Below are 57,671 nucleotides of genomic sequence, written 5' to 3' on the forward strand. Positions count from 1 at the left end.
GCCCAAGGAATTGAAACCCTTGGTTTAAAGGGGGAAAAACAGGGGAATTGACAAATTCGTTCATAGCAGTGGGAGTATTTCCAATTAAAACGCCGTAAATCCTCATTTTGCTTAAGTTAGCGGGAGCTTTTCCCTTTAGTAAATTGTAAATCAATGGACTTCGAGCTCCAGAGGGGAGTTCCCCGGTTCAAAACCAAGTTGATTTCGGCTTCTCGCGAGAATTCTTCAGTGAAATGTGTAAAAGGAGCATTCGTATCTAGACAGTAATAACCCGATAAATGTATTCGTAATACGCAAATCGTCATTAATGGCATAGACCGCAGTGGCCGAGCGAAGGAAAAGCAGGCCCCTTAGACGTGAGCCGGCCATATAGCCTTATAGTTTTAGAGCCATATAGCCATTTGAGTTTGGTCACATGTTAGAGTTTCACCCGTTTGAAGATGGTTATGATTTGGAAATTATTTAAATTTGCAAATATACAAAATGCAGCGATAGGTGTAAAATGACATTATTTGAGGTTGCTGAACGAGCTAACGTGCTGTGTAATGCATGATTTTGTGAATAAAAGCGCAAAGCTGCGGAAGACGCCTCAAGTAATAAGGCATATTTTATGCCAATTCTATAGAGAGCACATAGGGGAGATGGGACAACCATGAAGTTTGGGACAACAAGAAGAATGATGATGCTGTTGGTGCTGGTGCTTGTCGTTAGTATAGCGAGTGTGGCGTGCGGCAGCAAAAATAATGGGAACACTGGCAGCGCAGGCAATAGCTCAGGCAATACGCCGGCGGAGCTACAGGATCTGTCGCTAGGCCTACTGCCCTCGATTGATGCAATTCCGTTCATTATTGCCCATGAACAGGGCTTTGATCAGAAGCACGGGGTGAATCTGAATATCCAGACTTTTAAAAGCGCCAAAGATCGCGATGTAGCGTTTCAAGCAGGCAAGGTTGACGGGATTAGTGCCGATCTGGTTGCCATTTCGATCTATAATGAAGCAGGACTAAACGTTAAAATAACCAGCACGACTTTCGGGGAGTTTGATTTGCTGACCGGCAATAACGAGATTCAGGATGTGAAGGATCTGAAGGGCAAAACCGTGATTCTGTCCAAGAACACCTCCACGGAGTACACGGTTGCCATGATGCTGAAGCAGGCCGGTCTGACGGAGAAGGATATCCATGTCACGGAAGTGCCGCAAATTCCAACCCGGCTTGAGCTGCTGAAAAATAACAAGGCGGACGCCGCGGTTCTGCCGGAGCCGTTCGTCACGATGGGGAAAGCATCCGGCTTGCGCGTGCTTAGCTCCACGAGCCAGGCCCATGTAAACCCATTCGTTCTGGCCTTCCCGCAAAGCGCGATTGATGCCAAGCCGGAAGCAATCCGCGCGATGTACGCAGCCTACGACGATGCGGTGGCGTACATGAAGTCTCATGACCAGAAGGATTATATCGATCTGGTGATTAAGGAGGTCGGATACCCGGAAACCTTGAAGGACCAAATTGAGGTACCGGCTTACATCCCGGCCAACCAGGTCGATGTGAACGAGGTTGAAGCGGCGTTTGCCTGGGCCCGCGAGCAGGGGCTGCTGACCAAAGACATTGCCCCCAAAGATGTGATTTCCGATGTCCAGTTCAAATAATAGCGGCTTGCGCGTAAAGGACCTTGAGGTTGAATACAAGAGCGGGGTACCGGCGCTAGGGAGAGTAGACTTCAGCTTGCCGGAGCATGGGATTTACACCATTCTGGGGCCGTCCGGGAGCGGGAAATCCACCTTGCTGCGCGCCGTGTCCGGCCTCCTGCCGGAATATCGGGGCGAGCTGCTGTTCAATGGACAGTCTCTGCGCGGACAGGACGTTCTGATTGGTCTGGTACCGCAAAATTACGGTCTCCTGCCCTGGAAGACGGTGAAGTCCAACATCAGGGTAGCGATGAAGATCGCTAATCCTAAGGGGCTGAGCAGACAGGCCCAGGAGACGCAGATTGACCATTGGCTGACTGCGATGGGCATTCCGGAGCTCGCGGAGCGCTATCCGCTGTCACTGAGCGGGGGACAGCAGCAGCGGGTTGCCATTGCGCGGGCGTTTGCGATTGTGCCGTCTATTTTATTGCTGGACGAGCCGTTCTCTGCGCTGGACGCTATCACGCGTGAAGCGCTGCAGCAGTTGTTCCTGGAGCATTGGCAGGCGAACCCGGCCACGGCGCTGTTCGTGACGCATGATGTGGATGAAGCCGTTCTGCTGGGGCAGAAGATCATCGTGCTCCCGTCCAGCAAGAGCGAGGCACCGGAGATTATTGACAATGAGGCGGTATTTGGGCTGGAACATGGGGAGAAGCGGGCCAGCGATGCCTTTTTTGCCCAGATCAAGAGAATCCGAAAGGTAATGCAGGAGAAATGGTGAAACCACGGCGGCTCAACTATATTTTAAGATTATTGGCGGTGTTCTTGGGAATAAATGCGGTCTGGTACGTGGCGTATTTGCTGGTGAATCATCCGATGCTGCCGAGTCCGCTGGCGGTTTATCAGGCGATGGGACAACTTGGCGGACGGAATATTGTACTGAATGTAAGCTACAGTCTGATGCGCATTTTTGCCGGAGTCCTGCTCGCGTTGATCGTCGGCCTGCTGATCGGGCTTCTGATGGGGCGTTCGGCGCTCTGGAACAAGCTGCTGGACCCGGTGGTGTATTTGACGTATCCGGTGCCCAAAATCGCCCTGCTCCCGGTGGTGATGTTGTTCTTCGGGCTTGGCGAGACTTCCAAGATTCTCATGATTATGCTGATCCTTATTTTCCAGATTATCATTTCCGTACGGGACGGGGTAAAAGCGATTCCGGCGAGCGCCTATGATGTGCTGACAAGCATTGGCGCAGGGGCCGGTCAGAAATTTTGGCATGTTACCCTGCCCGGCGCATTGTCCGTGATCCTCAGCACCATCCGTATCTCGCTTGGCACGGCCATCTCGGTCCTGTTCTTCACTGAAATTTACGGCACCGAGCATGGCATGGGCTTCTTTATTATGGACGCTTGGCTCAGGCTGGATTATCCGCAAATGTACGCCGGTATCCTGCTGTTCAGCCTGATCGGCTTCGTCCTGTTCCTGCTGGTCGACCTGATGGACTACCGATTCATGAAGTGGCGGGCGTAGGGTGGGGCGCTGAAAACATACTCAAACATCACACGACCCGGCCTCAGATTGTCTTCATGATCTGAGGCCGGGTCGCGTCGTAGATACGAGGATGTTACCCCTGATAATGAAGGGCAAGTATTATTGTCGTTTCTTCCCAACCGCGCCAAGGTAGATGATAAATTCATCATCACCGTCCAATCCTAAAACATCATCAATCAGTTTTTGATCATAGATTCCGATGGCACAGGCGCCTGCATCGATAGATTCGCTTGCTAAATAAAGATTTTGGCAGACATGTCCAACATCGATGAGTATTTTCTTGTGAGCTGAAATATCATATTTCCATTCCGAGCGGTAGGGAGTTGTGCTCCAAGCAAATATGACCGATGCCTTTTTGGCAAAATTAGGGACAAAAGGCTGATCTAACGTAATCGCATCAATTTTTTGATCAATTTCATCCATTTCAAACATAAAGAGAAGCTTATGCTCTACGGGAAGGTATCTGTATATTCCTTGGCGAATTCCGTCCACTCGCATGATGAACAAATAGGTTTCAAAGGTATGGGTCGCGCCGCTGCAGGGGACGGTTCGCAGGGTGAGTCCGTTTTTGGTCGTGCCGGCAATTCCTTGGGTAGCCCATAATAAATAGGATAACTCCTCAAGGCTCAAATTTTCTTCCGAATAAAACCTCGTACTTCTTCTTTCCTTAATGCACTCGTAAATATTTTCTCTGCTTACAACGTCCCCGTTAATTTCCGGAAGATCAATAATCGTCGATGATGATGGTTCATATGGCTTAACGATGGGCGGTTTTTCAATTCCTTTTATCTTATCTGTCTTAATATGTTTGAATTCGTGAAAGTTGGATTTCAAAAAATTTCTTTGTTGTTCATATCTCGCCATAAAGGGGTTCTCCTTTGGATTCCTTAGTCGTTCTTAGTATATCCGGTCGCCAAAGCTTCGCTGTGACCTGAGTCATTATTCGGTCATTAAAAACTCAAATGGTACGCACAGAAAAATACGAATTGGATGGTTACTTGATAGGGGTTTGCCTATATATTTGATGTGGTGCGGCAATCATTTTGCGAACCATAAACCTGAAATCAAGCGGCAATGGAGATGAAAGGGATGCGGTTTATTTATGAGGGTCATGCTATTTTCTACCATCAAGAAGGGCAGGGTCCGGCGCTGTTGTTTCTGCATGGGCTTGGCGGGAATAGCGATAATTGGCTGTATCAGCGAAAATATTTCTCTTCCGGGCATACGGTAATTACTTTGGATTTGCCCGGTCAGGGAAAATCGGAAGGAAGTTCCTTCAGTTTCCGGGATTATTGGAAGGTGGTTGCAGCGCTGTTGGATCATTTGGACATCCCGTCCTGCGCAGTTTGCGGCTTGTCCAAAGGCGCACGGGTAGCCGTAGATTTGGCCTCTCACCGTCCGGCGCTCGTAAATGCGCTCATTATCGTAAATTCGTTTATGCATTTGCGCCCGAACGACAGACAGGAAAGAGTGGATATCTATCGCCTGCTGGATCTGAATGACGGAGGCGAGCAGTGGGCCAATTTGCTGCTGAGCGAAATGGGTGTTTTGGGGGTTCCCGGCATTGTAAGGGGATTCAAAAACTCGCTGAAAACTCTGAACCGAAAGCTGGTGCAGCGTTTGTTCATGGAATTGGCTGATGTGGATCAGCGCGATGGGCTGCGTGATCTGACTTGTCCCGTGTTCATCGTGCGCGGTGCAAAAGATCGGTTTGTGCCGGAATATTATGCACAGGAGATTCAGGATATTGTGCCGGACGCCAGGCTTGAGATCCTGGAGAACTGCGGACATCTGCCGTATTTGGAGGAACCGGAACCATTCAACGCCATGGTTGAACGGTTTTTGACAGACATTAGGGAGGCGGGGGAACTAACATGAACATACTGATTGTGTATGCCCATCCCGAACCTCGTTCTTTTAACGGGGCTTTGCGCGATACGGCTATCGCCGAATTGCGAAGCCTCGGGCATAAGGTGACGGTATCCGATTTATACGCTATGAATTTCAAAGCCGTTGCGGACAGCGATGATTTTGTGAAACGGGGCAATCCGACCTTTTTGAAATATGGGGCGGAACAGCGCCATGCTTACGAGAATGGCATGTTGTCGAAGGATATTGTGGACGAGCAGCAAAAATTGAAGTGGGCGGACGAGATCCTCTTTATTTTTCCGCTGTGGTGGCATTCTGCCCCGGCTATTTTGAAGGGATGGTTCGATCGGGTATTTACGCCGGGATTTGCTTATGGGCGGGAATCCCGACATGAAACTGGACCGTTAAAGGGCAGAAAAGCCATGCTGGCGATCACGACGGGGGCCGATCCGGACGAATATGGCGAGACGGGCGAGCTCGGCATGCTGGAGCATCATTTGGAGGGGATTCAGCAGGGAACGCTTGCTTACGCCGGGATGGAAGTTAGACCTCCTTTTATCGCCTGGCAGCCGGCGCATGTCTCTCAAGCGCAAAGGGAAGATTATTTAACTGAATTCCGGCAAAGATTGAATGAGATTGGCGGACACAACGGGAAGTAATTGCGAGATGTTACCCATGATCCAAACGAGTGCACAAGCCGTAAAGCGCATTTTATTTTATCAGGAGGATGGAACAGAATGGAACAAGCACAGAACGAAATCAAGATCATTGTGAAAGACATCAACAACATGGAATGGGATGAACTGGTAAAAGAGGGCACCGGCATAAACATGCTTGAAAAGAAATTGCTTAACGACCCCGACACCGACATGCTCATTAATTATTGTTACTATCCGGAGGGATTCATCACTCCATGGCATATCCATGAAAATATGTCGCACGGCATGTACGTCCTCGAAGGAACGTTGTACACCAGTCAAGGGTCTTTTGGCCCCGGGAACTTCGTCTGGTTTCCCGAAGGAATCGTTGCGGAACACGGTGCCGCCGCTGAAGGCGGGGCTACGGTATTGTTCATTACCAATAACTCGTTCAATATAACGTATCTGGAACAAGAATAAAGCCGCAGTCTTTCGCTCCTCAGCAGGCAGATGTATAATCATGAAAGATGCTTAGCTGCCAACACGCCCCAACCCAGGATGAATGCTATCTGCGGTTGGGGCGTTTTTTTAACTGCTGGGTGTTATACAATTTTTGGAGGACCTGCCATGAAAGCCGTAATCAATTACTACAGTAACTATGACGAGTCATCAAGGTTAACCACCGATCATTCCCGGAAGCTGGAGTTTATCACAACGGCCCATGTTCTGGATCGATATCTATCAAACGGATCCAGGATTCTTGAGCTGGGAGCGGGCACAGGGATTTATTCGTTCTACTATGCAGATAGGGGAAAAGGCAATGACATCGTTTCAACGGATATTACACCGAAACATGTCGAAATCATTCAGGATCAGATTGACCGGCAGGGCCTTCAAAATGTCCATGCGGCTCTGATGGATGCGAGGGACCTTTCGGATTTGGAGGAAGCAAGCTTTGATGCGGTGTTATGCCTAGGGCCGATGTATCATTTAACGGACATAAGGGATCAGGAGATATGCATAACGGAGTGTCTTCGAGTGCTAAAACCGGGGGGCCTTCTTGCCGTTTCGTACATCAACCGGTTTTTCATGTTTCCTTTTCTGGCCGGCGGCGACCGAAAGTATTTGAATGAGAAATGGAGAAGAACCATTTTAGAGAAGGGATTTATCGATGCCGAGGACGAGGACTGTTTTTGGACGGATGCCTATTTTCATGCCCCCGGCGAGATCGAGGAATTATTAAAAAGCCATGACACCTTGAAGCTCGAGCATGTGGCTACCGATGGAGTCGGCCTCTTTATGAGAAATACGGTTAACGGTCTGAGTGAAGACGAGTTTCAAGAATGGGTGAGCTACCATTTACAGACTTGCGCCGAGCCGTCCACTCTTGGAATTAGCAATCACGGATTATATTTGTGCCGTAAAAGGGGTAGCGAATAAATGGGAGGGCCAGCTCCAGTGAATCTGACCCATACCGGAACTCAAACGATAGAAACTGAAAGATTAATTTTAAGGAAATTCGTTATTGACGATGCTGAGGAAATGTTTGCTAACTGGATAAATGATAAAGAAATCCAGTTTAATTACGGCGAACCGGTTTGGTCAAAGAGGTTTTGGACCGGTGGATTTCATTATATTCCCGGAATGATTTTTACAGATGGGCTATTATTTTGAAAGAAACCAATGAAAACATCGGACAAATTGCTTTTTGCAGTATTGATTCAAAGCATCATTTTGCGGACATTGAATATGGCGTCAGTAGATTTTATCAGGGGAACGGGTTCGCAACTGAAGCTTTAAATGCGGTTATCGAATATACTTTCGAAAACACAGGAATAAACAGATTACAAGCTTTTCATAGAGGCAAGAATACGGCTTCGGGCAAAGTATTGCAGAAATCAAGGATGGCGTATGAGGGAACATTAAGACAATCTTTCTATTATCAAGATGAAGTTGAATACGATGATAGGATATATTATGGAATCGTTAAAACGGATTATTTGAAGAATCTATTCGACAAGCTCAGTGAGAGGAAAGGGGGATTCGAATGAGCCGAAGAACGACGGGCGTCTTGCTGATTGGTATTTCCGCTTTTTTGTACGGCGCAAAATATCTCAGCGCCGCGATTTTTGGATCCGGGTTAACCATGTGGAACAGTGAGTTATTTCACGACATGCTGGATTACGTCGGAAACGGGCCGACGGTATTAAGCGCCCTGGCGTTGATTGCGGGAATAGTCTACTTGATTTGGGCCGAGGTTGAACAAGAGCATGAGCGCATCAAGCGATTTTTGGAGAAAATCCCGAAGGACGCTTCAGCTCAAGACAATGCCGGGGAGCTGCAAGAAGCAGCCGGAAGAGAGCGGGCCGGATTCGATCAGGAGACGGACAATCGATAGTAATAACTACATACAGAACATTTATCCAATGAGGAGATGATTATATGAGTGAAAAGTACATCATTACTTCCGATCTGATTAACTTCAGGCGTACGCAAGTAACCGATCTGGACTACATCCTGCGTACCGAGCAGGATCCGGAGAACACGCCGTTTATTTCGCAGTGGACGTGGGATCAGCATTTGACTGCGCTTAGCCTAAGCGACTGTCTGCATCTCGTTATTGAAGACCGAAGCGGAAATGTGGTGGGGTATGTCATTTTGTTGGGGATAGAAAGTAACAACGATTCTGTGGAGATCATGCGGCTTGCTATTTCGGATAAAGGAAAAGGGTATGGAAAAGCGCTGCTAAAGCTGTTGCAGCAGTACGGGTTCGAGAGACTTCAGGCGCATCGGATGTGGCTGGATGTCCGGGCGCATAATTCCAGGGCGCGCTACCTATACGAGCAAGCGGGATTCAGGTTTGAAGGCGAGCTGAGGGAAAGCGTCAAAACGGCGAACGGCTATGAGTCATTGGTCCTCATGGGGATTTTAAGAGACGAATATGTCAAGTGAAAGAGAAGCCAAATGCTTGACGGTGCTGTCAAATCCGCCGCAGGCCGGGAATTTGCGGAATATAAAAAGAAGGTCGCACTTCATTGTAGTGCGGCTTTTTCTTTTTTGACATAACCGAAGCGAGAAAAAGAAAAACTTCTTTAATTTTTCCATGTTTTCTATAGTTTGTACACTATCTGTCTACCGGGAGTAAAAGTAAAATATTGCCTGAAAGACAGGTTTTGTCTAATTTTTGCCAACTCAATTGAAGAATGGAGGGGAGTTTTGGGAAAAGGGCGTGAAGTTTGGAATTCTGCTGATTTGCATGGTTTCGTGTAAACGCTTTATCCATTTTGTTGACGGAAAGGGTGGATGGAATTGTATTCTTGGAAAAAATGGATCACCGGTGCCGCCATATTCCTGTTTTTCGGCTTGCTTTGGCAGTCAAACGCGCATGCCGAGCAGCCTTATTCCTCTTATTGGTTTCCGAAGGACCTGCTGAGCTGGTCGCCGCAAACGGACAAGGACGCCGACTTCAATAAGTCGGGAATTCCGCTGGGAAGCCGTTATACGGGATATCAGGTGAATCCGAATGTGACGTTAAACCCAAAACTGGCAGCGCTTTCTTCGATGGCCGATCACACAAGCGGAACGCCGTCGCAGGGCTCGAACCAGTTCAATACGTACGCTTTTCAATATTGGCAGTATGTAGACATGCTTGTCGACTGGGCCGGCTCCTCGGGAGAAGGGATTATCGTTCCTCCAAGCGCCGATGCCATCGATGCCGCGCACAAAAACGGCGTACCGATCCTTGGCACGATTTTTTATCCTCCCACGGCTTATGGCGGGAAAATCGATTGGGTCAACGATTCTCTGGTACAAAATCCGGACGGCTCGTTTCCTTTTGCGGATAAGCTGATTGAAGTCGCGCAGTATTACGGCTTTGACGGCTGGTTCATTAATCAGGAAACGGCCGGAGGCAATTCGACCACGGCTGTGAAAATGCAGCAGATGCTGAAGTACCTGGGGGCTCATAAACCTGCAGATATGCAGATTTTCTGGTATGACGCTATGGTGAGCAGCGGCAGCGTTTCCTGGCAGGGCGCGCTGAATGCGAGCAACCGGATGTTTTTTCAGGATGACGGCGCGAAAGTGTCCGACAGCATGTTCCTCGATTTCAGATGGAGCGCAAGCACGTTAAGCTCGTCGAACGCGATGGCCGCAAGCCTTGGGAGAAGTCCATACGATCTCTACGCAGGCATTGATGTGGAGGCGAACGGCTACAATACCTCGGCCAGATGGTCTTCCATTTTCCCGGCCGGAGGCAACCCGGTGATGTCCCTCGGGCTATACCGTCCCGACTGGGCTTACAAGTCTTCGAGCGGGCAGACGGATTTTTACGCCAGAGACAACCGATTCTGGGTCGGGCCTAGCGGCGACCCGAGCCGAACGACTCCTGGAGCCAGCTGGCCAGGTATCGCCAACTTCATACCGGACAAGACGCCGGTGACAAGCTTGCCGTTTGTGACCCATTTTAACGCGGGGCAAGGTCATTTGTTTGCGGTGAACGGCGAAGTGCTTCGCGACCAAGACTGGAACAACCGCAGCTTGATGGATGTCATGCCGACCTGGCGCTGGATTACCGATAGCCCCGGCACTCCCTTGAAGCCGGATATCGATTTCTCCACAGTCTATTACGGCGGCAGCTCGCTTAAGGTTTCCGGCGATCTTGGTCCGTCAAACGCCACAGCGATCAAGCTGTACAAAACCGATCTGCCGGTGGATGCGGACACCACATTGGGGCTTGCCTTCCAATTGTCCGATCCGGGATCAGCCGAGTCGCATATGCAGGTCGGCGTTTCTTTCTCGGACGATCCGAACAAATTCGAGTATTGGGATGCGGGCGCCTCTGCCGGAGCAGGCTGGACAACCCGCCAAATCCCGATGGGTGAGCACGCCGGGAAAAGGATTGCGGCGATAGGGCTGCGTTTTGCCAGCGAAACGCCAATCCCCGGCTACTCGGTGAATATCGGAGAACTGTCCGTTTCGGAATCCGCAGGGCAACCGGAGCTTGGTCCGCAGCTTAGCGACCCCACGATGGAAAACGAGTTTGACGGTGGAGTTGCGGCGGACGCGCGGATCAAGTGGACGAAAACCGATCCGGCTGCTTCCTTGTTTGAGGTTTATCGGGTTAAACCGGATGGAACCCGGGAAATCCTCGGGGCAACGCCAAACAACGCGTATTATGTTCCCGAAATCAAACGGATCGGGAAAGAAACGGAGTCGGTGCTGGAAATCGTCGGGGTTGACCGCGACTTCCATCGCGGAACGCCGGTGACGGTCACACTGCAGTGGCCTGAATATCCGAAACCCGTGGCGAATTTCATCATGAGCCAATCCTACGCCGCTCCGGGGCAGCCGGTAGATTTGTTCGACCAATCGTCGAAAACGGCCGATTCGGTGAGCTGGGATATCCCTGGAGGTCAAGTGGATTACAGCACAGGGCATCCTAGCGTGACCTTCGCTCAAGAAGGAACGTATACGGTCACGTTAATCGCAACCAACAGCTCGGGCGAAGACCGCCATACGGCGGAGATCCATGTGACTTGGGCGATTTCGGGCGGGTTGTCGAACCTGGCGCTGAACAAAACGGCAAACGCCGATTCAACCTGCGCCGCAAGCGAAGCGGCCAAATATGCATTTGACGGCAGCCTTTCGACCAAATGGTGCGGCAATGCCGGTGCGGGACCGCGCTGGGTCGTCAGCGATTTGGGAGGCAGCTACGCGATTACGGATTTTGCCATCTCCCATGCCGAGCTGGGTGGAGAGGCTATCAGCATGAACACGTCCGACTATAAAATTCAGCTTAGCGACGACAAAGCGAATTGGAGAGACGTTGTCACAGTGCAGGGCAACACGAAGGGACTCACCCAAGACGTGATTGATTTGGCCGAAGCGAAATATGTCCGGCTGTGGATTACGAAGCCAACCGCTACCACCGATAACGCGGCGCGAATCTATGAATTCGTGGTTAACGGGTATGGCATCAATCCGGTGTTCCAAAGCCTTAACAGCGCAGCCGATGCGGGCAGCATCGTCAGCCTGCTCGGATCTCCCGCGGCTCCGGGGCTCCATTTGAACCTCGAAACGTACAGCCGCCTGAACGGCGCTGCCCAAAATACCGTTGCCGCTGCGCTCCTTAGCGGAAAACCCCAAGGCGGTTACTTTAGCAGTGCGTCCGTTCAGGAGGTGCTGGATCGGGCGGTTTCCGGGTTCGATTTAACGGCGCCGACGATTACAGCATCTATTCATGACGGAGACGTGTTTACCGATGACCAGTCGGTTACGGTAGATATCTCGGTGACGGACGAGGGGGCGGGGGTCAACGGAAGCGAAACCTCCGTCACGCTCGGCGGTGAAGTTATGCAGCCGGGAATAAGTTTAGAATTGTATAAGCTCACCCCCGGCGAGCATACGATCGTGGTCACGGCCAGCGATTTGGCGGGGAACCGCGCCGATTTAACGATTCATTTTCAAATCGCGGTAAGCCTCGATTCCTTGAACGCCTTGGTGGATAAGTTCGCGAAGGAAGAGGGGATTGACAACGGTGGCATCGCAAACAGCCTGCAAGCAAAGCTGCATACGGATGCTCCCGCACTGGACAGCTTCGTCCATGAGGTGAACGCACAGAGAGGCAAGCATATTACCGATGAAGCCGCCGAGTATTTGCTCCGCGATGCAAGCCTGCTTCTGCAAGAACAATAATTCATGGCATTAAAAAAAGAGTCGGCATCAAGCGCCGACTCTTTTTAATTTTTTTGCAGATAATCGAGTGCTTGGCGCATCTTATCCAAATAAGCCGCGCTGCCGTCCGAGCACATGAACTTGATCTCCGGCGCCGGGGGCATAGCGGCGTTTTCAACACCTGCGGGTTCGCCCAGCATGCAGCACAGCCGGTCCACGGTCCCCCGGCTCCCGTCGATGAGCTCGATATGAGGCGGGAGGACTTGCCGCAGCAGCGGCTTGTAAAACGGAAAATGCGTGCATCCGAGCACGATCGTGCCGTACTCAGCAAGGTCGACTCCGGCCAGCTTTTCCTCGAAATACCGCTCGATTTCGGCCGGGTCGAAGTTAAGCTGCTCGCAGTATTGCACGAGCTCCGGCAGCGGAATGGAATCTACGACTTTGTGATCGTCGACTCTGGCCACAAGGTCGGTGTATTTTGACAAACTCAGCGTTAGCGATGTGGCTAACACAAGCACCCGTTTGCCGGCTTCGCGGCTTCGGCGAACGGCCGGTTTCACCGCTGGCTCCATACCGATGATTGGGATGCGGTATGTGCTTCGAAGTTCGTCAATCGCCGCGCTTGTCGCCGTATTGCAGGCCACGACCAGCGCTTTGACGTTTTCACGCATGATGAGTCCGACCGATTCCTGAACGTACCGCTTGACCTCGGGTAACGTTTTGGTCCCGTAGGGGACATGCAGCGTATCGGCAAAATAAAGAAAGTCTTCTTCCGGGAGCTTTTTCATAGCTTCTGTTAACACGGTCAAGCCGCCAATCCCCGAATCAAAAAATGCGATTTTCACCTGTATCACCTGGATTTGTTTGGTTTATGCTTATCTTGGCTGTCTTTCGTCGGCTGCGTCCCATTCCCGGTAAAACTGCTCCAGAAACCGCAGCATAAATTCATGTCTGGATTCGGCCAGTTCCTTGGCGCGCTTCGTATTCATCAGATCCTTCAGCTTGAGCAGCTTCTCGTAAAAATGATGAATGGACGTGTTCTCCTCGCTGCGATATCCGACCTCCGCAAAATCCCGTCCCGGCTCATGTATGGACCGTCCCTTGGAGCCGCCGTAAGCAAAGGTTCTGGCGATGCCGATCGCACCGATGGCGTCAAGCCGGTCGGCATCCTGAACGATTTGTCCCGCGAGGGTAGACATCGGCGGGTTCATTCCGCCATTATAAGACATTGTCGCAATAATCTCCATCACTTCGGAGACGACGGATTCGTCTTCAACATGTTCCAGCAGCCAGCCGCGAACCTTGGCCAGCCCGGCGTCCTTGGAGGGATTCAGCTTTTCGTCCGCCACATCATGCAGCAGGGCGGTCAGCTCGCAAACGAATACATCCGCTTGCTCCTCCCTGGCAAGAGCCATTGCCGTATTCCTTACTCTATGAATATGCCACCAGTCATGGCCGCTGCCATCGCTTCCGTGCGCTTCTTGTGCAAAAAGTTCCGCTTTTTTTATGACCTCTTGAGATGAAAGCATCTTCCGACAACACGACCTTTCGAACCCCGATTTTTGCGGAGTCGCTGATTATCATCTTACCGCAAAATTGAAATTGTTTAAATGGTTACCTCCCCAGAGACAAACTGCCCCCGACGAAAGCCGCGAAGGGCCGGTCGGAGGCAGTGAATTCTTAAGCGATTAAATTATTTCACTTGAAGCGTATCATCCAGCCACTCGAACACACGATGATTGAAGAACAGAAGCGCTCCGAAATGGCAGTGCTCTTCGGCGCCTTCTTCCGACGTGAACTTCATGTAGGTTTTGGGGCAGGTCAGCACATCGTACAACTGCTGAGGCTGACCGGCAAAAAAATGATCGGCTTCCGCTTCGCATACCAAAGTCGGACACTTGATGTTCTCGGCAATTCCCTCCAATGTGAAGGGTTCCGTCTTGTCGACAAGCTCCTGTAACGAGGCGGCTTTGAATGTAAACATCCCGTTCTCGATAGCCCAGCGAATATTGGTGCCCATGGAGTTCAACATCTGTTTGAAGGCCTGTTCCATAATGGCGGGATCGACCGTCATCTCGGGTCCGGGACCTTGATCGAAAGAGGCGGGCGGTTGTTTCTTGCTCATTTCCCCATATTGGAAGGAGAAGAGCCCGTCATTCGCAATACAAGCCGCAAGCCGATGCTCGAATGCGGCCGCCCGCGAAGCCAGAATGCCGCCGAGGCTGATGCCCATCAGGGCAATTCGCTGCGGATCGACTTCGGGATAGGTCAGCAAATGGTCGACAACCGGCGTAACCACCTTTTCCCAGTCGTGCCGGAACGGAAGATGCTGCTCGCGAATGACCGCTCCTTGACCGGGACCTTCGAAGGTTAAGCAGTGATAGCCGCGCTTCAGCGCTTCCGATACGATCTGGAGATAAAGCTCTTCCTGAATGGAATCAAATCCGCCGTGGACAAGCAGCACGGGACGCTGCTCCCGGTCCACTCTATAAAAATAGGCGGGCAAAGTGGTTCCCTCGTAGGGAATTTCGACTTGCTCCACATTGACCTTTAATTCCTGCATGGACTGGCGGAACGACTCCCGGCTGTTTCCCCAAGTCTCGATAATTCGAGGATCTTCGGGATTGCCATGCAGGAAAAACTCCGCAGCCCGATAGTAATTCGAGGCGCGCAGATAAAATTGCCCGGCACTAATCCGGTTGCCCCGCGCAAGGCTCTGATCGCCTAAAGAGCGGACTCTTTGAGCCGCCCCAACCCATGCCTTGTACCAGCTTTCAAAATCTCCTTCTTGAATCCGGTAAGCGGTCGACAGGCATTCGCCGATGTCGGCGCCTCCATAAGGGGCGTAAGACAAAGTTCTCAGCAGTTCAAAGGAAAACGTCTGATCTTCAAAAACAAGCTTCATTTGATCACCACTCCATGTTCTTTTAAAGTATGATTCCCGGCAAACCGACTGACAATTTATAGATCATCTTTGATACAGGTTAAATATAACCTATAAAAACAAATAGGTCAATATTATTATGAGTTAAAATTGACCTATATCAGATTTGTTGTTTATTCCGGGAAACTGGTTTAAAATATTCGTGTTATCCAATTGAAACGGCAGGGGTTGTTGAAATGAATTCGATACGTTACGCTATCCTTTCGCTGCTTGCCCGCGAGCCGCTTAGCGGATACGACATCAAGCAGCAAATGAATAACCGTTTAAGTCCATTCTGGAAAGTGGGCAGCAATCAGGTCTATCCCGAATTGTCCAAGATGGAGACGGAAGGTCTCATCGAATTGCAAGGAGTTGAACAGAATACCTATCGTCCGGCCCGGAAGGTGTATGCGGCGACTGAGGCGGGAAGACAAGCCATCGTGGATTGGACGATCATCGACACGGAGGCGGTGGAGAACGTCCGGGACGATTTTCTTCTGAAAATATATAATTCCTGGCTGGTTGAGCCGGAGAAAATGAGAACGTTGATCGAGAGTGCCAAAAAACAGCACGAAGAGAGGCTGGCGATGTATCTCGACAAGACGGAGGAGTTGTACCGGCTTAAGGAATCCGTTGCCGATCCCGATCAGTATGCCTCGTCCATTGCGATCGTAGAGTTCGGAGTCTCTTACGAACGGACCTACATCAATTGGTGCGAGGGGTTGCTGGCCAAGCTTTAACCAAGAGAAACATCCATGGCGTTCATTCCTGGAATGCCGATTTCATTTAGCGTGGTGATATGCTTGTTCAAAATAATGCTGATCGAAGACGACTTAACTTTATTTCAGGAAATTAAGGACCGGCTGCTTCAGTGGTCTTATGAGGTTTATGGAGTTCGGGATTTCGGGAAGGTGATCGAGGAATTTACGGAGTGCCGCCCCGAGCTTGTCATTATCGATATCCAACTGCCGAAGTTCGACGGCTTCCATTGGTGCCGCATGATCCGTTCGCATTCCAATGTGCCGATCATCTTTCTGTCTTCCCGGGATCATCCCGCCGATATGGTCATGTCCATGCAGCTTGGCGCGGATGATTTCATCCAGAAGCCGTTTCATTTCGACGTGCTGATCGCTAAAATCCAGGCCACGCTCCGCCGGGTATACAATTACAACACGGAACGGACGGAACTGCGAACCTGGCGCGGCGCAGCCGTGGAATACGTGAAGAACACCGTGTCGAACGACATGGGCGCCGTCGAGCTGACGAAAAACGAGATGTATATACTAAAGCTGCTTATTGAAAAGAAAAATGCGATCGTTAGCCGAGAGGAACTGATGAAGCATCTCTGGGACAACGAGCATTTCGTCAGCGACAACACGTTGACGGTGAACGTGAATCGTCTGCGCAAAAAACTGGAGGCGATCCGCCTTGACGCCTTTATCGAAACCAAAGTGGGACAAGGCTACATGGCCACGGAAGAAGCGGCTCCGTTATGATCGTAAAATATTTGGTTGAACGCTTAAGCTGGATCCTGCTTTTTTCTTTCTTTCAGCTGTTGCTTTTGTTCGTCGCTTTTGTCGATAATGCCATTCCTTTTCTTCCGATACTCTATTTCGTGTTTTTATCCGTGCTGGCATTCGTGGGGTTTCTTTTCCTCCGATATCCGAAGGAAACGCGGTTCTATAAAAGTCTGGCCGCATGGGACGATACGTATGAACTGGCTTCGGTCGCTGATCCGGATAGCCCTTTTGAGGAGATCGCGATGGAAGTGCTCACGCTGCAAACGGAACGGTACCGGCAAGGCATCTCTCTTCAGCGGGTGGAGCTGGAGCAGGAGAAGGACGAGCTTCTGTCCTGGATTCACGAAGTAAAAACGCCGCTTACGGCGATGCAGCTCATGATCGAACGTCTGGACGACGAGACTTTGAAATCGCAGCTTATGTACGAATGGCTGCGGGTTCATATGCTGCTGGACCGGCAGCTGCATCAAAAGCGCATTCCTTTTATTAAAAACGATCTCTACATCGAAAAAGCGGAGCTTGAAGCCGTCGTTTATAAAGAGATCAAGGAGCTTAAATCCTGGTGCCTGCAAAAAGGCATCGGCTTCGAGGTCTCGCTTCGCGAGAGCGAGGTGCTGACGGACGTGAAATGGCTCGGTTTTATCCTCAGGCAGTTGTTGTCCAATGCCGTGAAGTACAGCGGCGCGTCCGACATCGTGATCGAAAGCGGCTGCATGGAAGAGGGGCAAGCCTTTTTAAGCATCCGGGACTTCGGCAGAGGCATTGATTCGAAGGATTTGCCGCGCATCTTCGACAAGGGGTTTACGTCCACGTCCGAGCATGTCGGCAGCGCCGCGACCGGAATGGGGCTTTATCTGGCGGGAAAAGTAGCCGATTCGCTCCTGATTCGCATCACGGTGAATTCCCGGCTGGGCGAAGGAACCACCTTTACGCTGACATTTCCGAAAAGCAATGAATTTGTGGGGCTGATGGGCATGTGACAACAATGTCACATGCCTGCGCTGTTTTGTTCGGCGAATCGAAGGACTCCGCCGGGCCTCCTTGGTTATGATAGGGGCAAGAAGCAAAGGAGTGTGGAGCATGGCCATTTTGGAAGCCAGCAAAATTCATAAAAGCTATGGAAACAAATTCAACAAACAGGAAGTGCTGCGGGGAATCGATCTCCAAGTGGAAAAGGGCGAATTCGTCAGCATTATGGGCGCTTCCGGCTCGGGCAAAACGACGCTGCTGAACGTGTTGTCCTCGATTGACAAAGTCAGTCTCGGCAGCATCAAGATCGAGGGCAAGGAGTTCACCGGGCTCAAGGAGAAGGAACTCGCCGAATTCCGCAAGCATCACCTCGGGTTCATTTTTCAGGAATACAATCTGCTTGATACATTGACGGTCAAAGAAAACGTGCTGCTGCCGCTTTCGATCAAAAAGGTGTCCCGGAAGGACGCGGACCGGAAGTTCCAGAGCGTTGCCGAGGAGCTGGGGATTTACGAGCTGAGGGACAAGTACCCGAACGAAATTTCCGGCGGACAGAAGCAGCGGACTTCAGCGGCGCGGGCGTTTATCCATGACCCGAGCATTATTTTTGCCGACGAGCCGACGGGGGCGCTTGACTCGAAGTCGGCTTCCGACCTGCTGGGAAAACTGAGCGAACTGAACCGAAAAATCGAAGCCACAATCGTCATGGTGACCCATGATCCGGTGGCCGCGAGCTACTGCAGCCGAGTCGTTTTTATCCGGGACGGACAGATTTACACCCAGCTTCATAAAGGGGAGGAATCCAGACAGGCTTTTTTCAACGGTATCATTCAAACGCAAGGCGTGCTGGGCGGTGTACAAGTATGAACCTGAATTACCTGATTTACCGCAATTTGAAGAAAAACCTGAAGAACTATTATTTGTACGTTTTCGCGCTGGTGTTCAGCGTCGCGCTCTATTTTGCGTTCGTGACCTTAAAGTTTGATCCTTCCTTGGATCAAGCCAAAGGAACCGTGAAGGGTTCTGCCGGCTTATCCGCCGCATCGGTCCTGCTGGTTGTGATCGTCTCCATCTTCCTGCTGTATGCGAACAACATCTTCATCAAGCGGCGCGGTAAAGAAATCGGGTTATTCCAGCTGATTGGACTGACGAAAAGAAGGATCTTCTGGATACTGAGCAGCGAAAATCTGATTTTGTATTTCGGGTCCATGCTGCTTGGCATTTTCATTGGCTTTTCCGTCTCCCGTCTGCTTATGATGATCCTGTTCAAAATCATCGACGTGAAGGCGGCCGCCAATCTGAATTTTTCCGTACAGGCTCTGTTTCAGACGGTGGTTGTGTTTGCGGCGATTTACCTGCTCATCATGCTGATGAATTACACATTTATCCGGGGACAAAGCATTTTGTCCTTGTTCCGGGTTCAATCCACCACCGAGAATAAGATCCGCAAAATGCCCTTTTCCGAAATTGTGATGGGCTTGCTGGGAATCGGCCTGATCGCGCTCGGCTACGATCTGTCCACAAAGCTGTTCAGCGGGGATTACACCGAGTTGACAGAGATGTTCCTGGCGATGATCTTCATCCTGGGTTCGGTGATTTTGGGAACTTATTTGTTTTATAAAGGATCGGTAAGCTTTATTTTTAATATGATCCGCAAAAGCAAGGGCGGATACTTGTCGCTCAAAGATGTGCTGTCCCTGTCTTCGATCATGTTCCGGATGAAATCGAACGCCCTGCTGCTGACGATTATTACTACGGTTTCGGCGCTGGCGATCGGGCTGTTGTCGCTAAGCTATATTTCGTTCTATTCGGCGGAAAAGACCGCCATGCAAAACGTGCCGAACGATTATTCCATTCTTAGGGAAGACGACGCTGTGAAGTTTACCGAGGCGCTGCAGAAAGAAGGAATCGTCTATCGGGAAATGCGCAGGCATGTGGTGATGGTGAATGCGGATTTATCGCAGATCATCGGCACGGACTTCAACGCGACAAGCGGGCTCACACCGCTCCCCGTTGTGAGCGACGCCGAAGTTCCCGGCGAAGACATGTCTCCGGACGAAACTCTTTTTGCCGGTTCCAGCGATGCCGTAAGTCAATTTATGGGCATCCGTTCAACCGGAGAGGTAACGATGGAGGGGCCGACAGACGGAGACGGGATTCGGCTGAATCTGACCGGATTGGATAAGGACGCCGTACTTCCCATTTATTTCTCGGTAAACTTGCCGACGGCGATTGTGGATCAAACGGTCTATGAGCGTTTAGCCCGAGAGGCGGACCCGCAGGTTCAAAAGGATAGTGATGTGTACATTGCCATTGATATCGAAGACGCGTCCCAATTGGATCAAGCCGATGCGATTTTTCATGAGCTGCGGTTTTCGGAGAAAGCCGGATATATGTCCCAACATGAGCTGACGATCAATCAAAAGACGAATATGGGGCTTATTATGTTTATCGTCGGATTTCTGGGACTTACTTTCCTGATTACTTCAGGCTGCATCTTGTACTTCAAGCAAATGGGCGAGGGCGAAGAGGAGAAACCAAACTACACGATCCTTCGGAAGCTTGGATTTACGGAAGGAAATATGCTGCGCGGCATTCAGTTCAAGCAGGTGTTTAACTTCGGCATTCCGCTGGTCGTCGGGCTGTCCCACAGCTATTTTGCCATCAAATCCGGCTGGTTTTTGTTCGGGACGGAGTTGTGGATGCCCATGATTCTGGTCATGCTGCTGTATACGGCGCTGTATTCAATTTTCGGATTGCTGTCGGTGCTCTTTTATAAACGGGTTATTAAAGACGCGTTGTAAAAAAAATGAAAAGAAGAAGGTCAGACTCTTTCGGCCTTCTTCTTTTTTTGTGTATACTGAAATGTATGGATTGACAATATTGGAGGGAATAAGTTGAGCAGAGTGGCAGAGAAAGAGAGATTGGGCAATCCCTTGCAAGGGTTTGCCGAATTCAGCAGAAAAGTGGCGGCGGAAGGCTCCGTTCTGTTGAAAAACGATGGGAATGTCCTTCCGATTCGGGAAGGCGAAGGCGTTTCAATTTTCGGAAGAATTCAAATTGATTACTACCGCAGCGGCACCGGGTCGGGAGGCAGCGTAAACGTGCCTTATACGACAAATCTTCTGGAGGGCCTTCGGAAGCAACCGAACATCAGTGTCAATGAGAAGCTTGCCGCGGTTTACGAGAAATGGGTGGAGGATCATCCGTTCGACAACGGCGGCGGGGGCTGGGCGGCGGAGCCTTGGTTCCAGCAAGAAATGCCGCTGACCGACGAGTTGGTGAGCGATGCGCGTCAAAATTCCGCCAAAGCGATCGTCGTCATTGGCCGGACCGCCGGCGAGGATCAGGATAATGCGCATGAGCCGGGCAGCTATTTGTTGACGCCGGAAGAACGGGGAATGCTGAAAAAGGTGACGGACCATTTCGAACAAACGGCCGTCGTGCTGAATGTTTCCAATATCATCGACATGAGCTGGCTGAACGACGAAGAATACATATACCCGATTTCCGCCGTTATTTATGCGTGGCATGGCGGGATGGAGGGCGGAAACGCGATTTCCGACGTGCTTGCCGGCCAGGTGACGCCAAGCGGCAAGCTGACCGATACGATTGCGTATTCCATCGACGATTATCCGTCGACCCGCAATCATGGCGGTGAGTTCACGAACGTTTATCAGGAAGATATTTATGTGGGTTATCGTTATTTTGAGACGTTTTGCCCGGACAAGGTGCAGTTCGAATTCGGGTATGGGTTGTCTTATACGGAGTTCGAAATTACACCCGAAGCGGCAACACTTACTTCTATAGCGGGTAGGCCGCATTTTGAAGTCAGTGTTGCCGTGCAAAATATTGGAACCAATTATGCGGGCAAAGAGGTTGTGCAGATCTACGTAGAAGCGCCGCAAGGCAAACTGGGCAAGCCGGCGAAAGTGCTGGCCGGATTCGGAAAAACCGGAGTGCTGCAGCCCGGCGAATCGCAGCGGCTCACCATTCGTTTTCCGCTTAATTCGCTCGCTTCCTACGATGACGGCGGAGTGACGGGGTTCCGTTCGGCTTATGTATTGGAAGCCGGGACGTACCAGTTTTTTGCGGGAAGCAGCGTAAAGAATCTGACCCGTGTCCATTTTGAGGGACAGGACGGTTACTTACTGGACGAGCTTCGCGTTGTGGAGCAGCTTGAAGAAGCATTGGCGCCGACGGAAAGCTTCGCGAGAATGAAGCCGGGCTCCAGAAAACAAGACGGTTCCTATGAGCTTGGGCAAGAAGCGGTGCCGACGCGCCAGGTTTCCCTGCGGAATCGGATCGAGGCGAATCTCCCGGAAACGCTTGAGCAAACCGGGGATCGAGGATATAAGTTAAAAGACGTTCACGACGGAAAAATCAACTTAAAGGACTTCGTCGCGCAGCTCTCCGATCAGGATCTGGCTTCCATCGTCCGGGGAGAAGGCATGAGCAGTCCGCTTGTTACTCCGGGTACGGCCGCCGCTTTCGGGGGAGTCAGCGACCGGTTGTTAAGCTACGGCATTCCGCTAGCCTGCGCGGCGGACGGTCCGTCCGGCATCCGTATGGACAGCGGGCATATGGCGACGCAGGTGTCCATCGGCACCTTGCTGGCCGCTACCTGGGACCCGGAGCTTGTTGAAGAACTTTACGTAATGGAAGGCCGGGAAATGCTGAGTTATAACATCGATACCCTGCTTGGACCGGGGCTTAACATCCGCCGCAGTCCACTTAATGGACGGAATTTTGAGTATTTCTCGGAAGATCCGCTCGTGACCGGTATTTTTGCCGTTGCGTGCTCGCGCGGCATCCGGCAAGGCGGCTCGAATGCGACGTTGAAGCATTTTGCCTGCAACAGCCAGGAAAAGCATCGGAGCCAAGTCAACGCGGTGGTATCCGAACGAGCGGTTCGCGAAGTGTATTTGAAGGGCTTCGAAATGGCGGTCAAAGAGGGCGGCGCGATTTCCGTCATGACTGCTTATAACCCGGTGAACGGTCACTGGTCGGCTTCCAACTATGATCTGAACACGACGATTCTTCGTAAGGAATGGGGCTTTCAAGGAATCGTCATGACGGATTGGTGGGCGAAAATGAACGATTGCGTTGACGGGGGGCCCGCCGACAAGCGCTGGACGAGCTGGATGGTTCGCGCGCAAAACGATCTTTACATGGTAGTTCCTAACTTTGGCGCGGAAGTTAATGCCATGAACGATAATACGATGGAAGCCTTGGAGAAGCGAACCATAACCCGCGGGGAACTTCAGCGCAGCGCAATGAATATTTGCGAATTTATCATGCGTTCTCCCGTGATTTCCCGGAAACAGGTGATCAAAGAGTCGGTTCACGCGTTCAAAGCGAATCCTTCGATTACTGCAGAGGCTCACGTGCAGACGATCTCGGGAAATGCCCGAGTGGTGCCAAGCGCGGATGCGCCAGCGTATTTGAAGGTAGAGGAGTCCGGCGAATACCGGATCATTGTCAACGTCATGTCGCCGGATTCCTCGCTTGCCCAAAGCGCATGCAACGTCAGCCTGAACGGCGAACTCGCGACCACGATTCAGACCCACGGAACGGAAGGCGAGTGGGTGATGCAGAAGCTGGAAAAGGTCGCGCTCGAAGCCGGTCTTTATGAGCTGAAGCTGGATTTCATCAAACCCGGTATCCAGATCGGTTGGATCGAATTCAAGCGATAATCGAATATTCTCAAACAAAAACTCAGGGTGCAGCTTTAGCCGGCCCTGAGTTTTTGTTTCGGCGGATTACTGTTTAATCACCAGAATATCGCGCGGAGGTTTGCGAGTGCTACGAATGAGAGCAATTTCCGCATCCGTCAAAATGCGGCCGACCAAAATAAAGGACGACGTGAGGTTGTCGAAACCGAAAGTCCCCAGATTCGCTACGTTTTGACTGCCCCGGAACACGCGGAAGGATCCTTGGAAATTCGTTCCGGAAAATAGGATAAGCGTAACCAGGGCTCGGCGGATTTCATTTCTGACTCTGAAGCTGGAGAGCTCATTGTCAAAGCGAAATGCTCCGAGGTCCCGAACCGCGATGCCCCCGCGTTTGAAGATAATTCGGCGCCCCGTAAAGTTGATGCCTGACCAAAATTCAAGACGTAAACCTCTGTTTAGCAGCAACGATATCACTCCTTTCTAAGGTTGATATAGCTTATTGCAGCTTTTAAAAATGGTATAAGCCAAATAGAGCAGAGGAATTGCTTGTTTTTGGATTTTACATCCTTGGAAATAGGGCCCATTTTATGATCCACGACAACCCGGCTATTGGCACCTTGACAGAGGGCCAAGGACTGCCGAATGAAAGGACCCGAATGGGGCAGTCTATCCTCAAAGGAGGGACCACCCATGCCGCATGATCCAAAACCTGTAGAAACCGATGGAGATCCGAAAACCGTTTATGAGGACACATCTCCGCATCTGCGCACTGGCTTTGAGCCGGGCCTGAGCGATATCACCGACAGTTCTTCGGAAACAGAGGAGGAAGCTAAAAATAGCAGTGGGAAAAGCAGCCGTTGAAGCAAGCCCTGCTTCTGAACTCAAAAATACGCGCAATTTGCGCGTATTTTTTAATGGCTTCAGCCAGTTGAGCATGCGAAGCGTGGGAAACAGAAAATCACCAGCTATGCAGGGGAGGGCAGTCGAACTTATAGCAAAAACCGCCTGATGCAGACGTTCTAATAGGAGTGTTCAAGCCACTATGTAATAGCGAAAGGAAAAGTGGGTTTAATGGCTAGTACCTCCTCAACTCCAAATAGACTCTTCCTACCACTTTACAACGATGGAACTTCATTAACTGGAAATTCTCCTGTTAATTGGGCCCTTATTGAATCTGGTCGAACACGAACTGGAAATCCTCCAGCTAAATCATCGATTTAAGCCATAGACTTCCTCGTTTGCCGAAATTAGTGGGAGCATTTCCAGTTAAATCGCCGTAATTTCACATTTTGCTTAAATTAGTGGAGCTTTTCCCGTTACTAGATCGTAAATAAGTTGACTTCGGGCTCTAGAAGAGAGTTCTCCGGGTAATCGAGCGCCAATAAAGTTAAGTTTATCAATATTGAAAACTAATTGCCGGGCAGTTGGATGCCGCGCCAGCCGCTTACACCGCATTGGCCATATTCATGATCACCCGCAGCCACCACCGTACCGTCCGATTTCAGACCGACAGTATGAGTGCAACCCGCCGCTATCGCCACGATATCGTGCCAGCCGCTTACCTTGCATTGGCCTTCATTATTTCGGCCTACAGCCATCACCTTGCCGTCCGACTTAAGACCGATGGTATGCTGGCTACCCGCCGCTATCGCCACGATATCGTGCCAGCCGCTTATATCGCATTGGCCCTGCTTATTCAGACCCACCGCCGCCACCTTGCCGTCCGTTCTAAGCCCGACGGTATGAAGGTAACCTGCGGCTACCGCCACTATGTCATGCCAGCCGCTTACATCGCATTGGCCATAGCGGTTATTACCCGCCGCCGTCACCGAGCCGTCCGATTTAAGTCCTACGGTATGCCAGTCACCCGCCGCTACCGCCACCGTATCACGCCAACCGTTTACATCGCATTGGCCTTCATTATTTCGGCCCGCAGCCACCACCGTACCATCCGATTTGAGCCCGACGGTACGACGCCACCCCGCGGCTACCGCCACAATATCGCGCCAGTCGCTTACATCGCATTGACCATGCTTATTCCAACCCACCGCCGCTACAGTTCCATCCGATCTAAGCCCGATGGTATGAGCATTCCCCGTATTCGTCGCCAAATGAACATTACCCGCCGCAACCGCCACAATATCATGCCAGTCGTTTATATCGCATTGACCATATTTATTATCGCCTACCGCCGTCACTGTGCCATCCGATTTAAGACCAATGGTATGACGACAACCCGCCGCTATGGTATCTTTAGGCCACCGTATTCTCTTGTTTTTCATCGTTATCATGGCAGAAGACTCAATTTTAAAGCAGGACGCACACCATACCCGTTTATACTGTTATTCCCATAGCTGCGAATGCTGCAACCTGTACCTACAAAAGATGAGCGTGAAGGTTTGTTTCCTTGTGTTCGCAGCCACCACCAAGAACAGCCAATTTCTTCGCCTTCTCTGATGATATAGTTATCTTTGTTCGTTTTATCATATACGTATAAGCTGCATCCATCGGACTTTTTCGTCTTGGCAAAATCGGTTCCAGCAGCGCGCCTTAAATCCTTGTCGTGGGTCTCGGATAAATCTTTTATCTCGGCAACGCTAAGCAAAAAGACTTTATCCTCCGTATCCGGGCAGTCCTGTCCGTTGTCCGAGCAATGAGCCGTCTTTATGGAATGTTTTTCGGCGGTATTAAATGCAGCATTATAAAATTCATCATTCAGCCATTCGCGCAAATCACAGTCATTCCACGTAATTTCTAAGCATTCCCGCCACTTCAAATCCGTGCTTTTGCCGTGATATCTCTTGCAGTCCAAAATATACTCACTCAGAACAAACAGCTCGCTTCCTGAATTTTGAAGAACAAGCCATTTAATCGCCTGTTCTTTACCGTCGACGGACTGCGGATACATGCCAAACGTAATGAATTCGCCGGGTTTTAGATCCCGATACTTTGAAGCGAAATGGACCTTTTCCAATTAAGTTGTCCTCCTCGATTTTTTATTCCAATTTCGATCATATAACATTCATGCAAGATTTCACTTGATGTAGCAAGAATCCTTGTGTGGATAACCATTGCCTCTTATAATATTGTTGCTGTACTTTAGAGTTTGACTTTAAGGAAGGTGACGCAGGTGGACAAAACCTTTACCCCGAAACAGTTGGCCAAGAGACTTCAAGTCAGCACCACAACCTTACGAAGATATGAAAGTCTCGAATTGGTGCCTGACGTACCTCGGACAGCCAGTAATAGAAGATATTATACTCCGCTGCATGTCCAAGCGTTCCTTGCTTTACGGTCTTTGATCAACGGATTCGATTTGCCTGTCGCCTACGATGTCATGAGCTTAATTAAAAAAGGGTACGTTGAACAAGCTCTCTGGAAGATCAATTTACAACAGTACAACATCCAGGTTGAGAAGCAGCGAGTCGAGGAAATCATGAGTCTCATTCGTCAAACTGATTTCTCCATGTATAGGAACATTCGGGTCACGGATGAACTGAAAATTGGGGAGGTCGCCATTATCGCCGGTATTAACCCCTCCGCTATTCGACATTGGGAAAAGGAAGGGCTTATTCGAGCTAAGCGGAATCCGGAAAACGGATATAGAGTCTTTACATCGCGGGAATTAAAAAAAATTATAGTGCTAAGCAGTTTAAGGAAAACCGTCTTTTTCATTGAAAGCATGAAACAGTTGCTTGAAGCTTTAAATACGCATGATCTATCTACGATTGAACGTTCTTTTAAAGCGGCTCTTCAGAAGCTGGATGAGCAATTGAAAAAGCAAATGAATGGCATATCAGAACTGATGAGATATAAAGAATTTTATACACATATTTAAGCGAACAAGGCGTTGATGTGGGCGAGCTGAACGTCAATGCCGAATTTAATTTTGGCGGATTTGAGTTTAAGGATCCTGACGGGAATATGCTCGGCGTGAGTCATGTGATTCAGAGAGGTCAAACATGAAGCGGAATTTGAGTTCAAAATCGATGAATCGAGCAATAAAATTTCCATATACTCTTCATTCAAGGAACTATGATAAAATGGAAAAATCATTTCCAGTTCCTGCGGGAGGGTCAGCATGAGGACCTATTTGATACGCCGAACGATTCATTCTATGATAGCGCTGTTTATCATACTAAGCGTGTGCTTTTGCATCATGCGTCTCATGCCGGGGAATTACTGGTCACAATCCGCAGGCATGACGGAAGCGGATATCCTTTATGCCAATCAACAGAAGCACATTTTTGGACTGGATTTGCCCATATACAAGCAATATTTCCTTTGGGTGAAGGATCTCCTTCAGGGGAATCTTGGACTTGATTACAACTATCTTCCTATTGGCAGCTACATTTGGAAGCCGGTTCAAAACAGTTTGATTCTGCTTGGAACGTCTTTTATCTTAACCTTAATCATTGCCGTTCCATGGGGGATTTACAACAGCAGAAAAGCAAATGGAGTTTCGGATAAGCTCGGCCTTTTTCTTAGCATGATCGGTTTTTGCATTCCCTTATTTGTTCTTGGACATTGGCTTCAGGACATCTTCGCCTTCAAGCTATTCTGGTTCCCGCCCAGCAGCATGTATGCGCCATCCAAAGCGGGAGAGTTCCAGGACTTGCTGTACCATATGGTTCTTCCGGTTGCTACGGTAACGATTGGCCTGCTTGCCTACTACTTGAAATTCGTTCGTCAAAGCATGCTCGAGATTCTTCCGTCCGAGTTTTTATTGACCGCCCGTGCCAAAGGTGTTTCCGAGAGACGCGTGACCTACCATCATGCCTTAAGAAATGCATTGTTACCTATTCTAACGGTGATCATGCTGGATTTTCCAACGCTGATCTCCGGATCCATGGTCGTAGAAAATGTATTTAATTGGGACGGCCTTGGAACGCTGGTGGTACATGCCGCACGCAGCAGAAACCATCCGGTGCTGCTGGCGAGCATTTTGATTATCGCAACGTTTGTGATTGCAGCGAATTGGCTCGCCGATCTGCTGTGCGCCATGGTCGATCCTCGCATTCAATTGAACCGAAAGTTCAGGGAAAAATAAAATTAAATAATTTGACCTCAGCGACCCAGCCCAAGACAAACGCATTTTTATGGCTGGGTTATTTTGTGAAATGGAGAACTTGTTAGAATCATCGTGTAATCCAAGAAAGAAGTGATCATTATGCCGTTAATTACGCCTGGGGGAAAATAGGTTTACGGATGGCTGAAAGTCAATGCGGAAGGGAGATTGCGCGTTTCGGAGGAATCGCTTGAAGAGTACAGGATCAATAAACCTTCCAAAGTATTTAACATGTCCGGAAGCAAAACTTCCAAGTGCTTAGCATTCTGTCAAATGAGCTATTGCAGAAATTTGATTCTCATATCCTGGGTGTCTTAAAAAAGGATCCAATTTTGTAGAAGCTGTTATTTAAATCGGTAGATGCTTATCGAGCATTTGTAATATGAAAACTTATTCAACGAAACGGAGAAGGTTAATATGAGAAAAATAGGCCAAGGCAGGACTGCGGAAATCTACGAAACCGAGGATAACAAGATCGTCAAACTGTACAATGACGGTTTCCCTCAAAAAGCGATTGAAGATGAATTCAGAGTAAGCGAGTATGTATTTTCAGCCGGAATAGACACACCAAGACCCTTTGAAATGATAGAACAAGATCATAGAAAAGGGATCGTATTCGAGAAAGTAACAGGCTCGACCCTACTAGAGTTGATGACAAAAAGCCCGCTGTCGATCAAAAAGCACTCCAGAACACTTGCAAAAATACATTATCAAATGCATTCCTACGATGCGTCGGCCATGGAAAGAAATCAAAAAAAGATGTTATCTCAAACTATTCACGAGACCCATCTATTAACCGAAGAGGAAAAACGTTTGATCGTCAACGATTTGAATCAACTGCCGGATGATCATAAACTTTATCATGGGGATTTTCATCCTGATAATTTAATCGTCGGGGATAAAATATGGGTAATCGATTGGATGACCGGCATGGCGGGCAATCCGCTGGGGGATGTCGCCAGAACGGGACTCCTTTTAAAATACGGCACCGTTCCCGATGGGACGCCGAAAGCCGTCAGTATGGTGATCCGCTTTTTAAGAAAAAAAATGTACGACGAATACATGAAAACTTATCTCAAGTTATCCGGACAAAGTTATCATGATATCGACAAATGGATCTTGCCTGTCGCCGCCGCCCGGCTTGTTGAATCGATTCCGGAAGATGAGAAAATTACGCTGGTCAATCTTGTTAGGGAACGCCTGAGGGCCGAATGAATTGCGTCCTTATAGCTTTGCTGCTATACTTTGCGTATTGAAATGCGATTGGGGGTTTTTCAGATGGCAATGCCGAATTGCTCATTGGCTAGGAAGTCCTCATGCAAAGCCTAGTATAGGGCGATACTTTGCGTGGGGTGCGGTTAGGATGGATTCGATCGCCCAAACTTAACTTTATCGTTTCTAATAATAGGCTTTGCACCTTATTTACGAGTTTTTATAAAAAATAAGGGGCTGAAAAGCTATGAGTACAACATTTATTAGAAACCATCAATTGAATATCATTAAGAAACAATCGGAATTTCTTCTGAAAACTTTGCGAACCGTTGCGGATCGGAGCGTTTTGGAAACCGTCAGGTATCGTACGCAAGCGAATATTCTCGAGGCCTTTTCTGTTCTGACCGAGGAACAGCAGCAGATGCTGAAACCCATATCGACCTTGGAGTCGGCCTATGATTTTCAGAGATATTTAAGCGCGTTGGAACCGTTCATGGAACCATTTCCACCGATTACGCCGAAACAGATTCAGAAGTTGTTCCCCAAAAATAAGAAGCTGAAAATGCCTGATTTGCAAGCCATTGATTTCCGGTATGTGACGTATCTGAGCTGGATCGATATCGCTACAAACAGATTGTTTATCGTTTATCCGTTCGAAGGAAAATTCATCGGCATAGAAGGTAGAATCTCGCCAATGCACAAGAAGGGGTATTGCCTCTTCTGCAATCGGCATCAAGAGCTTGCCTATTTCTCGGTCAAGACCAAGTCCGCGAGCGCTTCGCCGGACAATTATTCTGCCTTTGGCCAATACGTATGTCTGGAGAATCATGGATGCAATCAGAGCATTACCGATACAGAACCTCTGGAGAAGTTTATTCTCTCCGTAAGCCAATAATTATTATGGCCGCCTTTAGGGAGAATGTGATAAGGAGGTAATCTCAAACAAACATTGGATAGTCGGCAAACGGTATTGTAACTTGCTGGAAACGGCAACTACAAACGTATTGGAGGCTAAAACAAATGAAAGAGATTACTTATTCAGTCATATAAGAATTCAAGTTGGCCTTGTTTACAAAAAGCCGAGATATAAGGATAAACAATCCTTAAAATCTCGGCTTTTTGCATCTACTGCCGAGCAATCGCTGTAGCAAAAAGGTTACATCATGCAAACACCTACCGTTTTTATTCCTGTGGTAGTACTACTTTCCTGCGCTCGTTTCTATTCGTTTAAGCGCATATAATTATAGTTGGTTGTCTATATGATTTCTTCCTATACAAGAATAGAAAGGAAACAATAGATATGAATTATATTTCTACGCAACAAGCTGCTGAAAAGCGGGACATTTCCAGCAGACGGGTACAACAGCTATGCGAACAAGGACGTGTCATGGGCGCGATTCGTTTTAGCCGGGTTTGGGCAATCCCAAAGGATGCGCCAAAGCCGAAAGACCCGTGTTTGAAACAGAGTAAAGAGAGCAACGGAGGCACACTATGAATAAAAAGATTCTGATATTGGAAGATGACGAAAATTTAAGTCGAGGCATAGCGTTTACCCTTGAAAAAGATGGCTACGACGTTGTTTCAGCAGGCAGCATTAAGGACGGAAAGCGGATGCTGGAACAGCATAAGATTGACCTTATTATACTGGATTTGGGATTACCGGACGGAAACGGGATGGCCTTATGTAAAGAAATTCGGACACATTCAAAAGTTTTTATTATTATGCTGACGGCCTGTGATTTGGAAACAGACGAGGTATCCGGCCTCTTAGCCGGTGCGGACGATTATATGACCAAGCCTTTTTCCCTGTCCGTTCTCCGGGCAAGAGTGGAAGCCCTGCTTCGCCGCACGGAGGCTGAAAGCCGCCATATCCTCCGTTCCGGCAAATACAGGTTGGATACAAACCTTTGCAAACTTTTCCGGGAGGATAAAGAAATACCCATCAGCGCAACGGAATACAAGCTGCTCTATTTTCTAATGACAAACGCTGAGCAAGTGCTTTCAAAGGAACAAATATTATCCTCCCTGTGGGACAACGAGGGCAATTTTGTGGATGAAAACACCTTGCCCGTCAATATCAGCCGCTTACGCGCAAAGCTGGAGGACGATCCCAAAAATCCTCATATCATTAAGACCATTCATGGCATCGGCTACATTTGGAACGGGGGTGTGTAGGGATGGCACTTGCAGTTACGATTATCATAGCCATTGCTATATGCTTCCTAACGGTCCTTTTCAGCTATCGCTATATAAGAAAAACCTTTGATTCTATTGATCAGGTTTTGGAGAGCGTATTAGCCAGAAATACAGAGCTATTATTTGAAGCGGCGGCGGACAATAGGCTTTCCAAGCTGATGCATAAAGCCGTTAAAATTATTCAGATGAACACTATGGAAATTTCTCAAACCAAGCAGGAGAAAGAAATGATACAAAGCTTTATTTCGGATATGTCCCATCAGATAAAAACGCCCCTATCCGGTGTCGCTATGTATACCGACCTGCTGCTGGAAGGACGTATTACCGAAGCCGAGCGGCAGGAATTTTTATCGCGTGTCAAAACGGGAACGGAAAAATTGCAATGGATGATGGACAGCCTTGTAAAAATGTCAAGGCTGGAGGTAGGAGCTATCGAATTGTCCCTTGTTTCCACAGGTATCAAACAAACTATTTCCGACAGTATCAGCGCCGTATACGGAGTGGCAGCCAAGAAGAACATTTCCATTCAAACGGCTTATTTCGAGGATACTGCGTTGTTGCATGACCGCAAATGGACAAGTGAAGCCATCACAAATATTTTGGAAAATGCGATCAAATATTCCCCAGCGGACGGTGAAATCAATATATCCGTGGAAACCCTGCCTCTCTATACAAAAATCAGTATTACCGATTATGGTATCGGAATTGCTCCCGATGAGTGGAACTCTGTCTTCAAGCGGTTTTATCGAGGACAAAACGCAAAAGGTGTTGACGGGGCTGGATTAGGACTTTATTTAGCTTCACTGATATTTCAAAAACAGGGCGGCTATATCCTCGTAGATTCCAAGCCGGGGAAATATACGACATTCTCAATGTTCTTACAGAACTGTAAGAAATAAATCCAATTCTGTTAGGAGCCTGTAAGAGTTGCAATTTATGATAGAAATATAAGCGAAAGGAGAGTGAGAAATGCCGATTTTATTAACGCAGGGACTTAAAAAGCACTATGGAAAGGAACCGAATATGGTCCGCGCCCTTGATGGCGTTGATATAGCTGTGGAAGCGGGAGAGTTTGTGCAGTTGTCGGAATGTCCGGTTCCGGGAAAAGTACGCTTTTACATATGCTGGGTGGGCTTGACAAACCGGTAGACGGGAAAGTGATTGTTGATGGACACGAGCTTGCTAAAATGTCGGACGACCAGCTAACCATATTTCGTAGGCGCAATGTAGGATTTGTGTTCCAGAACTATAATCTCGTCCCGATTTTAAGTGTATATGAAAATATCGTGCTGCCGATTGAGCTGGACGGCAACACCGTAGACAAAATGTTTGTAAACGAAATCATTGACACGTTGGGGCTTGGCGAAAAGCGCAATAATCTGCCCAACATGCTTTCCGGCGGTCAGCAGCAGCGCGTAGCGATTGCCCGCGCGCTTGCTACAAAGCCGTCTGTTATACTTGCGGACGAGCCTACCGGCAATTTAGACACGAAAACCAGTCAGGATGTTTTAGGTATTCTGAAAATGACTTCTACAAGATTTCATCAAACCCTGATGATGATTACTCATAACGAGCAAATCGCCCAGCTTGCCGACCGCGTTATCCATATAGAGGACGGCAAAATTGTCCGGGAAGGACGTGGCTGAAAATGAAGAATAACAACGGCGCTGTTATAAGGCGACTTACAGACAGAAGCCTTAAATTCAATAAAAAGAGAAACTTTTTTATAATCACAGCCATTGCGCTCACAACCTTTCTCATAGGGTCTGTTTTCAGCATAGGCATAAGCCTTGTAGAATCTGTGAAGATGAATCAAATACGCTTTGCGGGTACTGTGGCACAAGCCGCAGTCGGACATCCTACCGCTTCGCAAATAGAGCGGCTTAATGCTTTGGATTACGTTAAAGTAGTTGGTACGGGTAACAACGTCGGTTTTGTAAAGAATACGCCGGACATGGGAAAAATCAGTTTGACCTTGTACTATTTCGATAAAACCGAATGGGAAGAACTACGCTCCCCCGCCTATGTGGATATAGAGGGGAACTATCCCGAAAAAGAAAATGAAATTATGGTTTCTCTTGCGGTACTTAAACGATTGGGTATTAATACTCCTTACATTGGCATGGAAATCCCTCTTACTTACTATACGGACAGCGAAAACAAGGACGCGCTGATCAGCGAAAATTTCCGTTTGTCGGGGTGGTTTACAAGCTACGGTTTTGTTCAGTCAATGAATACTGCGGACGTGATGCTCGTTTCGCGGGAGCTATCGCAAAAATACGGCAAAACCGTTGAAAAAGACGGTTCGGCAACGCTGATGTTCGATAATGAATCGCGTGTTTCGGAATATTGCGGCGCATTAGCGTCCGATTTGGGTTTATCCGAAAATCAGCCGGTAGTAGCGGCAGAAGCTTATGATACTGATACGGGACAGGCAACAACCGCTTTGATTGCCTTAAGCGCCATAGTGGTATTCTTGATTTTTACAGGGTATCTGCTGATCTACAACGTCCTATATATTTCCGTTTCCCGCGATGTGCGGTTTTACGGGCTTCTTAAAACGCTTGGAACAACGCCGAAACAGATTAAGCGAATCGTTGTTGGACAGATTTTGCGGCTTTGCTTAATTGGAATACCGATTGGCATAATACTCGCGTTATTGCTTTCGCTCAAGTTTGTTCCGTTCTTTATTTCAGAGCTTGGGGCTGTTTCCACAGAAGCGGTTGTGTCTTTCTCTCCGTTCATCTATTTAGGCGCGGTGGTCTTTCCTTTACTCACGGCGATATTGGGCGCGTCGAAGCCAGCTAAAAAAGCGGCGGGTATCTCTCCCATAGAAGCGCAGAGATATACGGGCGTGGAAATGAAATCGAAAAATACCCGTTCGTCCGCACATGGCAAACCGTATAAAATGGCTTTTCACAATATTTTCCGGGATAAAAAACGTGCGGGAGTGGCATTATTCAGCCTGTTTTTAGGCGTAACGACATTTTTAACGGTTACTACATTGGTTTTTAGTATGAACATAGCCAAATACATTGAATCCACATTTGAAAGTGATTTTGTGTTGGAAAACAGCGCATGGCCGACGCAAAAGTTTGATAAGGCATTTATAGAAAAGCTGGAATCCCTACCCGGATTTGAAGCTTTAAGCGTAACGACATGGGAGAAAATGAGCCTGGATTACTCGCCTGACGCTTTTGGTGAATACATTGCCAATTATCCCATAAAAGAGCAGCAAAAGCAGATAGCCAACTTGACAGAGAAAGATATTTATGAAAATTTTCGAGGATTTATTGTCGGCGTTGATGCTAATGCTCTTATGAAATTGAATAGAACTCTTGATAAACCTATTGATATTGACGCCTTTGAACGCGGAGAGTTCGCGTTAATTGCAACCGATAATCCCGACTTATTTTCAAATGCCCACGAGTTGACTATTTCGCCGTCTTATCGAAGCGAAAACGATAATCCCGACATCCAAAAAATGAATATACCGCTTGGCGGTTTTGTTCCCTTTGGTTATAAAGTTGTTGGCTCCAGTCTTGCGCCTACCGTAATTATATCAAACGCTTTAATGCAAGAATGGTTTAATGAACCGATTGTATCAAAAAAAATCAACCTTGATGTTTCAGGCGATTATGAGCAAAACGCCCTGATTGCGTTAAAGCAAATCATAGGGAGCGATTATGAAATATCTCTAACATCAAAGATGGAATCAATGGAAGAACTGAATAGCGCAAAAACGGTATTGTTTGTGCTCGGCGGTGGTGTTGCACTTGTTATCGCTTTGATTGGTATTCTCAATTTCGTAAATGTAATGTCGGTTAGTGTTATGGTTCGTAAGCGTGAATTGGCGACGCTTGAATCTATTGGCATGAGCCGAAAGCAGGTCAGGAGAATGTTGGTGAGTGAAGGGCTTGGATACGCTGTGATAACCTTATTTTTCGTCTTTACAGCAGGAAGCGCCATCACCTTTGGGATTTTTAAGTTGTTTCAACAGCAAGCGACCTATGCAATATTCACCTATCCTTTCATCCCTGTTTTGATGGCGAGTTTGGTGGTTCTGGCAATCTGTATTATTACGCCAGAAAATGCGTATCGCACTATTCATAAATCAACTATTGTTGAGCGATTGAGGGAAGCAGAATAACAAAAAAGGATTACTTATCAGGGATTTTCCCTTGCCGCCCGCCTTTATGGCGGCCTTTTTATATTCGCGCTCAAGACTATCATTTGCCTGATTGCCGGATGTATAATCATGGAAGTAACCTCTGTAAAGGTGGCAATATCATGCATCCTGTACTCAGACCTTATACCTTATTACTGTCCGGAGATCTGACAAAAGATATAGAAACTTTTTTCCGCTTGCATCATGATCCGGAAACTTTGCAGCATGTTTTGACGGTAGCTTCGGAAGCCCGCCGCGTAGCGGAAATTTATGGAGCAGATCCGGATCAAGCGGAATCTGCGGGTCTTTTGCACGATGTCAGCAATGTAATACCCGTGAAGAATATGGCGGAGACAGCCAAAGAGCTTTCTATTGAAATTCTGGAAGATGAATTAAAGTATGAACGGATTTTGCATCAAAAGCTGTCCAAAGCATTGGCTCGGGATATCTTTCATATTGCCGACCCGGAAGTGCTGGCTGCCATTGAATGCCATACTACATTAAAAGCCAATTCGAGCTTGCTGGATAAGGTGTTGTTTATTTCGGACAAGATTTCGTGGGTGCTGCCCGGTGAACATGATGACATAGTGGAAGTAAGAGACAAAGTATACCGCGGAGAGTTGAATGAAGGAATCATCGCTTATCTGAACCGGATTTGGGAGCAGCGATCCAAGCTGAAGCTGGTTCATCCGTGGCTGATCGAAGCAAGAGAGGAGCTTTTGCTGGAAGTTCAAAGGGGGCGCTAAATATAGTTTGCCTGCGACCTCACGCCATGTAATTGTCTGACATTTATAAGCATTTATAAAGGAGGATAAAAATGCAATTTTCCGGTGTATGTTTGATCACTGAACATGTAAATAACCTGAGAGATTTTTATTCCGATCTATTTCAGGCGGATTACGAAGGCGACGAAAGCGCCGTAACCATGAACATTAACGGCGGTAATTTCGAGATATGCTCGAAGAAAGCAATGGAAAGCTTAATTCAAGGACGCAATCTACCCATTGGGTACGGCGGATTCACCATTAACGTAGAAGTGGACGCGGTTGATGAAGAATATACGCGGCTTGCGGCCAAGCCCGTTGAAATAGTTAAGTTGCCGGTGACATATCCTTGGGGAAGAAGGTCCTTTTGGTTCAAAGATCCGGATGGGAATATCGTTAACTTTTATGAAACGGTTAATGGAGTTAAAAGTGAGGAGATATCCCGATGAAGTCCGATACGATAAAAATTCACGGGAAAGTAACCGATTTCGATAATAATCCCTTGCCCGAGGCCATTGTCCGTATTTTGAATGACCGTTTCCAAGATATAACCCATACCTATACCAACGATCCGGGAGAATTTGAGTTCATCCTTGAAAAAGGGCTTTATTTCGCGCTCTATGCCTGCAAGGATTATAAGGTTCATTATTTGGAATATTGGGCCTGGAACATACCGGCGTATGAGGACATCGAAATTAACCCACGGATTGACGGCGTGGAAATATACTCTTTGATCGCTTTTAAAATTAAAGGGAACTTTCCTCAGCTCATGCTGTATTTCCGGCCTATGAGTTTAAAGAAAGCGGCGCCTCTGTTCGAGAATAGTGCATTGTTGAAGGAAGCGCCGGTCATTGATATCGCCCCTGATATCGCGGCTACGAATATTGAAGTGCGAATTAATGGTCAAAAGTCAACGATTCATCAAATCAATAAGGTTCAAGAATACGGGGACGGGCCAAATTTATACGCTTACCTAATCCACGTCAGTTTGGATCCAAGCGTAAATATTTATGAATACAGCCGAATTGATGTTGAGATTAAAGATGATGAAACCGGGGAACTGGGAGCAGGGACTACTTTTTGGAAGCAATGAGATTGGGGACGCAAAAGTCGTATCGGAGCAAATTATTGGCGGCAGTGACTAGGAGGTGTACGTGATGAAGGAACCACTGATCCAATTAGCCACATTCAATGCTCTGGACTTGCTGGCCCATTTGAATAAGCAGTTAATTGAAGATGAGCAGCATGACAATCCGATGGGCATCGAACAGTTGAAGCGAAGAATGGAAGGTTTTTTAACTTCGGACTATAAAGCTTATATTTTTCAGGATCAAAATGGCGTCGTCGGGTACGCGCTAGTTAATCACAGCAAAGAACCGCTTTATTTAAGGCAGTTTTTTATCTGCCGCGAAAGCAGAAGGAGCGGGAAAGGCAAGCTGTTTTTTGATAGGCTGCTGGAGCTGCTGGAGACAGATCACGTAGATATTGAAGTGGTGTATTGGAATCATCGGGGATACAGCTTTTGGAAGTCCTTGGGATTTGAGGAACGAAGCGTGTATATGAGATTGAAAAGGTAGACGCAATCTATGAGTATTAAATTACATAATAATAGGTGGTGGACCGAGATGCAGGTTTCGCTTTATGATTTTGAGGCGGTAGACGATGCTATGCTGAAATTTGCCGTCATCATGGCTAGATACCGGGACCAATGGATTTTTGTCAAAAATAAAGAGCGCAGTACATGGGAAATTCCCGGCGGAACAAGGGAGTCAAACGAACGAATCGAAAATACTGCCGGCCGCGAACTTTTTGAGGAAACTGGAGCGCTAGTTTTTACGCTCAAACCTCTCTGCGTTTATTCGGTGAAACGTGATCAGGCCGATGAATCTTACGGAGCTTTATATTACTCTGCCGTACAAGAAATCGGAAGTCTGCCGCCGGATTCCGAGATTGGGGAAGTGTCGTTGTTGGACGGGTTGCCGGAACAGCTGACCTATCCGGAAATTCAGCCGGAGCTGTATAGATATGTGTTGCATCATCTAAATACATAATGGAGAGGAACATTACTTTGAAGTATGAGCTAATCTTATTTGACGCAGACGATACGTTGTTTGATTTTCCCCTCGCGGAGTCCCATGCGCTTGCCATGTCTTTCAAACGGCATAATATTGAACTGGACGATACCCTCAATGAAAAGTATCAGACCATCAACCGCCAGCTGTGGAGGGAGTTCGAACAGGGACTTATTGAGCAAAAAGATCTGAAGATCGAGCGCTTCGCCAGACTTTTCTCGGAGCTTGGTTTAGAAATGGACGCGCTGGCTTTTGGCGAGGAATATCTTCAATATTTGGGCGAAGGCTCGTTTTTATTGCCGGGAGCCGCTGAAATTTGCCAATATCTTCAGTCGAAAGGTTACCGGATGGGGATTATCACCAATGGCATTAAAGTCGTTCAGCATCAAAGAATCGGAAAATCCGAAATTGCGGATATGTTCGAACACGTCATTGTCTCGGAAGACGCCGGTTATTCGAAACCGCATATTGGCATTTTTGAATTCGCTTTTGAACGGTTAAAGAATGCCAGTAAGGATAAAGTCCTAATTGTAGGGGATTCGTTAAGCTCGGATATCCAAGGGGGACTGAATTATGGCATTGACACTTGCTGGTTCAACCCCGACCGGAAACCCAACCTCTTAAATATTCATCCGAAGTACGAAATAAGCAAGCTCGAGGAACTTATACGAATCATTGAATAATTAGATGGCAGATCAACAGGGAGAGACAATGATGGATGATAACTTTAGAAATATAAACAGAAACATAAGGCCAATCCTTCAGATTCAAGATGAAGCGGAATATGAGATCGAAGAAGAAGTGGAATATGCAGATGAAACCGATCGGGACATAGCATACCAGAGAAAAATTTTGGATGAGGATGAAAACGATCCTTTTACGATCACTTTTCTCGTCAATTCCAATGATGAAATCTTCGGGTTTATGGCCAAAGGGATCACCGGTTTTGCTCAGTACGGATATGATATCATCGCGGCCTCCGTCTCATCCCTGTGCATCAATACAGTAAACTCCATAAGGGATTTTACGGATGATGAGCCTGAATATGATATGAATAGAAACTACATAAAATGCGTGATCGAAAAGAAGGTTAGCCGGGAATCCAAGGTATTGTTGAAATCTCTCAAATTAGGCATGGAATCGATCCAGGAGTCATATGGAGAGAAGCATATTATCATCGAAGAAATCAAGATTGAAAAGAATAAGCGATTTTTCGGATTATTGGGTTAACGAATCCGTCACAACAACGCCTCCGCCTTAAGACAAAAGCTCATTTTAGGCAGCGGCGTTTTCATATAATTATTTTTTCCATTCCCATCGGGTAAAAGTGAGTAAATAATGATGGTATATAATCCATTTTTGGAGGTGCCCTTATGCAAACCTTTTTCCGTTATAACTGGTTAGTAAGAGATCAATGGTATACATGGTGCGAGGACGTTCCGTATGAAGAATTGACTCGCGAACGAACGGGGGGAACCGGCAGCATTCTGAAAACACTTTTTCACATCGTTGACGTGGAATGGAGCTGGATTCGCACGATCCAAGGGAAGCCGGACTTTCTGGAGGATTTTGAGAAGTATAAATCGTTGGAGAAAATCATTCAGCTTGATCAAGCCTTTCACCCGGAAGTAGAGGAATTTGTATTAGCATGGAACGATAGCATGGAGACTCGACCGCTTTACCATTCTCGTCAGGATGGCCAAATTGTTGTCGACGCCTGGGGGGAAATCATGCGGCATGTTATTGCCCATGAGATTCACCATATCGGACAATTGTCGGTCTGGTCCAGAGAAATCGGCAAGCAGCCAGTGTCCGCCAATGTAATCGGCAAGGGCCTGATTGAACCAAGCGAGAATTGAGGCCAAGAGCCGAAGGGAGGACTTGGCCCGCTCTTTGGCTCAATGCCGAAGCCGGTGCTTGGCAAGACCTGCAGCGAACGTCAACTTTCTTACGAATCGAAAGGCTGTTATTTTCGCGAAATCTAGCGTTTGAGAAATGTAACGGACCCCACAGCCCTTATCTGACCTCAAAACGCAGAATTCGGCTTGTTTTGGGACAAATAAGGCTTCTTGGGTCCGTTAGAATATGAATCTCTGTCTTTAGAGGCCAATAAGAGCTCTACAATTCGTTAGCCGAAAAAGGACGACGTTTCCCCGTCGATCAGCCGTCAAGAGAAGGTAACATGGCAAAAGGGTGAAAAGTTCTGTCTCAAATTACATATTATCAAAAAAGCAAAAGTGAGGACGAATATGGAATCCGAACTGGAAAAAGCCATCCGAAAAGTCAAAATCAAAAGCTTTTTGATTTATACAGAAGGGGGCTTGCTTTTCGAATATTATAAGAACGACAAGATCCGACACAGTCCGCAAAAGATAAACTCTTGCACCAAAAGCGTACTGTCTATTCTCATAGGTATTGCCATTGATCAAGGCTTGATCAAAAACGTTCATGAGCCTGTCTCAAGTTATTTTCCCGAATATATAAACCCGCAAACGGACCCGAGAAAACAACATATCACGATCGAACATTTGCTCACCATGTCCGCGGGTTTTGATTGGCCGGAGTTTGGGGAATGGAACTATTTTGCCCCCATGGTCTATAGTCCGAATATCGTGAAATACGTGCTGGATCGTGAGCTCACCCAGAGCCCCGGTGAAAAGATGAACTACAATTCGGGGTGTTCACACGTGTTGACCGCCATTTTGCAAATGGCTTCCGGAATGAAAGCGGCGGATTTTGCCTCCGCTCATTTATTTCAGCCGCTGGGGATCGCGAATTTCGACTGGATTGAGGACAACAAAGGGATTAACCGCGGGGCCGACGGCTTGAGATTAACTACTACGGATATGGCCAAAATCGGGATACTTGTCTTGAATAACGGCATTTGGAATAACCGGCGGGTTGTATCCCCGGCATGGCTTAACGCTTCGACGGCTCCGCATTATATGACGTACGGGGATATCGGTCAGTATGGCTTTCATTGGTGGGTAACAGCGCTGAATCAAACGGAAGTTGCAACTCGCGCAAACAGACTGGTATTCGCCCTTGGCTATGGCGGCCAGTATATTTGCATCCTGCCTCAAACGCAAACCGTCATAGCCGTAACCAGCGAAATCTATGAAGATACCTTAAAACCCTTGCGAATTTTAGAGGAGCATTTCCTCACGGAATAGGAAAGGGGAATTCCAATGAACTACCGTTTAGCGACGGCCGGTGATATTGAAGCGCTGATCCGGATGAGATGGGATTTCACGAACGAGCACAATGAAATTTCGACAGTAGAAGACGAATACGAGGAGTATCATGGCGAGTGCCGTTCTTTTCTGGAGGCAGCCCTCCGAGGGCAGCAATGGCTTGTATGGGTCGCGGAAGCAGACGGGAAAATTGTGTCCCACATCTATCTGCAGATTATCGAAAAGGTCCCGCGCCCAGGAAAAACGAGGAACCCGTTTGCTTATATGACGAATGTCTATACCTTACCCGATTTCCGGGGTCAAGGCATCGGCAGCCGGCTGCTGCAGGAAATCAAGAACTGGTCAACGCAAAACGGGCTGGAGTTCATCATTGTATGGCCGAGCGATTGGAGCAGGGATTTTTATGAGCGTAACGGTTATGCCCCTTGTAAGGAACCCATGGAAATCATATTCGAATAGAGGAGGAATCCGCCTTATGTTAATCAGAGAAGCCGTACTGGAAGATATCCCAGCCATTAAAAAGCTGTATTGGGAACTCGATACGGAGGCCGTACGCTATCACCCGACCCAATTTATCCTTGCGGAACGGCCGGACAATTTCTTAATTGAGACCATCCATCACGGTAAATCCGACATATTGCTGCTAGAGCTTGAAGACAAAGTCGTCGGATTCTCGCTGCTGCAGGAGAAAGGAATGCCGAATATCAGTTGTTTACAGCCCAAGAAATTCGTTTATGTCCTTGATTTTGTGATCACGGAGGCCTGCAGAAGCAAAGGCTACGGATCAATGCTGCTGGAAGCGTCCAAAGATTGGGGGAAGAAACGGGGACTCGATTTTTTCCGGTTGTCCGTGTTTGAAGGCAACCGGAAGGGCATGGAATTTTACGAAAGAAACGGGCTGGCGAGCACGATGCGAACGATGGAATGCGAACTTTAGGATGGACCGGTTAAATTCGCCGGATTATATAAGGAGTGGATGAATATGCTTAAGCACTCGAAAATCATCGTCACCGGAGCGGGATCCGGCATTGGAAAAGAAATAGCGCTGCAATGCATTCGGGAAAATGCTAGCGTTATTGCCTGCGACGTTCATGAACAGGCCTTGGAAACGTTAAAGCAATCGGCCGGATCCGGTGATCTTTATACATATCGATTGGACGTAAGCAAGTATGATGAGGTTTCGTCGTTTTTTAACTATGTGGCCAATGAACACGCCGATGTAAACGGGCTGGTAAATAATGCGGGAGTTTATCTGGGGAAGAATATAATCGACTATGCCGTGGAGGAAATCGACAGAGTCCTTGATATCAATGTAAAGGGGTTTGTTTATTTTTCCAAGCTTTTTGGCGGGTTCATGGTGGGTAACCAAGCTCAGGGCGTCATCGTCAATATGTCCTCGGTCTCCGGGATCGAAGGAAGTTCGGACGCCATATACGGCTTGTCCAAAGCTGCGATTATAGGCCTCACCAAAAGCTGCGCCATGAATTTCTCCCCCTATTTGCGCGTCAATGCGGTTGCGCCGACTATGGTGGATACGAGCATGATGGACAATATCCCGGAGTGGAGAAAACAGGATTATATGAACCATCAACTGATCAAACAGCCGGTATTGGCGGAGGACGTTGCCGAGACGGTCATTTTTTTATTGTCGGAGAAATCCAAACATTATACCGGAGCCACTTTCGATATCAATAACGGCTGTTATTTAAGATAGATCCCATAGGGCCGTTCATAATAAGTGGAACAAGTGGGTTATTATATGATATTTATTACAATTCCACAATCCACATTTTACCTAGATTTAACTTCAGCTTGACGCTGGTAGTGTATCGGAGTGATACGATGGTTCCATAGGGACATGCCTTTGGAACCATGTCTTGAATTTGAAGATTAAAGGATGAGTTTGAATGAAAACACCGCTCTTTCCCTATGCGGAGAAAAGCGGTCTGTATAACTACATGACCTACTTCTTTCATGCAGCCCGTCAGTCAAAGCTCGATTACAAAAGATTTAATGAATTGCAAAAAATCATGCGCAACAAGACGTTAACTACATACTTTCAGCCGATTTTGCACCTTCATGAAAAAAGCTGCCTTGGATATGAGATTCTGAATCGCCCGCCGGCAACTTCTCTTTTTCCCAACACGGAGTCTTTTTACGATTTTATCGGACATACAGATCGCGTTTTTGCATTCGAGCGTTTTTGCCGGGAGATTTCGTTTACCCGGCTGAGATCCGCTTTGCTCAAAACGAACAAGCCAGAGGATACGATCGCGTTTGTTAACATTCACCCCCAGGTTTTGTCCGATTCCAATTATCGCAGCGGGGAAACGATCAAGCTTTTGGCGGAATACGGATTTTCTCCGAAACAGGTTGTATTTGAATTAACGGAAAAACAAGCCGTTCAGGATTATGTGGAATTCGAACGTATCTTATCCAACTATCGTTCTCAGGGATTCCGCATCGCCATCGATGATGCGGGTTCCGGATATAATGGCCTGAAAGCTATTGTCAGCTTAAGGCCAGAATTCATCAAGCTCGATAAATCTTTGATTCGAAATGTGCATCTTCATCCTAATCAGCAGCGGGTTGTCAGACTCTTGAAAGAGTTCGCCGCCGATTCCGGCACTTTCATTATCGCCGAAGGAATTGAAACGGCGGAAGAAATGGTATTTTTACGGAGGGAGGGGATTGAGTACGGTCAAGGATACGCGCTTGGCCGGCCTGACACGGAGCTGAAGGACGGGCATTTTCCCGATATGTAGCTCAAAATTTTATATGAAGCGCCCTAGTAACAGGCTTTTAAAGAAATATGGCACTGTTTTGATGAGAGAGGGTGGCAAGCTTTGTTCATGAAAATTGGCGAAATTGCCGAAGCGATTCCAAGCGTCACACCCGAAACCAACTGTGTAGTCGTGAATCAACTGTTTAAACAAAACCCAAAGCTTGAAGGGATCGCGATCATGGGCGATGATGAATCCAAGCCCGCCTTATTGATGCGAGCCCGTTTTTTTCAATTATTGGGAACTCAATACGGCTACAACATTTATATGGGACGGCCCGTCATTCTGATGGTGAGCAGCGAGCCTTTAGTCGTTGATTTCGACGATCCGATCACGGAAGTTAGCGTGCTCGCGATGAATCGTTCGGAAGAAGAGCTTTATGATAAAGTGTTGGTGATTCGGGAGGGTCAACTGTTCGGCGCCGTAAGTATCCGCCGACTTCTGTTGACGGTAGCGGATATCCGCACGGAAATGGCAATCTTTATGAACCCTTTGACGGGTCTCCCCGGCAACCGCATTATTGATGAAAGACTGCGTCAACTGGTTCAAATGGAGCGCTTTAGTCTTCTATACATAGACTTGGATCATTTTAAATCATATAACGACAGTTATGGGTTCAAAATGGGGGATTCCTTGATTCAGGCGACGGCCAATCTGCTAAGGGATCACTTCACGCATCAAGGCGCTTTTTTGGGACATATCGGCGGGGATGATTTTATCGCCGTTTTGAATCATCATGATTACCAATTTTTCTGCAGCAGAGTGATTGACAACTTTGAGACAACGAAAAAAGGCTTTTATCGTCAAGAAGATTTAGTCAACAATTTTGTGATGGGGGAGGGACGTTCCGGAAATTACGGACCCATCCCGCTTGTATCCATTTCCATTGCAGTGGTAACCAACGCCGGGCGCGAATTTCAGGACATGGAGCAAATTGTGGAAGAAGCGACGCGGATCAAGAAAATTTGTAAGTCTCGCCCCGGCAGCGTGAGCTGCGCGAACTAAAAAACCGCAGATACTTGCGGTTTTTTTCTTTGAAAACTGAAGCTTTTTATTATGGCAGAGCCTGGTAACTTTATCCTCATACTTACCTAATTTGGATTCAAATTCTTCTCTATTATTTTCAAAGTCCTGCGTCCATTCCTTCAAAATATAGCGGCACAATAGGGTCTTATTTTCCGAACTTCAGCTTGCCTCTAGGAAATGGAGGAACTTTTGGGCCTTATTTTCCAAAAGCGGTGTAAAAAGCAGCCATTTCCCGGCATTTCGAGAAAATAGCGCCCTTTATGGACTCTATTTCACGTAAAACGAGCGATATCGCTCCAATAGCGCCCTTTTTGTCCCTTATTCAATTATTATTATCCTGCGGCAGCCAGAGCCAGAGATCGCAAAGAGGCTTCCGATTTTTCCAGCTGGCCGATTGTGACTCTTTACATCGATAACGCTATCCAATTCAACTCATGGTTTCAATAACCTTTATAAACGGAACAATAACACACTTAAACGAACATCGTTCTTTACGAACAGTGTTCGTTGTGATATAAATAGGTGTATCGAACAAACCTATAACGAAAATGAAAGAAGTGATCAACATGAAAGAGCAAGCCTCCAATCAATACTATCTGGAATCGGCGCCGCTCCGCAAAGCCATTTCCCATTTGTCGATTCCCATGATGATCGGAATGTCCGTGGGCACCGTCTATAACGTAATCAACGCCTATTTTATCGGACTCCTGCATAGTACAACCATGCTGTCGGCGATCACGCTTGGCTTGCCGATCTTTACTGTCCTAATGGCGATCGGAAATGTCTTTGGCGTTGGCGGAGGAACGTGTGTCACCCGGCTCTTGGGAGGTGGAAATCCCAATCAAGCAAAAAAAGTTGCCGGCTACACATTCTACGCGAGCATTCTGGCCGGTGTGGTCATCGCGCTCTTGGCCATGCTCTTCATCAACCCCATCATTCATTTGCTCGGTGCGGATGTTTCAACCTTTACCTATTCCAAAACTTACGCCTTGACGCTATTTGGCGGAGGTTTCGTCATTGTGCTTAATTTTGCGTTGGAGCAGCTGGTACGGGCGGAAGGGGCTTCCAAAGAATCCATGTACGGCGTATTTATCAGTACGGCGCTTAGCCTGATTTTCGACCCGTTGTTTATTCTAGTGCTGGACTTGAAGGTCGGCGGAGCGGCGCTCGCTATGATCCTGGCCAATGTTGGATCGGTCATCTATTATCTCTATTATTTGGAGACGAAAAGCGAACATATCACAGGTTTCCTGAAGCATTTTGCCATTTCATTCAAGGATCAATTGGAGGTATACAAAATCGGAATTTCCGAGCTGCTGCAAGCGGGTTTTCTGATTGTGTCCACGCTGCTGCTCAACAATTACTCGGTCCGGTACGGAGACAGCGTTGTGGCCGGCTTCGGAGTGGCTTTGCGGATCGTTCAGGTTCCGGAATTCCTTGCGATGGGTTTATTCTTGGGACTGATCCCGTTTTTCGCGTTCAACTTCTCCGCCGGAAATATCCCGAGATTTAAGCAAGGCTTCAGATGGGCGACGGCGTATATTGGAGGAATTGCGCTGGTTTTCGTCGGCATAGTGTATTTATTCAGAGCACCGGTCATGCACCTATTCTCCAATGATTCTTCCGTACTGCAGGTGGGCACGTACATTATGACGGCCATGCTCGTTTCCGCGTTATTTAACGGATTTACAGGGCTGTTCATCAGTGTGTTTCAGGCTGCCGGCCAAGGGCTTTCTACGATGATCATGTCCATCACGCAAGGGATTTTGTTCATCCCGGCAATCATTGCGCTGCATTACTTCTTCGGGCTGCACGGCGTTGTGTGGTCCATGACAGTGACCGAAATCATCACCTGCTTCATGGGGCTAATTTTGTACCTTCCGTTTCGTCAAAAGGTAAACCGGCTGAAGCCGGGAGGCGTCGGAGCTCTCGTGGAAAGCTGATCCCTGTGCGTTTATCTCCGTACATTTACTAATGCAAACCGGCGTGCTATAAATGAAATATGGATACCAATAACCGTACGATTATCAGCCGCCGTTCCCGGCCGGCGAAGGAGCCCTTAAGCAAGGAAGCGATTGTAAATACAGCGTATGGGCTGTTGATAAGAGAAGGCATGTCCGGGCTCAGCATGCGTAAAGTTGCCAAAGAGCTGGATACCGGTCCTTCATCGCTGTATGTGTATGTCAAAAACCTGCAAGAGCTGAGCGCCTATGTGCTGGATCTCGGACTCGGCCAAGTGGAGCTGCCGGACAAGCGGAAGGATGACTGGAAAAAATCGCTGTTTGCCGCGTTAAGCGCTTATTGCGATACGCTTTATGCCAATCCGGGTTTGGCCGAGCTGTCGTTAACGACCGTGCCGATCGGTCCCCGTTCGCTGGCGATGACCGAGTTTATTCTTGAATGCCTGAATGAGGGAGGAATTACGTCTACCGCGGCCGCGTGGGGAGTAGATTTGTTTCTTTTTTACGCGTCTTCAACCGCATTTGAGCATGCTTCCTGGGATCAAAAGGGAATATCGGCCATTCACATCATGCAGCAGTCGTTTCAATCGGCGGAGGCCTCCCGCTATCCGATGATCCACAGCCTGAAGCAGGAGCTTTTCTCCGGAGACGCCGAGAATAAGGAGCGGTTTATTTGGGGGCTGGAGGTCATTTTGCAGGGAATATTGCAGCAAAAAAACAAAGCGTGATATGGACCTTCGGATTCATGATCCGTTTTCTCACCACTGGAGGACTGGCGGGGGAAAACGGCCTTTTTTATGGCATTCCGGAGCAAAAGTAGACGAGCTAATCCAAATGAACTATACTTAGGATGACAATAAAAACCCACTAAAGAAAGTGGGTTTTTATTTTTTGCAGCTTATTTCTAATAACCTAAAAAATAAATTGAAAAGGAAATTGCAGGATGAAAAGGCGATTTTGCATTTTTTCATTGTTATTTTTTACGATGACGTTATTTGTACAGAACCAAGGCGCCTTTGCTGAGGAAATTGCGGAACCGCCACAGGTGAATAGCGAAGCCGCGATTATGATAGACGGAACAACCGGGACGGTTTTGTACGAGAAAAACAGCGATCAGCTCATGTATCCGGCAAGCATCACCAAAATCGTCACAGGGATTATCGCGCTCGAAGAAGGCAATCTAAATGACGTCGTAACCGTTAGCAAAAATGCGAGAAATGTCGAAGGGACGAGAGTATACCTGCTTGAGGGGGAGAAAGTCCCTTTGTTAAAGCTTATACAAGGCATGCTGATTAATTCGGGCAATGATGCGGCAACCGCAATTGCCGAATATTTTGACGGAAGCGAAGAGAAGTTTGCGGAACGCATGAACGAGTTTGTTAGGGATAAGGTCGGCGTTCAGCACACCACATTTCAGAATCCTCACGGGCTTTTTGACGAAAACCATACAACCACCGCTTACGACATGGCCAAGATCACGCAGTATGCGATGAAGAATCCGCAGTTTCGCGCCATCGTAGGAACCAAAACCCTGGATTGGGTTGGGGAGGGGTGGAAGACGACGCTTCGCAATCACAATCAGATGTTATGGCGCTACGAGGGAGCGACGGGAGTCAAAAACGGGTATGTCGAACAATCCGGCAATACCTTGGTCGCCTCCGCCAAGCGGGGAAATTCGGAGTGGATTGCCGTTGTGATGAAAGCGGGTTCGGCAGAGAAGGCTTACAGCGACGTGGAGAAGATGTTTGACTACGGCTTTGCCGATTATCAGACCAATCTGTATACCTTGGATCCCTCCATGATTCAAAAATACCAGGATCGTTACATTATGCCGAAGCAATTGGTGTTTACCAGCAAAAAAACGGGCTTGGCGGCGGTTCAACTTAATGAACATGACGGCGAACTGACGGTTCTTGATGCGGACGGCAGCCCCATATACAGCAAATTGTTAACTCCAACCCTCCAAACTCCGCTAGTTCTGGACAAGCTGACAGGCGCCCCGAAAGAAGACGGGAAAGCTCGTCTGATCGTGGAAAGTGCCGTACCGGCAATCGTACTGGTAACGGCAATCATGCTGCTCCGTAAAAAGGCGAGAAGCCGGGAGCGTTCAAGGTCCTGGTGATATCAATGAACCCGAAAAGATAATAGAAACGGCAATCGACAGCTCCATCTTCTTTTTTTCTACATCGTTTCTCAATATTTGCCAAGTACAATGGGACTTGATCAAATCTGAGAGGAGAACGTGATGAAGAAGATTATCGGAGCTGTTTTATTTTTGGCGATCTTGACCGCATTTAGTACCGGAAACGCTTTCGCCGCCGCCGAATCGCCACTGCAATCGGAGGTCGACCAACTTCTGGGAATCCCTTACCTTTATGGGGGAACAACGACGGAAGGTTTTGATTGCTCGGGATTCATTCAATATGTATTTAAACAGGAGGGCGTGACGCTGCCGAGAACCACCAAGCTTCAGGCCAAGGAAGGCGAAGAGGTGGACAAGCCCGACTTGCGTTCCGGGGACCTGCTGTTCTTCAACACCGACGGAACGGGAATCTCGCATGCGGGCATTTATATGGGAGACGGATTATTTTCTCATTCCTCGGCCAGCAAAGGGGTTCAGATCAGCAAGCTCTCGGAGAAATATTATGTCGAGCGTTATGTCACGGCAAGGCGCGTTTTATCCAATGATCAGTATGACAAAATTGCCAAATGAGCGGATAATTTGAATGGGCCAAATGTTTTGTGTCGCAAAAAAAGCCAGGCTACTTAAGCAGCCTGGCTTTATCATGTTTATTTTGCCGGAACTTCCTTTTTGCGCTGGATCAATAATAAAGCGGGAATCATGGCGATCACCGAGAACCCGATGGACCACCAAAAGGCGGCATTATAGGCTCCGGCCACATTCTGAAGGTTGGGGACGGAGTACCCGGACAGCTGGTGATCGATAACTGTGGCCAGTATTGCCGAACCAAACGCTCCGCCAATGGTCTGAAAAATTCTCGTCGAAATGCTGGCATGCGGAATCTCTTCCTTTTTCAGTCCGACATAGGCCGACACCATGATGGGAATAAGAATTCCGTTCAAGGCCGCGCCTCGGAGAATCTGCGCCGCGGCGAGCAGGATATGGCTGGTCTCGGGACCGGCAAAAGCAAACGGCAGCGTGCCTGCCGCGGTTCCGATCAGACTGAAGATGACAATATTACGCGATCCGATCCGATCGACCAGATTTCCAATCCAGCTTCGGGTCAGCAGCATTCCGATCCCTTGCGGAATAAGCAAAAGGCCGGTAAGCATAACGCTTTCGCCCCGCACCTGCTGATAATACAGAGGAAGGAGAAGCAGCGAGCCGTTCATGACCATGCCGGAAAGAAACAAGGTTAAATTCGAAGCGAAAAAATTGCGCGAACGGAACAGGCGCAGGTCAAGCACAGGCGTTTTTTTCGTGCGCAAAGCGTAAACGATAAACGCCGCCATCAGCGTTAAACTAATCACAAGCGGGACCCACACAACGTTATGATTGATCCCGCCGTAAGCGGGGATTTTGGCTATCCCGAAAATGAGCAGCGCAAAAGCGGGGGACAGCATCAAAAGTCCGAGAAGATCAAGAGATTGCTTGCCTTTGGCGGCTCCGTCGGTAGGGATTTCCCGCCAGGCGAGCCAAATCGCAATGAGTGTGACGGGGATATTGACATAAAAAATCCACCGCCAGGTTAAGCTGTTTACGATTGCACCGCCAAGCACGGGGCCCAGAATCGGTCCCAATAATGTCGGAATGCCAATGATAGACATGACCCGTCCGAGATTGCCGGCGCCGGTGGTCTGCACCAGCACGGTTTGCATCGTGGGGATCAGCAGACCCGAACCTATTCCCTGCAGTATCCGAAAGCCGATCAGGCTGCCGCTGTTCCAGGCTAATGAACAGAGAATGGAGCCGGCCAGAAACACGGCGAGCGAGAACATATATACCTTTTTGCCGCCGAAGCGGCTGAAAGCCCAGCCGGAGACCGGCACGGAGAGGCCCATCGCAAGCACATATCCCGTGATTACCCATTGAATGGCGGAGACGGTGCTTTTCAGATCAACGGTAAGGGTATCGATGGCCACATTAACCATGGTAGAGTCGAGCTGCGACGCAAGAGCACCAAACACTAGGATGAGGGCAACCTTTAGTATCTTAGGATCCAATTTCTCTTTTGGGACTTGCTTGGCAGTTGCCATAAAAATGCTCCTTTCGCGTATATAAAGTACGGTACGTACCGTACCTAATGTGGTTATGATATAATAGATTCAGTAAACATGCAAGCGTGAATGACAAATGATCGAAGGAAGGACAATTTACATATGGACGATAAGACAAAGGGACGTGCCTCCGCATCCCGAAAATCCCAAAGCGGAAAGGATACGAATCCGGGCACTCGCAGACGCGGCGATATATTGGAGGACGCCATATTGCAGGCGGCTTGGAAAGAATTGGATGAGGTTGGCTACTCTCATCTGACCATGGAGGGAGTGGCTGCAAGAGCCAAAACCAACAAAAATGCCTTATATCGCCGTTGGCCCAATAAATCCAGGCTTGTCGTTGCGGCTGTACTCAAGAATTTGCCGAGGCCCGTGGTCAGTGCTCCGGATACCGGCAGTCTGCGGGGGGACGTGTTTGCGCTGCTGCAAACGATCGTGAAGCCGCTCCAAATGATCGGGGCGGAGACCATACACGGCATCATGGTGGATTATCATGGACAAGGTTTGTTTTCATCCTTGCCGCAGCTTAGACACTCAAGCGAGGAAGACAAATTCGCCTCCATCATGACGACGATTTTGCAAAACGCCGAAAAGCGGGGAGAGGTCAACCTCAAAAATATCAGCCAAAGAATAATTTCATTGCCTGCCGATTTACTCCGCTATGAGCTGCTGACTACCCAGGAGCCGATATCCGACGAAACGCTGAAGGAGATTGTCGATGACATCTTTTTGCCGCTGGTCCGCGTTTGATACGGATATTGACAAACCCAACTTTCTTCCCCTATCATGGAAACGGAAAAGAAAACAATACATTCAAATAGATCAGGCGATGCAGCCGTTTGTCGGTTGCATGTAGCCGGGCCGGCCCCGCCGGCAGCAGGCCTCAACACCTGTGGGACTAATCAGCAACAATAGTCTCGCAGGTGTTTTGTGTTATTAGGCAATCGAAGTCAAAATCTATAGGAGGTTTAAACGATTATGTCCATCTCCAGCTCGCGAAGAAAGGCGAATGCAGCCGCGTGGTCGGTTATATCCAATGCGACCCTCATTACGTTGAAGATAATAGCCGGGATACTCAGCGGCTCCGTCAGCATTCTTTCGGAGGCCATCCACTCCGCCATCGATTTGGTCGCTGCGGTCATCGCTTTTTTCTCCGTCCGGTTTTCGTCCAAGCCGGCGGATAAAGATCACCCCTATGGACACGGTAAAATCGAAAACGTATCCGGCGTGATCGAAGGCCTGTTGATCTTCGTCGCGGCCGTGCTGATTGTGATCGAAGCGGTCAGGAAATTATGGCATCCCTCCGAACTCGAAGCGACGGCGGTGGCTATCGGCGTAATGTTATTTTCGGCCGCGGCGAATCTGTTCGTCTCCAGAAAACTTTATAAAGTGGCCAAAGAAGAAGATTCCATCGCGCTTGAAGCGGATGCGCTGCATCTGAAGACCGACGTGTATACCTCTCTGGGCGTGGGACTCGGAATTCTGTTGATCCAGCTGACCGGAATCAAGCTGCTGGATCCCGTGATCGCGATTCTTGTGGCTTTGCTCATCCTCCGGGAAGCTTGGACATTAATCGGCAGCGCCTTCAAGCCGCTGCTTGATACGAAGCTCTCCGACGCGGAAGAAGAGAAGATCCGGACGATTCTTGGTCAATATATGGGGGAAATCATCGATTTCCACGACCTGCGGACCCGAAAGGCCGGAAACATGAAAATCATCGATTTTCACTTAACGGTGCGCAAAAGCCTGACGGTTGAAGAATCCCATCATATCAGCGAGCTCATCGAAAATGACATTGAAGCGCAAATCAAGCATACGAACGTGACCATTCACATCGAACCGGATAACGCGCACGGTGAAGATCTTCATGTGAAAAGGAAGTGATGCTTCCCTTGTTTCCGCGTCCGGAAATGCGTTATCTTTAGGGGGAATGGAGGGAACTGTATGGGGAAACCAATGATTGGCGTTATGCCTTTGTTTGACGAGGACAAAGAAAGCTACTGGATGCTGCCGGGGTATATGAAGGGGATCGAGGATGCCGGCGGGATCCCGGTGATACTGCCGTTAACCGCAGATAGCGAAATCATTTTGAAGCTGGCGGAGACGTTTGACGGTTTTCTTTTCACCGGCGGTCAAGACGTTAATCCGGAACTGTATCATGAGGAAATGCAGGAGGTATGCGGAAAAATATGCAGTGAGCGTGATGCCCTGGAGTCCGTTCTCTTTCGTCGAGTCGTTGAGCTGGACAAACCGGCCCTTGGAATATGCCGCGGTTTGCAAGTGTTCAACGTTTTGCTCGGCGGAACGTTATATCAAGATCTTCCGAGCCAACGGCAAAGCGAACATAGCCTGGAGCATCGGCAGAAACCTCCTTACAACGAACCTGTTCACCAGGTCTACATAAAGCCCGATAATCTGCTTCATCGAATCGTTCAAACGGATTCCATGCGGGTGAACAGCTGCCATCATCAAGGGATCAAACGACTATCAGGGCAGTTGACGGCTGTGGCCAAAGCGGAAGACGGATTAGTGGAAGGCGTCGCCATGCCGGATAAACATTTTATCCTGGCTGTCCAGTGGCATCCGGAATTCAACTATAAGACGGACGAGCAGAACTTCAGAATATTTTTGGGGTTTGTTCATGCCTGTAAATAAGGGGAAACAGCTTTGTTAATAAACTCGCATGATGGGCGCCTGATTGAATTCAGGGCTCTTTTTTATGATTTGTGAGATGCTACTTTTTATGAGATGCTACATTATTATTCATAGACTAGTATATTATGATGGCTAAACATTGTAAAATACTGCCGAAGGAGGGAAAACCGATGGTAGAAAGTGAATCAATAGCAAGTATTTTACTGGTTGACCACCTGCAGGATCATTTGCTGACTTTGCAAGCGGTGCTTGATAAAGAAAAATTTCAATTGATACAAGCCAATTCCGGTGAAGAAGCATTCAGAAGTTTGCTGAAGCACGACTATGCAATCATCTTGATGAATGTGCAACTGCCGGACATGGATGGTTACGAAGCGGCCAGAATGATGAAAGCCGGAGAAAAATCCAGGGACATCCCCATCATATTTATGTCGAAAGATCCTTTGGAACTGGAATATGTGTCCCGCGGTTATGTTTTTGGAGCGGTGGATTATCTGGTCAAACCGATTGATCCGCTGATTCTTAAAGCCAAAGTGGAAAAGTTCTGCGAACTGTATGTGACCAATCAGAAATTGAAGCGTCAAGCGGAAGTACTTGTCGTGAAAACCGGAGAATTGGAAAAAGCCAATACCGAGCTCTCCGTCATCTCCGCCGAATTGCGCGAGTCCGAGGCGTTAGCCAATGTCATCATTGAATCCTCCATTGATTCCATGATTGTGATGAATGAAACGGGATTCATCTTGAAGGTTAATCCTGCGGTGGAAACCATGTTTCAATATTCGGAAAAAGAACTGCTTAACGCCAATATTCGCCTGCTGTTTCCCCAGGAGCAAACCGACGGCTTTAACTTGATGGAGGCCACTGGCAGAATGGCGAGCGGGAAGCCTAGAGAAGTGATCGCCGTTCGCAAAGACGGGACTCAATTTCCGGCAGAAATTCAAATCGGGACAAGGGTTTTACGGGATAAAGCGATTGTCGCCTGCACCATCAGAGACATTACCAATAAAAAAAGATCTGAACAGTTAATTACCCATATGGCTTATCATGACGGACTAACGGACTTGCCGAACAGGCGTTTGTTTAATGATCAACTACAAATCAGGCTGCTTCAAGCAAAACAAAAAAAACAATCTCTCGCGCTGCTGTATCTGGATATGGACCGGTTTAAATATATTAACGATTCTTTAGGACATCTTATCGGCGATCTTCTGCTCCTGCAAATCTCCAAAAGATTGAACAGCAGCATAAGAAAAGATGACTTTATTGCCAGAATCGGAGGAGACGAATTTAATGTCGTCCTTTCGAATACCAACCGCGAAAATGCCATTTTAGTCGCAGAGAGTATTATGAAGTCGCTTAAGAAGCCTTTTTTAATCGATTCTTATGAATTATTTTTGACGGTAAGCATTGGGATGAGTGTGTTCCCATATGACGGGGAAGAAGTACATAACTTGATGAAAAATGCCGACGCCGCGCTGCATCGCGCCAAGGAGCAGGGAAAAAACAATCTGAGACTTTACCATTCCGGCATGAATATCTTTTCCTACAGGGCGCTGGTGCTGCAAAACGACCTCAGAAAAGCGATAGATCGCGGAGAATTGTCACTTTATTTTCAACCCAGGCTCGATATCGAGACGAATCGAATCGTTAGCGTGGAAGCGCTTGTACGCTGGAATCACCCTGAATGGGGCATGCTGCTTCCGGCCGAATTTATTCAGCTTGCCGAGGAGATCGGGCTGATTGCCGAAATCGGGGATTGGGTGTTAAAAAACGTTTGCGCTCAAGTCAGAAAATGGAGAGACGCGGATTTTCCAAAGTTTAAGACGGCCGTCAACTTTTCAGGACAGCAATTTCTGCAGAAGGATTTTCCGGAGAGAATCCGGGCGAGGTTGAAGGAATCGGGTATTTCGCCTGAAGACCTTGATATGGAGATCACAGAAGCTATGTTGGTTAGGAACCGGGACGGTATTTCGAACATTCTAAATCAGATCCGGGCAATGGGAATCTCGGTAAGCATAGATAATTTTGGTGCAGGCTATTCGTCTTTGAACGACTTGCGAAAATTTCCGAATGACTCGCTTAAGATTGACAAGTCCATTATTCGGAGCATATCCGAGCAATCTCCCGAAAGCATTGCAATGCTTTCCGCCATCATCGCCTTGGCCAACAGTTTGAACATGACTGTCATTGCGGAAGGCGTTGAGACGGAGGATCAGTTAAACATGTTAAGGAATGTTGGTTGCAAAGCCATACAGGGCTATTTTTTTTGCCCTCCCGTACCGCTGGCCGAACTGGAATCTTTCATTAAGAATTATTACATAACTGGAAACGACGCCGCGCAAATCCGGTTTCAACCTCAGCACTACAACACAGAGGCTTATGTTGACAATAAACAGGATATCAATCAAGCCATCATCAAAAAAGCGATTATGCGTACAAAGGAGCGTTATGGTATTTCGGCCCGTGAGACGGATGTGTTTGAACTGCTCGTGGAAGGCCTAAGCAATAAGGAAATATCGGATGAGCTGTTCATAAGCGCACATACCGTCAAAAATCATATCAGCCGAATTTTCCAGAAGCTGAACGTGTCGGATCGGGTTCAAGCTATGTCTTATGTGAACCAGGCCTGCATGGAGGAGAGCCAAAGATTGCGCAAGTAAAGGAAATATAATCATAGAATTCAAATAGCAATAGGAATGCATGACTAAATGATATGGCATGCATTCCTATTTATTTTGTGCCGGGAATAAGAATACAGACTGATAGTATTACTTTAGAACTAGGACCATAATCACAGGTATGAATATTTTCGCGGACGATCCATGGTTTTAGGAAGCAATGCATACAAGCTGCACAATTGACATTAGACGATAACTTTTAGGTTGAACCGCCATA

At 48.0% G+C, this 57,671-nt stretch carries 56 protein-coding genes, 1 pseudogene and 1 riboswitch; of the genes and pseudogenes, 49 read left to right on the forward strand and 8 right to left on the reverse strand.

The features are described from left to right. Positions 1–652 precede the first annotated feature (652 nt). Genes ACI48K_RS22440 through ACI48K_RS22450 form a run of 3 tightly spaced genes read left to right on the forward strand, consistent with a single transcriptional unit; the run spans position 653 to position 3,148 of the window. Positions 653–1,642, forward strand: a complete 990-nt coding sequence (locus ACI48K_RS22440; protein ID WP_475029875.1) for an ABC transporter substrate-binding protein — start codon at positions 653–655, stop codon at positions 1,640–1,642. After that, positions 1,626–2,402, forward strand: coding sequence for an ABC transporter ATP-binding protein (locus ACI48K_RS22445; RefSeq protein WP_475029876.1), 777 nt, complete (start codon positions 1,626–1,628; stop codon positions 2,400–2,402). Before ACI48K_RS22440 ends, ACI48K_RS22445 begins: the two co-directional genes overlap by 17 nt. Continuing rightward, positions 2,396–3,148 (forward strand): ABC transporter permease, encoded by a 753-nt coding sequence (locus ACI48K_RS22450; protein ID WP_475029877.1) that lies wholly within the window; start codon positions 2,396–2,398, stop codon positions 3,146–3,148. The genes ACI48K_RS22445 and ACI48K_RS22450 overlap by 7 nt, the downstream gene beginning before the upstream one ends. Positions 3,149–3,268: 120 nt before the next feature. Here ACI48K_RS22450 and ACI48K_RS22455 read toward each other — a convergent pair whose 3' ends face one another. Next, the gene (locus tag ACI48K_RS22455; protein WP_475029878.1) at positions 3,269–4,033 is read right to left on the reverse strand and encodes a SagB/ThcOx family dehydrogenase; all 765 of its coding nucleotides are present in this window, start codon (positions 4,031–4,033) and stop codon (positions 3,269–3,271) included. Positions 4,034–4,258: 225 nt separating this feature from the next. Here ACI48K_RS22455 and ACI48K_RS22460 point away from each other — a divergent pair, with 225 nt between their 5' ends. The 9 genes from ACI48K_RS22460 to ACI48K_RS22500 all read left to right on the forward strand — a co-directional run bounded on the left by ACI48K_RS22460 (position 4,259) and on the right by ACI48K_RS22500 (position 12,372). Beyond that, positions 4,259–5,047: an alpha/beta fold hydrolase gene (locus ACI48K_RS22460; protein WP_475029879.1), complete on the forward strand. Its 789-nt coding sequence runs from the start codon at positions 4,259–4,261 to the stop codon at positions 5,045–5,047. Beyond that, entirely contained in the window at positions 5,044–5,697 is a 654-nt protein-coding gene (locus ACI48K_RS22465) for an NAD(P)H-dependent oxidoreductase (RefSeq protein WP_475029880.1), read from the forward strand. The genes ACI48K_RS22460 and ACI48K_RS22465 overlap by 4 nt, the downstream gene beginning before the upstream one ends. 78 nt (positions 5,698–5,775) lie before the next feature. Beyond that, entirely contained in the window at positions 5,776–6,156 is a 381-nt protein-coding gene (locus tag ACI48K_RS22470) for a cupin domain-containing protein (protein WP_475029881.1), read from the forward strand. A gap of 147 nt (positions 6,157–6,303) precedes the next feature. Next, positions 6,304–7,116, forward strand: coding sequence for a class I SAM-dependent methyltransferase (locus ACI48K_RS22475; RefSeq protein ID WP_475029882.1), 813 nt, complete (start codon positions 6,304–6,306; stop codon positions 7,114–7,116). An 18-nt stretch (positions 7,117–7,134) separates the two neighbouring features. Beyond that, positions 7,135–7,350: a hypothetical protein gene (locus ACI48K_RS22480; protein WP_475029883.1), complete on the forward strand. Its 216-nt coding sequence runs from the start codon at positions 7,135–7,137 to the stop codon at positions 7,348–7,350. Beyond that, entirely contained in the window at positions 7,347–7,727 is a 381-nt protein-coding gene (locus ACI48K_RS22485) for a GNAT family N-acetyltransferase (RefSeq protein WP_475029884.1), read from the forward strand. The genes ACI48K_RS22480 and ACI48K_RS22485 overlap by 4 nt, the downstream gene beginning before the upstream one ends. After that, complete coding sequence (locus ACI48K_RS22490; protein WP_475029885.1) at positions 7,724–8,074, forward strand: hypothetical protein; 351 nt, start codon at positions 7,724–7,726, stop codon at positions 8,072–8,074. Before ACI48K_RS22485 ends, ACI48K_RS22490 begins: the two co-directional genes overlap by 4 nt. Before the next feature lie 44 nt (positions 8,075–8,118). Then, complete coding sequence (locus ACI48K_RS22495; protein WP_475029886.1) at positions 8,119–8,628, forward strand: GNAT family N-acetyltransferase; 510 nt, start codon at positions 8,119–8,121, stop codon at positions 8,626–8,628. Positions 8,629–8,985: 357 nt separating this feature from the next. Then, positions 8,986–12,372: an endo-beta-N-acetylglucosaminidase gene (locus ACI48K_RS22500; protein ID WP_475029887.1), complete on the forward strand. Its 3,387-nt coding sequence runs from the start codon at positions 8,986–8,988 to the stop codon at positions 12,370–12,372. Between the two features lie 44 nt (positions 12,373–12,416). Here the strand turns inward: ACI48K_RS22500 and murI are convergent, their stop codons facing one another. The 3 genes from murI to ACI48K_RS22515 form a co-directional block, all read right to left on the reverse strand. Continuing rightward, positions 12,417–13,196: a glutamate racemase gene (murI, locus tag ACI48K_RS22505; protein ID WP_475029888.1), complete on the reverse strand. Its 780-nt coding sequence runs from the start codon at positions 13,194–13,196 to the stop codon at positions 12,417–12,419. A gap of 30 nt (positions 13,197–13,226) precedes the next feature. Next, positions 13,227–13,880 (reverse strand): HD domain-containing protein, encoded by a 654-nt coding sequence (locus tag ACI48K_RS22510; protein WP_475029889.1) that lies wholly within the window; start codon positions 13,878–13,880, stop codon positions 13,227–13,229. Positions 13,881–14,044: 164 nt separating this feature from the next. Then, a complete protein-coding gene (locus ACI48K_RS22515; protein ID WP_475029890.1) occupies positions 14,045–15,256 on the reverse strand; it encodes an alpha/beta hydrolase family protein in 1,212 nt (403 codons plus the stop codon). A 215-nt stretch (positions 15,257–15,471) separates the two neighbouring features. On the opposite strand from ACI48K_RS22515, the gene ACI48K_RS22520 reads away from it, so the two are divergent. The 6 genes from ACI48K_RS22520 (at position 15,472) to ACI48K_RS22545 (ending at position 23,459) form a co-directional block, all read left to right on the forward strand. Continuing rightward, positions 15,472–16,014 (forward strand): PadR family transcriptional regulator, encoded by a 543-nt coding sequence (locus ACI48K_RS22520; protein ID WP_475029891.1) that lies wholly within the window; start codon positions 15,472–15,474, stop codon positions 16,012–16,014. A 63-nt stretch (positions 16,015–16,077) separates the two neighbouring features. Continuing rightward, positions 16,078–16,770: a winged helix-turn-helix domain-containing protein gene (locus ACI48K_RS22525; protein WP_475029938.1), complete on the forward strand. Its 693-nt coding sequence runs from the start codon at positions 16,078–16,080 to the stop codon at positions 16,768–16,770. Beyond that, a complete protein-coding gene (locus ACI48K_RS22530) occupies positions 16,767–17,774 on the forward strand; it encodes a sensor histidine kinase (RefSeq protein WP_475029892.1) in 1,008 nt (335 codons plus the stop codon). The genes ACI48K_RS22525 and ACI48K_RS22530 overlap by 4 nt, the downstream gene beginning before the upstream one ends. Before the next feature lie 100 nt (positions 17,775–17,874). After that, positions 17,875–18,630: an ABC transporter ATP-binding protein gene (locus ACI48K_RS22535; protein ID WP_475029893.1), complete on the forward strand. Its 756-nt coding sequence runs from the start codon at positions 17,875–17,877 to the stop codon at positions 18,628–18,630. Then, positions 18,627–20,567, forward strand: a complete 1,941-nt coding sequence (locus ACI48K_RS22540; RefSeq protein ID WP_475029894.1) for an ABC transporter permease — start codon at positions 18,627–18,629, stop codon at positions 20,565–20,567. Before ACI48K_RS22535 ends, ACI48K_RS22540 begins: the two co-directional genes overlap by 4 nt. 102 nt (positions 20,568–20,669) lie before the next feature. After that, positions 20,670–23,459, forward strand: coding sequence for a glycoside hydrolase family 3 C-terminal domain-containing protein (locus tag ACI48K_RS22545; RefSeq protein ID WP_475029939.1), 2,790 nt, complete (start codon positions 20,670–20,672; stop codon positions 23,457–23,459). A 66-nt stretch (positions 23,460–23,525) separates the two neighbouring features. Here ACI48K_RS22545 and ACI48K_RS22550 read toward each other — a convergent pair whose 3' ends face one another. Then, positions 23,526–23,900: a hypothetical protein gene (locus tag ACI48K_RS22550; protein ID WP_475029940.1), complete on the reverse strand. Its 375-nt coding sequence runs from the start codon at positions 23,898–23,900 to the stop codon at positions 23,526–23,528. Between the two features lie 228 nt (positions 23,901–24,128). On the opposite strand from ACI48K_RS22550, the gene ACI48K_RS22555 reads away from it, so the two are divergent. Then, positions 24,129–24,299 carry a hypothetical protein gene (locus tag ACI48K_RS22555; protein ID WP_475029895.1) on the forward strand — a complete coding sequence of 57 codons (171 nt, stop codon included), beginning with the start codon at positions 24,129–24,131 and terminating at the stop codon, positions 24,297–24,299. A gap of 548 nt (positions 24,300–24,847) precedes the next feature. Here ACI48K_RS22555 and ACI48K_RS22560 read toward each other — a convergent pair. Both ACI48K_RS22560 and ACI48K_RS22565 read right to left on the reverse strand, forming a co-directional pair. Further along, a complete protein-coding gene (locus ACI48K_RS22560; RefSeq protein ID WP_475029896.1) occupies positions 24,848–25,729 on the reverse strand; it encodes an RCC1 domain-containing protein in 882 nt (293 codons plus the stop codon). Further along, entirely contained in the window at positions 25,726–26,412 is a 687-nt protein-coding gene (locus ACI48K_RS22565; RefSeq protein WP_475029897.1) for a DUF6273 domain-containing protein, read from the reverse strand. Before ACI48K_RS22565 ends, ACI48K_RS22560 begins: the two co-directional genes overlap by 4 nt. Before the next feature lie 156 nt (positions 26,413–26,568). Here ACI48K_RS22565 and ACI48K_RS22570 point away from each other — a divergent pair, with 156 nt between their 5' ends. The 26 genes and pseudogenes from ACI48K_RS22570 (at position 26,569) to ACI48K_RS22695 (ending at position 50,595) form a co-directional block, all read left to right on the forward strand. Further along, the gene (locus ACI48K_RS22570) at positions 26,569–27,276 is read left to right on the forward strand and encodes a MerR family DNA-binding transcriptional regulator (RefSeq protein WP_475029898.1); all 708 of its coding nucleotides are present in this window, start codon (positions 26,569–26,571) and stop codon (positions 27,274–27,276) included. Between the two features lie 243 nt (positions 27,277–27,519). Next, complete coding sequence (locus tag ACI48K_RS22575) at positions 27,520–28,488, forward strand: ABC transporter permease (RefSeq protein ID WP_475029899.1); 969 nt, start codon at positions 27,520–27,522, stop codon at positions 28,486–28,488. A 435-nt stretch (positions 28,489–28,923) separates the two neighbouring features. Further along, the gene (locus ACI48K_RS22580) at positions 28,924–29,721 is read left to right on the forward strand and encodes a phosphotransferase family protein (protein WP_475029900.1); all 798 of its coding nucleotides are present in this window, start codon (positions 28,924–28,926) and stop codon (positions 29,719–29,721) included. A gap of 244 nt (positions 29,722–29,965) precedes the next feature. Continuing rightward, entirely contained in the window at positions 29,966–30,613 is a 648-nt protein-coding gene (locus ACI48K_RS22585; protein WP_475029901.1) for a FusB/FusC family EF-G-binding protein, read from the forward strand. A 596-nt stretch (positions 30,614–31,209) separates the two neighbouring features. Further along, complete coding sequence (locus ACI48K_RS22590; RefSeq protein ID WP_475029902.1) at positions 31,210–31,893, forward strand: response regulator transcription factor; 684 nt, start codon at positions 31,210–31,212, stop codon at positions 31,891–31,893. Between the two features lie 2 nt (positions 31,894–31,895). Further along, positions 31,896–32,813: a sensor histidine kinase gene (locus ACI48K_RS22595; protein WP_475029903.1), complete on the forward strand. Its 918-nt coding sequence runs from the start codon at positions 31,896–31,898 to the stop codon at positions 32,811–32,813. A gap of 70 nt (positions 32,814–32,883) precedes the next feature. Then, positions 32,884–33,560, forward strand: a pseudogene (locus ACI48K_RS22600) (ABC transporter ATP-binding protein). 2 nt (positions 33,561–33,562) lie between these two features. Beyond that, on the forward strand, positions 33,563–36,064 hold the full coding sequence (locus ACI48K_RS22605; protein ID WP_475029904.1) for an ABC transporter permease: 2,502 nt from the start codon (positions 33,563–33,565) through the stop codon (positions 36,062–36,064). A 140-nt stretch (positions 36,065–36,204) separates the two neighbouring features. Next, positions 36,205–36,828, forward strand: a complete 624-nt coding sequence (gene yqeK / locus ACI48K_RS22610) for a bis(5'-nucleosyl)-tetraphosphatase (symmetrical) YqeK (protein ID WP_475029905.1) — start codon at positions 36,205–36,207, stop codon at positions 36,826–36,828. Positions 36,829–36,899: 71 nt separating this feature from the next. Then, positions 36,900–37,295, forward strand: a complete 396-nt coding sequence (locus ACI48K_RS22615; protein ID WP_475029906.1) for a VOC family protein — start codon at positions 36,900–36,902, stop codon at positions 37,293–37,295. After that, on the forward strand, positions 37,292–37,939 hold the full coding sequence (locus ACI48K_RS22620; protein WP_475029907.1) for a carboxypeptidase-like regulatory domain-containing protein: 648 nt from the start codon (positions 37,292–37,294) through the stop codon (positions 37,937–37,939). The genes ACI48K_RS22615 and ACI48K_RS22620 overlap by 4 nt, the downstream gene beginning before the upstream one ends. Before the next feature lie 64 nt (positions 37,940–38,003). After that, positions 38,004–38,423 carry an N-acetyltransferase family protein gene (locus ACI48K_RS22625; RefSeq protein ID WP_475029908.1) on the forward strand — a complete coding sequence of 140 codons (420 nt, stop codon included), beginning with the start codon at positions 38,004–38,006 and terminating at the stop codon, positions 38,421–38,423. A gap of 48 nt (positions 38,424–38,471) precedes the next feature. Then, a complete protein-coding gene (locus ACI48K_RS22630; protein ID WP_475029909.1) occupies positions 38,472–38,897 on the forward strand; it encodes an NUDIX hydrolase in 426 nt (141 codons plus the stop codon). A gap of 17 nt (positions 38,898–38,914) precedes the next feature. After that, positions 38,915–39,601 carry a YjjG family noncanonical pyrimidine nucleotidase gene (locus ACI48K_RS22635; protein WP_475029910.1) on the forward strand — a complete coding sequence of 229 codons (687 nt, stop codon included), beginning with the start codon at positions 38,915–38,917 and terminating at the stop codon, positions 39,599–39,601. Between the two features lie 28 nt (positions 39,602–39,629). Further along, positions 39,630–40,148, forward strand: a complete 519-nt coding sequence (locus ACI48K_RS22640) for a ribosomal-processing cysteine protease Prp (protein ID WP_475029911.1) — start codon at positions 39,630–39,632, stop codon at positions 40,146–40,148. 143 nt (positions 40,149–40,291) lie between these two features. After that, a complete protein-coding gene (locus ACI48K_RS22645) occupies positions 40,292–40,777 on the forward strand; it encodes a DinB family protein (protein WP_475029912.1) in 486 nt (161 codons plus the stop codon). Between the two features lie 390 nt (positions 40,778–41,167). Further along, entirely contained in the window at positions 41,168–42,091 is a 924-nt protein-coding gene (locus ACI48K_RS22650) for a serine hydrolase domain-containing protein (protein ID WP_475029913.1), read from the forward strand. 15 nt (positions 42,092–42,106) lie between these two features. Next, positions 42,107–42,571 carry a GNAT family N-acetyltransferase gene (locus tag ACI48K_RS22655; protein WP_475029914.1) on the forward strand — a complete coding sequence of 155 codons (465 nt, stop codon included), beginning with the start codon at positions 42,107–42,109 and terminating at the stop codon, positions 42,569–42,571. A gap of 16 nt (positions 42,572–42,587) precedes the next feature. Next, on the forward strand, positions 42,588–43,049 hold the full coding sequence (locus tag ACI48K_RS22660; protein ID WP_475029915.1) for an N-acetyltransferase family protein: 462 nt from the start codon (positions 42,588–42,590) through the stop codon (positions 43,047–43,049). A gap of 45 nt (positions 43,050–43,094) precedes the next feature. Then, complete coding sequence (locus ACI48K_RS22665) at positions 43,095–43,826, forward strand: SDR family NAD(P)-dependent oxidoreductase (protein ID WP_475029916.1); 732 nt, start codon at positions 43,095–43,097, stop codon at positions 43,824–43,826. Between the two features lie 193 nt (positions 43,827–44,019). Further along, positions 44,020–44,877 (forward strand): EAL domain-containing protein, encoded by an 858-nt coding sequence (locus ACI48K_RS22670; RefSeq protein ID WP_475029917.1) that lies wholly within the window; start codon positions 44,020–44,022, stop codon positions 44,875–44,877. A gap of 87 nt (positions 44,878–44,964) precedes the next feature. Beyond that, positions 44,965–45,900: a GGDEF domain-containing protein gene (locus ACI48K_RS22675; RefSeq protein ID WP_475029918.1), complete on the forward strand. Its 936-nt coding sequence runs from the start codon at positions 44,965–44,967 to the stop codon at positions 45,898–45,900. 587 nt (positions 45,901–46,487) lie between these two features. Then, complete coding sequence (locus tag ACI48K_RS22680) at positions 46,488–47,864, forward strand: MATE family efflux transporter (protein WP_475029919.1); 1,377 nt, start codon at positions 46,488–46,490, stop codon at positions 47,862–47,864. A 59-nt stretch (positions 47,865–47,923) separates the two neighbouring features. Next, positions 47,924–48,610: a TetR/AcrR family transcriptional regulator gene (locus ACI48K_RS22685; RefSeq protein WP_475029920.1), complete on the forward strand. Its 687-nt coding sequence runs from the start codon at positions 47,924–47,926 to the stop codon at positions 48,608–48,610. A 215-nt stretch (positions 48,611–48,825) separates the two neighbouring features. After that, positions 48,826–50,004 (forward strand): D-alanyl-D-alanine carboxypeptidase family protein, encoded by a 1,179-nt coding sequence (locus ACI48K_RS22690; protein WP_475029921.1) that lies wholly within the window; start codon positions 48,826–48,828, stop codon positions 50,002–50,004. Between the two features lie 123 nt (positions 50,005–50,127). Further along, positions 50,128–50,595 (forward strand): C40 family peptidase, encoded by a 468-nt coding sequence (locus ACI48K_RS22695; protein WP_475029922.1) that lies wholly within the window; start codon positions 50,128–50,130, stop codon positions 50,593–50,595. A gap of 77 nt (positions 50,596–50,672) precedes the next feature. Here ACI48K_RS22695 and ACI48K_RS22700 read toward each other — a convergent pair whose 3' ends face one another. After that, the gene (locus ACI48K_RS22700; protein WP_475029923.1) at positions 50,673–52,100 is read right to left on the reverse strand and encodes an MDR family MFS transporter; all 1,428 of its coding nucleotides are present in this window, start codon (positions 52,098–52,100) and stop codon (positions 50,673–50,675) included. A 123-nt stretch (positions 52,101–52,223) separates the two neighbouring features. Here ACI48K_RS22700 and ACI48K_RS22705 point away from each other — a divergent pair, with 123 nt between their 5' ends. The 4 genes from ACI48K_RS22705 to ACI48K_RS22720 all read left to right on the forward strand — a co-directional run bounded on the left by ACI48K_RS22705 (position 52,224) and on the right by ACI48K_RS22720 (position 57,436). Beyond that, positions 52,224–52,871 carry a TetR/AcrR family transcriptional regulator gene (locus tag ACI48K_RS22705; protein WP_475029924.1) on the forward strand — a complete coding sequence of 216 codons (648 nt, stop codon included), beginning with the start codon at positions 52,224–52,226 and terminating at the stop codon, positions 52,869–52,871. A 59-nt stretch (positions 52,872–52,930) separates the two neighbouring features. After that, a riboswitch (NiCo riboswitch) is annotated at positions 52,931–53,024 on the forward strand. 75 nt (positions 53,025–53,099) lie between these two features. Next, positions 53,100–54,005, forward strand: coding sequence for a cation diffusion facilitator family transporter (locus tag ACI48K_RS22710; protein ID WP_475029925.1), 906 nt, complete (start codon positions 53,100–53,102; stop codon positions 54,003–54,005). Positions 54,006–54,065: 60 nt separating this feature from the next. Beyond that, positions 54,066–54,776 (forward strand): gamma-glutamyl-gamma-aminobutyrate hydrolase family protein, encoded by a 711-nt coding sequence (locus ACI48K_RS22715; protein WP_475029926.1) that lies wholly within the window; start codon positions 54,066–54,068, stop codon positions 54,774–54,776. A gap of 170 nt (positions 54,777–54,946) precedes the next feature. Next, positions 54,947–57,436: an EAL domain-containing protein gene (locus ACI48K_RS22720; protein ID WP_475029927.1), complete on the forward strand. Its 2,490-nt coding sequence runs from the start codon at positions 54,947–54,949 to the stop codon at positions 57,434–57,436. Positions 57,437–57,671: the final 235 nt, after the last annotated feature.

This window comes from Paenibacillus terrisolis (assembly GCF_056171975.1).

Excerpts from the sequence above, each read along its gene's own strand:
- ACI48K_RS22440 (WP_475029875.1), top strand. The coding sequence starts at position 653 with ATGAAGTTTGGGACAACAAGAAGAATGATGATGCTGTTGGTGCTGGTG.
- ACI48K_RS22445 (WP_475029876.1), top strand. The coding sequence starts at position 1,626 with ATGTCCAGTTCAAATAATAGCGGCTTGCGCGTAAAGGACCTTGAGGTT.
- ACI48K_RS22450 (WP_475029877.1), top strand. The coding sequence starts at position 2,396 with ATGGTGAAACCACGGCGGCTCAACTATATTTTAAGATTATTGGCGGTG.
- ACI48K_RS22455 (WP_475029878.1), bottom strand. The coding sequence starts at position 4,033 with ATGGCGAGATATGAACAACAAAGAAATTTTTTGAAATCCAACTTTCAC.
- ACI48K_RS22460 (WP_475029879.1), top strand. The coding sequence starts at position 4,259 with ATGCGGTTTATTTATGAGGGTCATGCTATTTTCTACCATCAAGAAGGG.
- ACI48K_RS22465 (WP_475029880.1), top strand. The coding sequence starts at position 5,044 with ATGAACATACTGATTGTGTATGCCCATCCCGAACCTCGTTCTTTTAAC.
- ACI48K_RS22470 (WP_475029881.1), top strand. The coding sequence starts at position 5,776 with ATGGAACAAGCACAGAACGAAATCAAGATCATTGTGAAAGACATCAAC.
- ACI48K_RS22475 (WP_475029882.1), top strand. The coding sequence starts at position 6,304 with ATGAAAGCCGTAATCAATTACTACAGTAACTATGACGAGTCATCAAGG.
- ACI48K_RS22490 (WP_475029885.1), top strand. The coding sequence starts at position 7,724 with ATGAGCCGAAGAACGACGGGCGTCTTGCTGATTGGTATTTCCGCTTTT.
- ACI48K_RS22495 (WP_475029886.1), top strand. The coding sequence starts at position 8,119 with ATGAGTGAAAAGTACATCATTACTTCCGATCTGATTAACTTCAGGCGT.
- ACI48K_RS22510 (WP_475029889.1), bottom strand. The coding sequence starts at position 13,880 with ATGCTTTCATCTCAAGAGGTCATAAAAAAAGCGGAACTTTTTGCACAA.
- ACI48K_RS22515 (WP_475029890.1), bottom strand. The coding sequence starts at position 15,256 with ATGAAGCTTGTTTTTGAAGATCAGACGTTTTCCTTTGAACTGCTGAGA.
- ACI48K_RS22520 (WP_475029891.1), top strand. The coding sequence starts at position 15,472 with ATGAATTCGATACGTTACGCTATCCTTTCGCTGCTTGCCCGCGAGCCG.
- ACI48K_RS22530 (WP_475029892.1), top strand. The coding sequence starts at position 16,767 with ATGATCGTAAAATATTTGGTTGAACGCTTAAGCTGGATCCTGCTTTTT.
- ACI48K_RS22535 (WP_475029893.1), top strand. The coding sequence starts at position 17,875 with ATGGCCATTTTGGAAGCCAGCAAAATTCATAAAAGCTATGGAAACAAA.
- ACI48K_RS22540 (WP_475029894.1), top strand. The coding sequence starts at position 18,627 with ATGAACCTGAATTACCTGATTTACCGCAATTTGAAGAAAAACCTGAAG.
- ACI48K_RS22555 (WP_475029895.1), top strand. The coding sequence starts at position 24,129 with ATGCCGCATGATCCAAAACCTGTAGAAACCGATGGAGATCCGAAAACC.
- ACI48K_RS22560 (WP_475029896.1), bottom strand. The coding sequence starts at position 25,729 with ATGATAACGATGAAAAACAAGAGAATACGGTGGCCTAAAGATACCATA.
- ACI48K_RS22575 (WP_475029899.1), top strand. The coding sequence starts at position 27,520 with ATGAGGACCTATTTGATACGCCGAACGATTCATTCTATGATAGCGCTG.
- ACI48K_RS22580 (WP_475029900.1), top strand. The coding sequence starts at position 28,924 with ATGAGAAAAATAGGCCAAGGCAGGACTGCGGAAATCTACGAAACCGAG.
- ACI48K_RS22585 (WP_475029901.1), top strand. The coding sequence starts at position 29,966 with ATGAGTACAACATTTATTAGAAACCATCAATTGAATATCATTAAGAAA.
- ACI48K_RS22590 (WP_475029902.1), top strand. The coding sequence starts at position 31,210 with ATGAATAAAAAGATTCTGATATTGGAAGATGACGAAAATTTAAGTCGA.
- ACI48K_RS22595 (WP_475029903.1), top strand. The coding sequence starts at position 31,896 with ATGGCACTTGCAGTTACGATTATCATAGCCATTGCTATATGCTTCCTA.
- ACI48K_RS22605 (WP_475029904.1), top strand. The coding sequence starts at position 33,563 with ATGAAGAATAACAACGGCGCTGTTATAAGGCGACTTACAGACAGAAGC.
- yqeK (WP_475029905.1), top strand. The coding sequence starts at position 36,205 with ATGCATCCTGTACTCAGACCTTATACCTTATTACTGTCCGGAGATCTG.
- ACI48K_RS22615 (WP_475029906.1), top strand. The coding sequence starts at position 36,900 with ATGCAATTTTCCGGTGTATGTTTGATCACTGAACATGTAAATAACCTG.
- ACI48K_RS22620 (WP_475029907.1), top strand. The coding sequence starts at position 37,292 with ATGAAGTCCGATACGATAAAAATTCACGGGAAAGTAACCGATTTCGAT.
- ACI48K_RS22625 (WP_475029908.1), top strand. The coding sequence starts at position 38,004 with ATGAAGGAACCACTGATCCAATTAGCCACATTCAATGCTCTGGACTTG.
- ACI48K_RS22630 (WP_475029909.1), top strand. The coding sequence starts at position 38,472 with ATGCAGGTTTCGCTTTATGATTTTGAGGCGGTAGACGATGCTATGCTG.
- ACI48K_RS22640 (WP_475029911.1), top strand. The coding sequence starts at position 39,630 with ATGATGGATGATAACTTTAGAAATATAAACAGAAACATAAGGCCAATC.
- ACI48K_RS22645 (WP_475029912.1), top strand. The coding sequence starts at position 40,292 with ATGCAAACCTTTTTCCGTTATAACTGGTTAGTAAGAGATCAATGGTAT.
- ACI48K_RS22650 (WP_475029913.1), top strand. The coding sequence starts at position 41,168 with ATGGAATCCGAACTGGAAAAAGCCATCCGAAAAGTCAAAATCAAAAGC.
- ACI48K_RS22655 (WP_475029914.1), top strand. The coding sequence starts at position 42,107 with ATGAACTACCGTTTAGCGACGGCCGGTGATATTGAAGCGCTGATCCGG.
- ACI48K_RS22660 (WP_475029915.1), top strand. The coding sequence starts at position 42,588 with ATGTTAATCAGAGAAGCCGTACTGGAAGATATCCCAGCCATTAAAAAG.
- ACI48K_RS22665 (WP_475029916.1), top strand. The coding sequence starts at position 43,095 with ATGCTTAAGCACTCGAAAATCATCGTCACCGGAGCGGGATCCGGCATT.
- ACI48K_RS22670 (WP_475029917.1), top strand. The coding sequence starts at position 44,020 with ATGAAAACACCGCTCTTTCCCTATGCGGAGAAAAGCGGTCTGTATAAC.
- ACI48K_RS22675 (WP_475029918.1), top strand. The coding sequence starts at position 44,965 with ATGAAAATTGGCGAAATTGCCGAAGCGATTCCAAGCGTCACACCCGAA.
- ACI48K_RS22680 (WP_475029919.1), top strand. The coding sequence starts at position 46,488 with ATGAAAGAGCAAGCCTCCAATCAATACTATCTGGAATCGGCGCCGCTC.
- ACI48K_RS22685 (WP_475029920.1), top strand. The coding sequence starts at position 47,924 with ATGGATACCAATAACCGTACGATTATCAGCCGCCGTTCCCGGCCGGCG.
- ACI48K_RS22690 (WP_475029921.1), top strand. The coding sequence starts at position 48,826 with ATGAAAAGGCGATTTTGCATTTTTTCATTGTTATTTTTTACGATGACG.
- ACI48K_RS22695 (WP_475029922.1), top strand. The coding sequence starts at position 50,128 with ATGAAGAAGATTATCGGAGCTGTTTTATTTTTGGCGATCTTGACCGCA.
- ACI48K_RS22700 (WP_475029923.1), bottom strand. The coding sequence starts at position 52,100 with ATGGCAACTGCCAAGCAAGTCCCAAAAGAGAAATTGGATCCTAAGATA.
- ACI48K_RS22705 (WP_475029924.1), top strand. The coding sequence starts at position 52,224 with ATGGACGATAAGACAAAGGGACGTGCCTCCGCATCCCGAAAATCCCAA.
- ACI48K_RS22710 (WP_475029925.1), top strand. The coding sequence starts at position 53,100 with ATGTCCATCTCCAGCTCGCGAAGAAAGGCGAATGCAGCCGCGTGGTCG.
- ACI48K_RS22715 (WP_475029926.1), top strand. The coding sequence starts at position 54,066 with ATGGGGAAACCAATGATTGGCGTTATGCCTTTGTTTGACGAGGACAAA.
- ACI48K_RS22720 (WP_475029927.1), top strand. The coding sequence starts at position 54,947 with ATGGTAGAAAGTGAATCAATAGCAAGTATTTTACTGGTTGACCACCTG.